Genomic DNA, 53,120 nt, shown 5'->3' with positions numbered 1-53,120 from the left:
GCTGCTCTGCGTTGCTCATGTAGGTGCTTTCTGTTGAGGCGGATCCAGGAAACGGGTTAGGCGATCACGAAGCCGACGAGGGATGCCGCTCCGAGTCCGAGGAAGAGACCGAAGGCGATCTTGATCAGGCGCTCCTGGATCTCGCCGCCCTCATGGCGGTTGTTGCGGAAAAGCATCGCGCCGGTGGCGATCAGGGCCAGCACTGCGAGGGGCAGCAAAATCCACTTAGCGACTCCGATGATGCGACCGAACTTGCCGGCCCAGTCAGCCGGGGCCTCGGGGTCGCCGTCCGGGACAATGACGGCGAGGAGGTGCTGCGTCTGCAGGGCCGTTGTGTTCAAGACGTCGAGAGCGAGGAGGGCGTTTGACATGGTGGTGATCCTTTCGAGCCGGGCTAGTTAGTTGAAGCAGTGAGGTTCAGGTCCGCCAGAAGAGCGCGGTATTCGCGTGGCATGTCATCCGGGGAGGCTGGGCCCATCCGCCACGCCTCCACCCACGGAAGAGTCCACAGCCGGGGGTATCCCCCGGCGATGTGCTGCTCGAGCTGGCGAAGCTCTTTGGGCCGTCGGCCCGGGGCATCCGCGATCAGCACCAGCCCGGCCAGGTCGACCAGGCCGGCGGTAGTGCCTGCCGCCCACTCACGGGCGGCGCGCTGCGCCGCCATGAGTCCGGCGTAGTTCGTGCGAGCCACAATCGTCACCCGGTTAGAGGCGCCGCGCTCGTTCGGGAGGGGCCATGCGTGATCGGCGGGCTGGGAACTCTGGACGAGCGCCGACAGCGTGGTCTCTCCCGCGCCACCGTGAGCACCGAGCCACCACATCGAGACCTCGGTGAACACCTGACGGGTCGGCAGTCGGTCGGCGCTCTCGGGCACCTGCACGGCCGTCGGCTGAGGAGCGGTCGGCCCCCGCAGCGTCTCGCGACGAGCCGTGGGCTGGACTGCAGGAAGGAGTTCCTGTCCATCTCCGGAGGCCACTCCCCCGGTTACCCACGGATTCGTGTTGTCGCCCATGCGATCCCCCGTCCCCCTTTCGGGTCTCTCGAGACCGTCCCCCGCGTTGTCCCCAAGATTGAGGACTGACGCGTCGGTCTAGTTTCTGGTCATGCTGCCAATATAACTGTGTTCTGCAAGTTCTCGGACCGTGCTCCGATTTTCCTCTACGATTGTGCACTATCGGTAACCACTTTGGGGGGAGGGCTCATGGACCGGCGGCGTTCGGAGCTAGCTCAGTTCGGGCCGCTGCTCACGTTCAAGGACATCGCTGATGTCCTCCGCCTCTCCCCCAGTCGCGTCCGAGGTCTCCTCGCTCATTCGTGGATGAACGCACGCCTCTCCGGCGTCTGCGCGACTACTGCTCGCGCACTACATGACCCGTACCCCCGCCAACCCGACTCTGAGAGGCGCAGATGACTGACACCCAGACCATCCCCGCGTTCCCCCGCATCGACGCGACCATCACTCCCACCACCGACGGCCGTGCCACCGGGGTTCTCGTGGTCAACGGTGTCCCGATGCCATTCGAGGAAGGGAACGAGGACGACATTCGCCGCACGATCCTCATGAGTGTCCGAGGGACGGCCGAGCAGATGCACCGGGCTGTGCGTCTGACGACACACGACCGCTACGGCACGCAGACCCTCTCGGTCAGCCCGAGCGGTGTGACCGAGCCACTGTCTGACCTTGACCAGACCGACACCGTCGCCGCCCCTGTCGCCGACGTTCCGGCTTCTCCTGTCGCGACCGATGCGGCTCCGGTCCCCGTCTCGGCAGTCGCGTCGCCGGTCGAGCAGGGCGCCGCCCCTGTCGCAGCGCCTTCCGCGGATGAGCCGTCCGCCATGCGACGTGCAGCACGGCAGTCGTTCCTCACTCGCGAGGAGGTCGAGGAGCCCGCCACGCAGGGCATCCGCGGCACCCTTTCCCGGATCGGCATCCGTATGTCACCGTCGGAGGCTGAGCGCCGCGAACGCGGGTGGAGCCGCATGGTCAGCCAGCACTGGCCCGGGCCCCGCACCATCGCGATCCTGAACGGCAAGGGCGGCGTCGGCAAGACCATGACGACCATCGCCTTGTCGAGCGTGTTCGCCCGCTACGGCGGTGCCGGTGTCCTCGCGTGGGACAACAACCAGACCCGCGGCACGCTGGGCTGGTCAACCGAGCAGGGACCCCACGATGCGAGCATCCTCGACCTGCTTCCGCAGGTCGACCGGCTGCTCGGCACCGGCGCCCAGTCGGCGGACCTTGCCCACTATGTGCACCACCAGACCCGCGATCGCTACGACGTCCTCCGCTCAAAACCCGAGGTCCTGGCCACCCAGCAGCGATTCGACGCCACGACCGTCGACTCGATCCACGCCGTCGCGTCGAAGTTCTACCGGCTCGTGTTCATCGACTCCGGCAACGACGAGACCGACCCCATGTGGGTCCGCGCGCTCGAGCGCGCGAACCAGATCGTCGTCCCCACCATCGGTGAGGCTAAGGCCGCTGAATCGGCCGCACTCCTGCTCGAAGGCCTCGCCGAGCGAGGCGGCCACTTCGCCGACCTCGCCGACAAGGCTGTCGTCGTCGTGAGCAAGCACAAGCACGACCTGCCCGAGGCCGAGCTGACCCGCATGGCCAGCGGTTTCCAGGGTCTCGCCCGCGACGTCGTCACGATCCCCTACGACAAGGGCCTCGGCGCCGATGTCATCAACTACGGCGGCCTTCGCGCCGACACGCAGCGGGCATGGCTTGCAGCCGGCGCCGCCGTGGCGGGCGGGCTGTGACCGCCCGGACCGCGGCAGCCGTGCCGCTCATCATCGCGGCCGCCATCACTCTGGCCGGCTGCGCCAACCCCGGCGATATCTCCACACCTCCCGATGACCGAGACCCGCTTCGCACCGCCGAGCCCACGTCGACGGTGTCGACTCCGGCTGAGTACGACGACGCCACCGCGCAGCCCGCCCCGGACGCGTCCGAGGGGTCACAGAACTCCGCTGTCACCGCGGCCGAGCAGGTCGTCAGCGTCTACGCCCAGCCGACCCTCACCGCAGACGAGTGGGCGCAGCAGATGACGCCCTTGCTGTCGCAGTCAGGCGCGGTCGCCTACGAGGGCCAGGACCCCACCACGATCCCCGCCACGCAAGTCACCGGTGACGGCACGATCGTTGCCGGTGCCACCGACGTCGCCCTCAACGTCCTCGTCCCCACGGACGCCGGCGAGTACAACGTCGCCCTGTCGCGCACCGGCGACGGCGCCCCGTGGCTCGCCAACGAGATCCGGCCCACCGGCGGCGAATGAAGGGCGGCGGCAAGGGTCTGTTGATCCTCATCGGAACACCAGCGGCCCTCATGGGCCTCATGGTGTTCCTCGTCGTGTTCTCCTTCGGTGGCAGTGCCGCGGCCGCGTGCACCACCATGACCGGCGGCAGCGTCGACGTCGACGCGGCCGCACAGCACGCCCCGATCGACGGGTTCTCCGGCGACCAGCTCAAAAACGCCGCCTACATCATGAACGCCGCCGAATCACTCGGCCTCACCCAGCAGGCGCAGGTCATCGGGATCATGACCGCCATCGGCGAGTCCACCCTGCAGGTACTCGACCGCGGCGACGCAGTCGGCCCAGACAGCCGCGGCCTGTTCCAGCAGCGCGGCAACGGCGTGTGGGGGTCCTACGAAGACCGCATGGACCCCACGATCAGCGCCACCAACTTCTTCAAGGCCCTGCAGGCCGTCGAGGGCTGGGAGACCCTCGAGCCCACCATCGCGATCCACCGCGTGCAGATCAACCAAGACCCCTTCCACTACCGGCAGTACCAGCCGGCCGCGCAGAACATCGTCACGCAGCTGTCCGGTGGCGCCGGCGGTTCCACCACCTCCCCCGCTTCGAGCACCGCGACCCCGACGCCGTCTGCAACACCCGGCACAGCCGCCCCGACCAACGGATGCTCCGCCGGTGGCACCGTCCTGCCCCTGACGGCCCCGTTCGATCAGACCTCGGACTACGGCCCCCGCGAGAGCCCCACTGCAGGTGCCTCGTCCTGGCACCCCGCGTACGACTACCAGACCCGCGTGTCCGGCGCTTCCGCGGGCCGCTCCGGCTACTCGTGCGGCTCCTCGATTTACGCTTCCCAGGCCGGCACGGTCACTGTCGCCGCCGGGTACACCCTCTCGATCAAGGCGGCCGAGGGCTACACGATCAGCTACTTGCACATGTACCCGTCCGACATGGCCGTCGGCGTCGGCGACGCCGTCAGCAGCGGCCAGGAAATCGGGAAGATCGGCTCCAACGGCCCCTCCACCGGCTGCCACCTCGACCTTCGTGTGAACACGGACGGCTCCACCAACGACAGCGTCAGTGCCCTCCCCCAGTCGCAGACCATCGGCGGCCCCCAGGGCTACGTCGACCCCGAGGCGTTCTACTCGGTCTTCGGCGTCACGCTCTGCGGCGAGGACTGCGAGAGGAAGAACTTTTGATGGTTGATGCCCCGATCCCCCACTTCCCCGTCGTCCACGGCAACGTCTACCCCGATGGCACCGCCCACATCAATTTCGCCGGGCACGACGTGCCGTTCACTCCCGCGAACATCGTCGACGCCCGAGCGCAGATCACGTCCTACGCGATCGCCGTCGCCCGCGACGTGCTGCACCGGCCCGTACGCCTGACCACCGTCGACCCCGACGGACAGTGGACACTCGCCGCTCACCCTGACGGTCGGATCACGGACCTCGCCCCCGCCGCCCGGCCAGCAAAGCGGCCCAAGCGGCGACGTGCGGCCCCCTCCATGCCTGCGCCCAGCCCGGTGAGCAACCAAGCCCTGATCGCTCCCGCGCCCACAGGCAACCCCACAGAGACCGTGCAGACCCGCGTCACCTCGGCCTCGGTTCCGGCTCCCACCGCGCCCGCACCTGACTCACTCACGCGCGTGCCTGACGTCCCGATGTGGACCGTCACTGACCTCCCCAGCGAGGCCGAGGTCTCTGTCTTCATCGAGCGGCTCCGTGCGCCCGCTGCGCAGATTCCCGTCCTCGAGCTCCGGTTCTCGAACGGCAGCATCGTCACCATCACCGGCGCCGCCCTCGTCGGCCGGCGACCGATGAACAGCACAGACGCGCAGCTGCACGTTCACCAGGTCGAGGACGACACTCGCAACCTGTCCCGAACGCACTTCGCGATCGCCTGGTCAGCCGAGGTCCCCACGATCATCGACCAGCACTCCGGCAACGGCACCAGGATTCAGCGCCGAGGCATCGACCTCGCCGCCGCGCCCGACGTGGCTACGCCTCTCCATGACGGCGACCGCCTCCACTTCGGTGACCTCAGCTGTCAGGTCAGCCTCTCCGTGACGAGCGAGGTGACCCCACGATGAGTGACACCCGCCCGGACGGTGCGGTCTACTGGGAGCAGCAAGGGATAATCAAGCCCAGGGGTAGTGATTCTGAGCAGCCCGCCCCGGAAGAGCTACCCGCGCACCGTCTCCCTGATCAGACGGAGACCGAACGCCCGCCCTCGACCGGAGCTGCATCCCCTCGCATGGCACAAGACGACTACTGGGACAGCCTGCCTGTCACGCTCAAGTCCAAGGACCTCGAGCGCCTACTGCAAATCGGTCAAACGACCGTAAGTCTCTGGCTCAACCGGGGAACCATCCCCGGCCACCAGATCGCCCACTCCTGGATCGTGTTCAGATCCGAGGTGCGGGACTGGCTCGAATCGACGTCGACCGTTCCCGTCCCGGAGCACGAGCCCTACCCCGATCCCCTCGACGACTACGGCGACTACCTCAACTACCAAGACCTCATGGCCCTGCTCGGCAAGAGCCGTCCCGCGATCTTCGGCTGGCTCAACAACGGCACCATCCCCGCCATGCGTCCCGGCGGACGCTGGCGCGTTGAGAAGAACACCCTCCGACGCCTGCTCGAGGAGACCAGCAACCAGAGCCCTGGATTCATCCCCCGCACCCGTCGCGGTGTTGAACCCGAGGGCGACACGTCACCTCCGACAGAGGAGGGCTGACCATGCAGACGCTTCCAATGCCGCACCGCGTCCCGGGCCATTCCTCGGAGATTAACCACGACACGCGCCCAGATGAGGTCGGTGTATGCATCTTAAGTGCCCAAGATTGCTGCATGAGCGCAATCCGTGGGCTGGCCCACCGACCCCAGAACGTCCCAACGGTCCTTCTGCAGGGCCGTGTGTCCCCGGAAACCCGCATGGAGGTCCGCGCAGCTGCGGCTGCCAGCGGTGTCTCCATTGCCTATTACATGGAAGCGCTCGTAGCCCAGATCGTTGCCGACCAGGGATGTCTTCCCCTGGTCGAGCACCCCCGCGACAAGAAGCTCGAGGAGTTGCCTATCCCGGCCGCTTAAACGAAAGAGCCCGCCGCTTTCGCGACGGGCCTCTTCAAGTCGTTGCTCTAACCCTCTTTGCTTGCCGGCCTCGAGGTTAGAGCTCCTAGATCCGATCAAGAACCGGTTGTGCACCGGGCCTTAGTCGTACCCCATCCCGAAGGAAGGTGATGGCATCAGTGTAAACAGCTTTCCTGTGCGCGCAAGCACCGCGCCAGAAAAATTACCCTCCGGCGTGTCGTCATCTTGGACGGCTAGTCCGGATGACGCGTGGGCACTCACTCGAGTGTTGTCCCCGCGGGATTACGTGCAGCGTGCGGCCGAGTTCGTCGACGGTACGTTCCTGAACTCCTACGCCGCCCACCACGGCCTGGATGAGGAAGCCCCTGCCGGGCCCTGGGCGATGTGGCTGACGTCGCGTCCGGGCTGGTTTCGGTTCATCTGCTTCGACTTCGACGCCAAGAACGGCCGCCCCGCGTACGACGCGGCCCGGCTGTCTTACTGGCTCCATGAGGTGTCGATCGCGCACACGGTGACCGAGTCCGGCCCCACGGGCGGCCGGCACGTGTGGATCGCCCTCGACGAGCTCACCCCGGGTGCTGCTGTGCACCGGGTGGCGCGCCTGGCGAAGCAGCTGCTGCCCTCCCTCGACCCCTCCCCCTTGTCGGAGACCGGCGGTGCTGTCCGCCCACCGGGCGCCCCGCACCGTGTGTCGGGCATGTCGGTGCCGCAGGGGTCGCTTCAGCCGCTTTTGGCGCCCTCGACATCGATGGCTGACGTGGCAGCACTTGATGCGTTGCTGGTGGATCTAGGCGCCGAGCTCGAGCCGGTGGATGTGTCCTTGGCCCACAACGTGCGGAGGGATCCGGGCGGACACCCGTACCTGCTCGGGGTGCGACGGGAGCTGTCCGAGTACGTCCGGGGCCTACTCGATGCGGCGCCGGCAGGCGACACCTCCGCTGCAGCCGCGTCGATCCTCGCCGGCTGTGCCAACGCCCGGTGGCGGTACGACGACGTCGCCGCCCTGGTCGAGCACTCCGCCGGCCTTGAGCACCTCCGCACCCGCCGTGCCGGTACCCAACGTCTCCCCCGCACCAGCAGGCAGCAGGCAAGGACCCTGGCGTCGACGTGGGCTTCTGCTGTGGCATACGTGTCGGCCAACCCTGCGGCCGCCGACAGTGACCCCACTTTCCCGACCCGTGTTGCCGGCGTCGTGGCCACGATCGACCGGGTCCAAGAACGCGCCAACCTCACCACCGGCCTCTGGGGCGGCAGCCGCGGACGAGGCGTCACCGGCCGCGGCTCCCTCGTCTTCCGCGCTGTTCTCGACGCCCTGTGCGTCTACATGCTCCAGGCGGCGTCTATCGAGGTCGAGGCCGACACCCGGCGCCTCGCGATCGACACCGGCTGGTCCGAACGCCGCGTCGGTGAAGTCCTCACCCTCCTCACCGCCGACACCGACAGCTGGCTGCAGCGCGCCGGTGAACGCACCGACAAGGCGCGTGGCCAACGCTTCCGCCTGCACCCCAAGTTCTCCACAGATCAAACGACGCAAACTCGCGCACAAGTGCTTGCACGCCCGACGCCAGCTCTCCCCCCACCGGACGCGCTCACCGCACGGGCTCTTCTGATTGCAGAACTGCAGCATCGTCTGGCTCCTTTGCGCACGGACACCTTCGCTGCACCGCACTCGCTAGGAAGAGCTGCCGGGCACATCTACCGGCTCCTGACCAGGACCCATGGGCGGACTGCCGGCGACATTGCTGACGCAGCTGGATTCACCGTTCGCCAGGTCAGGACCTATCTCGGGCGGCTTACCTCCGTCGGGCTTTCCCGCAGATCCCGGAGCGGTTGGCTCCAAACACCTCGAACGCTTGAGCCAATCGCCGAAACTCTCGATGTCGACGGGTACCTCGAGCGTCGAGAAGCCCGCTACCGTGCCGAGCGCTCCCGATGGGGCCTTTGGCTCGACGAACTTCGCTGGCGTCGGCAGAGAGGCGCTCACAAACCGCGTAGGCGGCGCCTCGAGCAACTCACCCTGACCGGCTTGGAGGAACGGACACGCGTTCGGTACCCCCGCGGCCCGGGCGGCCGGGCTCGGCATGGACATGTGTTGAGCGCATTGCTCGCGCTACAGGACACACAACCAGGGGTTCGGTTCAAGTGACGGAGCGAAGTTCGGCGACGTCCTTGATAAAGACGTCTGGACAGCTTCGCAGATCTCAAATTCGTGCTCGAGCGTGCTGGCCTGTTCCCTTAGAGCAAGCGCGTTGTTTATGGGACCGGAAATCAGTGAGGTTGCTTGTTCCCGAGGGCGCTTTGAACCCCAAACACATGTTTCACTATTTCGACAACGCCGCTTGACAGGGGTAGAGAAATAGCAGCATTGCTGGTGAAGCTGGCATTGCTGGTGAAGCTGGCATTGCTGGTGAAGCTGGCATTGCTGGTGAAGCTGGCATTGCTGGTAAAGCTGGCATTGCTGGTGAAGCTGGCATTGCTGGTGAAGCTGGCATTGCTGGTGAAGCTGCTAATATATAATTGATGAAGGGTGAAAGATGGCAGTCGTAGAACGAACGAACCTCGACCGAGTTATTGCTGTGATCAACGGCAAAGGGGGAGTGCTCAAGACGACGTTGACCGCAAACGTCGGAGGCATGCTTGCTGCTAGTGGCTATCGCGTTCTGCTCGTGGATCTCGATCCTCAAGGCAACCTCGCTGAGGATCTCGGTTACACCGACTCGACCCAGGATGACCAAGGTAGGTCGCTAGCGCAGGCGCTCATGTTCGGAGGCGATGCGGCACCCCTCAGAAGCATCCGGGCCAACCTCGACGTGTTCGCCGGCGGCTCCGCGCTTGATCAAGCCACAGCTGGCCTAGCCGCCCGAGCAAACAAGGACCCCGAGGGAGCGAAGTTGGCATTGGCTAGCCTCCTGTCGCCAATCGCAAACGACTACGACATGATTCTTCTCGATTGCCCTCCCGGTGATGAGACGCTGCAGACGGCCGCAGTTGCAGCGGCTCGTTGGGCACTTGTGCCCGTGAAAAGCGATCGCAGCAGTCGCAAGGGACTCTCGGCAGTGGCCGCTCGTCTGGACGCTGTCCTGAGCGTGAATCCCTCGCTGGACCTACTAGGCGTGGTTTTGGTTGATGTCGGAAAAGCCGCAAAGGCTGTCGAGCGCGAGGCGCGCCAGAATGTCGCAGAGCTCTTCAACGCGGATCGTGACGTTGTCCTCACAGCAACAGTGCGTCATAGCGAGGCCACCGCTCAAGCCACCCGCGAGCGAGGTCTCCTCGTCCATGAATTGGACGACGACATTCGTAAGGGCCCGAAGTGGTACGAGATTCGAAGAGGAGACGCGCAAGCGCCTAGCCACTCGCCACGTTCGGCGACGTCGGTTGCAGATGATCTCCAGGCCGTGGCTCAGGAGGTCGTTGCCCGCATCGTTACAGCAGAGGAGAGGGGCAAATCATGACTGATAGTGACAACACCCGCCAGATCGGCGGCTTACAGCCTCGGAGCTCAACACAGGATCTGAGCCGCCTCCTCCGGCGCAATCGTCCTGCCGTCGAAGAAGGGCTACCTGAGCTTCCGAAAGCGCCAGAGTCACCGCCTGAAGATCAGGCGCAGAAAGTAGTGGAAAAAGGTTCGCCGACAACGGGAACGCAGACAAGCAAAACCGCCGGGAAGCCTCGCGTGGCCCGTAAAGCGCCCGAGCCCTCGGTCGACTCGGAAACCAAACGCATGACTGTGTACATCGCTTCGCGGCACTATGCGCGTGCGCGTGCTGCCTATCGAGCAACGAGTTACGCGTCGCGGGACCGCAGTTGGTCAGATTTCGTCGAGAAGGCCATTGTCGCCGAGCTCGAAAAGCGTGAGGCCCAATTTAACGCCGGGGAGCCCTACGCCCCGGACCCCAGTCCTCTGTCACCGGGCCGGCCGCTTTCCGGTTGAACCACATCTCTCCGCATCGCCGACGTTGCGATCGTCTCCATGGCCCCCACCATGGGCGAGTACAAGCGCCTGCTCGAGGTAGGGGCCGTGATCGACGACGTGGAGCCGCTGCGCGCTACGCCACTGGTTGCCGCCGTGCTGATGAACCGCACCGTCACCAACGCCAACAACACGCCAATGCTCCGCGAGCTAATGACCGACTAGGGCCTCACGGTCCTGTCGACGACCATTCCTCGGCGAGAGCCCATCGCCCAGGCCTTCGGTGGCCCGGTCACCGAACTCGGCAAGTACGCCGACGCCGCCGACGAGATCGAGACGTTGGGAGCAGGACGATGACCAAAGCGGAGGAGCTGCGAGCACGAGCTGCCCGCGCAACGCAAAGAGCCGCGTCGACGACGCCCGAGCAGAGGCAGCCCGGAGCGCCCGCCGCCGAGGCGACGCCAGCACCCCGGCCGAACGTCATTCGAGCCAAGCCCGTACGCATCACCGCCGACCTGTCGCCCCAGGCTTACCGAGGCCTCATCGACTACGCCGCAGGCCTCGCAGAGACTCAGGGCCGCGTCCGCGTCGCGCACGTGCACGTCACTCGCGCCCTCGTTGCAGAGCTGCTGGAGAACGACGAGCTGCAGGGGGCCATCGCCCGCCGCGTCCGCGCGCGGCTCGACGACTAGATCGTCCGTAGTTCAGTAACTACGGACTTACACTACTGGCCGTCTCTTGCCTCAAGGTCCGTAGCCCAGCGCTCTGGGCCGCTCGAGTGCCACGCGACGGACCGGTAGCCCTCGGCTCTCAAGTGCTCGTCTGCTTCTGGGACGGGGTCGTGGTGGAGATCGCGGGTCGGCAGGATGACAGTGGTGGATTCGCCGGTTTCTGGTGCGAGAGTCAACAGCCATGCACCGCCTCCGCCGGATGAATTGATCGGCACGTCGCGGTGGATATAGGCACTTTCGGCCAGCGGAGTCATGGCCAGCACAGTACGGGCTCGCCGGCCCTCGTTCTTGGAGTGCGGCTGCGAGATCAGACGTCGGCGCGGGGGAGCGTCACGGCCGAATCGGTGGCTGCCGGGTGCCGCTCGAGCGCCCGGTAGACCGTCGCCCGCCCTACCCCGGCAGGGCTGCCGCTGGCTCGTAGCCTCAAATCAGCGATAGGGCCGGCCCTCACAGGTCACCGTGCTCTTCTGTTCTCCCTCTCGCACCCCGTTGAGGAAGCTAGGGGAGGCGTCAGCGACGGGCACAATTGCTACCTCCACCGACGACGCCTCCTCCAACATCTCCTGATCGGCGCAGATTGCTACGACGTCCCATTCGGGACTCCCGAAAGCAATTTGGGTGTAAGTCGGGTCTTTCCCCACGAGCACAGACAGGTCCTGAACAACGACCGTCGTGTCGGGGCGAAGTTTCGATGTCACTGAGTCGAACGTGAGGCCGACGTAGCTGGTCAGGGGTGCGCCAGTGGGAGTTGGTGTCGGCTCTGGGCTTGCAGGAGATGAGCAACCGCTGGTGACCGCGACGAGCGCGATCACCAGCGGTGCCAGGGTGGTTCGGAACAAGTCGGGTGCTGACTTTCTGTCTAGAGGATCGTGCAGTAGACGTCGTTGGCCCTCGGCTTGAAGGCGTACAAGGTTGCACTCGTGGTATTGCTGGTCACTTTGCCGCTCACCTTAGTGATCTGGTTGATTTTGTAGGAATAGCGGTCCCCGATGGGATAGGCCGCCCACGACTGGCCGGCCTTCAGGGCAGGCGAGTTGCAGGCGACGCTCGTCCCGACCGTGGTCGAGTTGGTGATGCCGAGCGAGCCGGTGACGAGACCGCGAGTTGCGCTCAGAGCCAGTTGGACGTCGACCGAGGCGGTCGTCGTTTTCGTGACCGAGCACGATGCACCTGTATTTGCGACCGTGCAGCCGCCCAGCTTGTTGCTTCGGTTGATGTACTTCGTTGACACCTTGAGCTTGCCCTGGACTGTGCGCGTGTAGGTCGGATAAACGAATCCGTCTGGAGTGGAGACCGCTTCGGTTCCCTGGGTGGTTTCCGTCATATCGACTCCGTCCACCACCTCGACTCCTTCGGTGCCTTCGACCGCGTCTGTGCCCATGGTGCCGAAGGTGCCCTGGGCTGCTTGGGCGCTCGAGGCAGTGCTCGGTGTGGCCGCCAGGGCGGGTGTGCCGGCCAGGCAGGACCCGGCGACCGCAGCGATGGAAACGACAAGCGCTAGGCGCCGACGTGCATTCATGTTTACCCCTTTGACGTGGCGCTCCGTGGCGCAGGAGAACAGTCCCAGCGCGCATCCTTTGTCCGCAGCCCCCAAACGGGGGTAGGGGTACAGATGGGTCTGTTGTTGAAGATTCGCGAGTCGCTGTCGGGTATCTGACCTTTAGCTCAATGTGACCCGAGGTCTGAGCTTGCGGGCGTGTGGAGTTAGCTGGAATTGCGACGAATGTCCGCTCCTGCCGGGCCTGATCTACAGGTGCGATTGACCTATCTGGACCACCCCGATGCCTTCCCTCTCGGCTCAAGAAAGTCCGGCGTTGGGGTACGTCTATCCACGATTTTGCGCCGTATGGATAGAGAAGTGGCTGCAAACACCCGCGGCCTTCGCAGCGGTGCCCGATAGCCGGTCGTTCATCGGGACACTCTTCGCGACCGTGTTTGGCCGGCTGAGGTCAAGTGGCGCCTGGCCTGCGGATTCGCGTATGCCTGTCCCGCAAAAATGCCCGGTGACGGGGGTCTGAACGCTACAGTCGTCGGATGCTCATCGGCTACGCCCGCGTATCAACGTCCGGACAGGATCTCGCAGCACAGCGCGACGGTCTCGCAGCGCTCGGTGTTGACGATCAACACGTCCATGTTGACCACGGGCTCTCGGGCACGACTCGAGCCCGGCCCGGCCTCCGCGAAGCACTGGCCGCGTGCCGTGCCGGCGACGTCCTGGTCGTCACCAAGCTCGACCGTCTCGCCCGATCGCTGCGAGACGCGACGGACATTGCCGACGAGCTGACGAAGAAGGGTGTCGCTCTGAACCTCGGGGGAGCGGTCTACGACCCCACCGATCCCGTCGGCCGGCTCCTGTTCAACGTCCTCGGCATGGTGGCCGAGTTCGAGGCCGATTTGATCCGTGCCCGCACGCGCGAGGGCATGGCGATCGCCAAGGCTGCCGGCAAGCTCCGCGGCCGCAAGCCCAAGCTCACCGCCTCGCAGGAGAAGCACTTGGTGCAGTTGCACCGCACGGGCGCCCACACCACGAGCGAGATCGCTGAGCTCTTCGGCGTGGCCCGCTCAACGGTCTACCGAGCCGTCCAGCGCGGGGAACAAGCGTGACAGGCAACCGGTGCCGAGGCGGTCACGGAGTCGTTGACGAAACAACCTGTAGCTGAGGTCGTGAGGTAGTTTCAGGCCAAATGGAAAGGACGCTCATGGCCGCATGGCGCAAGTGTTGCGGGCACGGCCGGGGCGACTGGATACACGCACCGCCCCACAGTCATGGCACCGGGCCGAAACTACAAACGAGGGAGGCGATCGTACGCATGTCTAAAGCGAATCCTGCCCTCTCAGGGCCCTTGAGGCGGGTCGGGTACCCCTCGCGCGCTTTGGCCTCCATCTCTGCGCTGATCATCGTCGCTTCGTGCATCCTGGGCATCCTGGGGGCCGATGGTGAATCGAAAGTGACCCTGCGCGATCTTTTGCCTCCCCTCGGCGTGGCCCTGATCCCTGTGGTCGTGGCCCTACGATCGATGCGTGTCGGGATCGTCGCCCGCGAGGACGGCTTGCTCGTGACCGACTGGTTCTCTACCAGGACTGTTCCCTACGCCGTCCTCCGCGAGGTTCGAATCGTTCCGTATGAGGGCTTCTTGAACTGGTACAACCCTACTTTCATGAGCACAGCCGTCAAGATGATCCAACTGCAGAGTCCGTCGTTCGCACTGGGGACGCGAAACCTAGAGGTGTCGCTCGACACCGAGGCCCAGCTGCTGCGGGTCGTCGTCCATCTCCGTCACTTGCTCAGATCGCAAGACGAGGATGGACGTGTTCTGGTCACGCCGGACGCCAGTGCCGTCGAGCGGGAGGTTCAGGAGCTCGCGGCAGCGCAAGTTCGACGGTCGAGGAGGCACTAGTGAAGTCTGAGTCCGTTATCGACCTGACACGGAACGTCACCGAGACGGCCATGTGCACGCCGATCGATGGCCCGCACGGCCACGTTCATCTTGCCCACTGACGATTGATGCGGCGGTCTGGCCAAAGGATGATGCTCAAGCTTGGATCGAGAACTTAGGGGCGGTTTAGCGCCCGATGGGGATCGTTCTTCGGGAACTTTGACATTGACTACGGCGCCTCGCGAAGACCGGGTAGTTGACGCCTCCGAGTGTGGTCACGTCGATGTCGAGACGAACGACGCACCCTTACCCTGCGACATCCACAACGCCCAGCTCGCGCCCAACGCTCCCGCGGCCGCACCTACGGATACACAGGTCGCCCACAGGGCTCCGACCGATGGATCGAGATCGAACGCCACCAGCACGGCCACAGCCGACGCGGCTCCGAGGACGCTGGCAGCCACGATGACGACGACCGCCCGGGTCCACGACTCTGACCGGTGGGGGGTCACGCAACGGGCGACACCCCACGCCAGAAGCGACGAGATAATGCCCACCACGCTCCCGGCCACAGCAAAACAGGCCATGAAGAAGGCGGCCGACCACAGCGTGTAGGAGTAGTAGCTGGCACTGCTTGGGTCTGCCGGGGGAAGAAGAGCAGCGGGCCCACCCATGAGGACGAGAGCGATGACGACGGCGGAACCGCATCCCGCCAGGACCCCGCCCCAGATCGCGTGTCGCATTAATAGAGGTCGCAGTGCCCGGCCCACGTCTTCCTCCAGCTCGGCCCTCGGCAGCCCATCATGCCGTCTTGATGTCTAGTCGTAGGCGATGTGACCCAGATCGAGAGTGAGCATATTGGAAGGTTGGTCATCGCGTGCTCCTTGGCGTGGCGCCAGCTGTCTCCCGAAAGTGTCCGACAGGGGATCGTCTGCGGGGCTGCGGGAGTCGGTTGTTGACTTGGGCTCGAATGCGCGGGGTTCAGGCGCCTCGAGATGCTGTGCCCGATGCCCAGAGCGCAAGAGCAATTACAGCGAGGGCAACGACTGCGACGACGACAAGGCCTAGGAGCCCGATGAGGTGCTCGATCAGGATTCGTCCCGCACCACTGCGTGGCGTTCGATCGAGTAGTCCCGCAATGCGTGTTCGGCCGCCGTTTGGTATGCCTTCGACGAGAATCACGATCATGCCGGGGGAACCGAGAACTACGGCGCCGTGCACGGTTGCCGGTATGCCGATGACACGGAATGGAAGGGCGCGGCAGGTTTCCACCACGAGTCGCCGCCGCCCCATCACGGTAGTCACGAGCAGAGACTGGCCGTCACGCCGTGCCGCCCACGGAGAGGCCGCGAGTCCGCACAGCCAGAGAGCGCTGACGCTGACCGCGAAGACGAGTATCAGCATGATGATCGGAAGCCAGTGTCGGGGGTATCCGCTGGCGTCCCATCCCGAGCGTTCCCACCACGAGTGAGCCCAGCGCGTGAGGACCACGACCACGATGGTCAATGCGATGAGGACGCGGCCAGACCATACGGCCGCCATCGCGCCGGATGTCGTTCGTTCCAGCGGAAGCTGTTGCGCCCTCGGACGAGAGCGTGATTGTCTGGCTCTCGTTTCGCTCATGTCGAACCGATGATTGCACAGCCCTAAAGCGCAACGCCCGCTTGGGGATCCTTGGACGGGGCGTCAGCCGGCCGCTTTCGCTGGTTCGCTGGTCGGATGCTGCTTCTGCGGCGAAATAGTGCACTTTTGCGCCCTAGGATCGCCGACGTGACGACCGATCATGTTCCCTTTGTGCGGCTATCGCCTGGGACATGGGCTGTGTTTGGTTCAGGAGCGACGGGTCGGAACCAGGTCGGTCTAGTGGTGCGAACGGGGCGTGAGTTCCTCGTCTCGCGCGTAGCGGATCATCAAGACATCGTCGTCCCGTCTTTTGCTGAGGCGCTGATGTGGCTGATAGCGCCAAATGTGTGTTCGCCGGATGTCCTTACAACCGGGTCCGCCGCGTCCCAGTAGCCGATCCTGCTGCGGGCATCAGCGCGGCCGCGACGGCGGGGTATTAAGGCAGCAGCAACGACTCCAGTTCTTCTCGGTTGCCTCGAAAAGCGTTCATGTCGATGAACTCTTCGTCGCCGTCGTACCCGTCGAGCTGCTCGCGCGCGGACCACTGCCAGAAAGTCCAGTCGCGGTCATCGGCGAGATGCGGGGCGGTCGCGACCGACCGAAACCAGATGGGGTTGTCAGGGTAGCTCCCGGCGAGATATCGCTCGTACCAGTCACGGGTCGCGTAGAGCACGGCCGGTCGGCCGTAGTGCTGTTCGATGGCGAGCAGGAGCGGCTCGAGCACCTCCCGGACTGTGGCTGCCGGGGGAGGGGTGTCGCAGTACTCTGCGTAGCACTCGACGTCGACCACGACGGGCAGGTCGCCCCGGTTCCGGGAGACGGTGTCTATGACGTTGGCTGCTTGGTCGGTTCCCGGGCTGTCGACGCTGAGGAAGTGGTATGCGCCGACGAGTAGGTCGGTGTCGTGGGCTTCGGCCCAGTTGTCGTCGAATCGGGGGTCTTGGTAGCTCGAGCCTTCTGTCGCCTTGATCCACGCGAAGTCGATGTCCTCCTCCGCCAGGACATCCCAGTCGATCGTGCCCTGGTAGGCGGACACGTCGACGCCCTGCACCGGGTACCGGAGGGCCGCTGTGCGGGTGGGCCAGAGCGTGCCCGTGAAGAGGAGCGCGGCGACGACGAGCATGGCGAGGGCCACCCCGGCGGCCGCGAGCACAACGCGGGGCTGCCGACGCGGTCGAGGAAGCGCGCGTGCTCTGGTTAAGGCTTCGTCTCTGTTCTCGTTGGGTTCGTTCGCGTCGGGCTCCACAGGACACGAGGCTACGGGTGCAGCGCGAGCGGGCACATCCTTGGACCCGCTACCTGTCCCGATAGACGATCCTTCGCCGCGACGGTTGCGACGTCGATTCTTGAGGCGAGTAGTGGGCTGCCCTGGCGCTGGGTTCATTGCTCGGCCAGGATGAGGCCATGAACACGGGGAAGTGGGCACGGTTGGCGATAGTGCTTCTGGGGGCCGGGGCGCTAGCGGGCTGCTCCTTCGCTACAGCGGATGACGTCTTTGCTGAGGAACAGGTCAGTTCGGACGCGCTGCCCCAAGTTGAGAGTGTGGTGCTCGAGGATCTCGACCCGGAGTCGGCGCGGTACCTCGGTGAGGCTGAGGGCTCGCAGTTTTGGGCGGCGCGGAACGCGGATGGCGAGTTCTGCGTCCTCACGAAGGTTGTCGAGGGCGGTCCCAACGAGATGATGTCTGGCTGCAGCCCGGGGGATGGCGACACGCTCACGATCTCGATGAGCGGAGGGCCGTCAGCTTCGTGGTCGGCCGTAGAGAATCCGACCGTGCCGGATGGCAGCACGCTGCTCCGCGGCCACCTCCTCGTGTCGCCCCGCTGACTACACAGTTCGCCAGTCGCCTCGTGACGGAAGCACGGCTTGAACGGGCTGGCTTAGCGTTCGTATCGTCCCCTCCAGTGTGACCAACCTGTCCCACTAGGGGATCGTTGACCGGTGTTGGCTACGTCCCCTTTAGGTTCGCACCAGCGCGTAGGCCGGTCCTTGCGGGCGCCCCACCGTTCTTGTCTCATTCCTTGCTCATGCCGGTCGCCGGCGGTCTGCTGCCGGCGACGTCTGCGAGCCCGCGAAGGTACTGCCCGTTTCGCTCGATGACTGCGATGCGTCGTAGCCGGTAACCAAGTGGCTGGTCCTTCCAGTCGCCGGTGGGGCGGACTTCCTGCAAGTACACCCAGTGGCGGCGGATCTCGTCGACGACGCCGACCCACATCAGGTCGGGGCGGCGGTCTTTCTGCACCGCGATGATGGAGCCGTCGGCGCCGAACGCTTTGAGCACGTTCCGAGTCCGATCAAGGTCGACGTTGAGCAGCCCTTCAGGAATCCGCGGTGGCCACTCTGGGCGCAGCTGCGCCGCTCGCGACTCGAACGACGTGTCGTTCCGCACGTCGTGCAGGTCGGTGAGCCGGAACGCGATGTGACCGTCGAAGAATCCACCATCGGCAGTCCTCGCCAGGAGGACCCACTTCGAGCCGACGGCTAGGACGTAACCGCTGTACCGTGCGCCGAGCTCCGAACGGCGTCTAAGCACCAGCAGTTGATCTGCGGCCGTGGATCGGAGACGGGCGCGAAGACGAGACTGACGCATTCAAGAAGGGTGCCACACCGCCGTGATGGGAAAGCTCCACAGGCAGCTCTCACGGCCGGGTTGCACGTTATCGACCTACACCCACGCCAACGTTTGAACTCAACGTCCCGTCAGGCGATCCGTTACTGGGAGCGGCGCGACGAGGGTGTTCCTGCCTGACGGCTGGTCCGTGGTGGCAATCTGTTGGCTCTGGTCTAGGAGGCGAAGAGACGGAGTGCGTCCTCGCTGAGCGGGCGGTCGGCAAAAAGGAGCCGTACCGCATCCGGATCGGGATTGCCCGCGTCCGGGCCGCGCCACACGAGTTCGAGGCCGGCTCGCTGAGCCGCACGACGCGATCCCTCGTTGTGCTCGAGAAGGGACGCGACCAGCGGCAGGTCTCGCCCTGTCGCGGACACTGCCTCGCGGGCCGCCGCGACGATCTCCTGCGCGTAGCCCCGTCCCCACGCTGATGGTGCCAGCCGGTAGTAGATGTTCCACGCAAGGCCCCCGCGAAGGCTGGGGCCGCCCATGCCGGCCAACGCACCCGTTGCCGTGTCCCGCGCGACCCAGACATCGACGCCGTTCACCTCCCATCCCGCCAGGTACCGATCGACCAGTTCGCGAGTGTCCGCCAGCTCGGTGTGACGTGCGGACGGGAGGTGCTTCCAGACCTCGGGGTCGGCGTGGAGGGCATGGAGTTCCGGGAGATCTCGCTCGGTCGGGCGGGAAAGCGTCAAGCGCTCCGTCAGCGTCGCCTGGATCGAGTGGGTCATGTCCGCCATTCTCCCGAGCTTTGTGTCTGCGTCGACAGCGGTGGTTCGAGTGACCGGTGAAGTCTGGTGCTCGAACCCGGGTGGAGGCGCCCGGTAAGGGATCGGTCTGCGAGTACCGAGGGTTTGCGACGAGGTGAGACGACGGAGCTCATTCCACAAGTGCCCGATAAGTTCGCGCCATGATCATCTGGCTGAACGGCACCCACGGAGTCGGAAAGACGACTACTAGTCAGCACGTGCAGGCGCTGCTGCCGGACTCACGCATACTCGACGCGGAAAAGGTCGGAGAGGTCCTGATGGATGTGAAACCGGGATTGCCGGCCACGGACAACTTCCAGCACTGGGACCCCTGGCGCCCTCTTGTCGTCGAGACTGCACGTCGTCTTCTCGCCTTCACCGGCGGCACCCTCGTGATGCCGATGACCGTCCTCGTCGAGAGCTACTGGAACGAGATTCGAGCTGGCCTGGCTGAGCACCAGATTCCCGTGCATCATTTCGTCCTGCACGCCGACCAGGCCACTCTCCGGGATCGCATCCAGAACGATCCCGTGCTTGGGCCGTCGATGTTCAGATTCGCTCATCTCGCCCCCTACGAGGAGGCCGCGGGGACATGGCTGCACGATGATGCCCACGTCATCGAGACGTCGAAATGCACCCCGCGGGAGGCGGCGGAACAGATCGTGGCAGCAATCCCGACGTCGTGACCGAGGTGCCCGTTAGACGATCGGCTACCGGTTCGCTGCCGTGCTCAGTCCTGTGGCGATTCGGGCGCAGAGAGGGGTGGTGGAGTGGCTGTGAAGGCCATGAAGGCCACGAAGGCACCAGCCACGTTTGGTACGAACCCGAAGAACGCCCACCAGGTCACGTCCTCTGGGAACTGCAAGTCGAGAGCGAGCGCCACGACACAGAGCGCGGCAAGGCCGCCCCAGAAAACCATTGCGTACCCGCTCAGCTGGTGCAGGGAGCGTCGGCCGCCACGAGGTGTCCAGCGTGCGATCACGAGGGCCACACTCGTCAACAGGCTTGGACCGAGCACGAGCAACCAAAACACTCAACCCACGATATGCAGCCGGCGGTGTGGTGGCATCCCTCGTAAGTAGTGGAACTCGCTCCGTGTTCGCAACCTGACCCTCGTCCGAGCCTCTGGGCGTTGTCTGGCTGCGTCTGCTCCGCTGAATACCTCGACCGTCGTCAATGTCGCAAAAGGGATCGATAGGCGGGCACATGTCGCTTCTGCTTGACGCGTGGCGTCTGGGAAGCTGTCGATGACGACGGGGGCGATGTGCGGCGAGTCTTGGTGTGGGTGATGGTGGTGGCTGCTGCCGGAGCTACGGCTGCGGTGTTCTTGGCGACGCGGACCGCGTCTGCGGCACCGTTGGTGTTCGTCGCGGCAGCATTCCCGCAGCTTGCGTTCTTCGGGGTGGCCCTCGTTTCCATGGCGGTGGTCATCGCGGCGATCAGGGGCCGCCTCCGACTCGCCACGTCCGCAGGACTAGTTGTCCTCGTCGTTAGTGCTGGCCTCGGAATCGTTTTGACGGCGGGAAGGCCGGCACCCTCGACAACGGTTCCCAGCGCATCCTCGTCGGCGGGGCAGCTACGAATCCTGTCGTGGAACACCAACCAACAAGACGTCTCAACCGAGCAGTTGGGCGCGTTGATCGAAACCGAGCAAGCGAACGTCGTTGCTCTGCCTGAGTACTTCACGGCCGTGGCCGATGGAACTCTCGCCGGGCTCGCCCAAGAGCACGACATGCAGATCATCGGGACCGATTCATCCTCGGCGACGTTGCTGATCTCGAAGCATCTCGGCACATATTCGCTTGCCGACCAAGAAACGACACCGGCATGGGCTGGGTTCGTCGCGACCTCAGACAATCCCCGCGCCCCCGCCTTGCTCGTGGCGCATTTGCAGCGTCCTTCATTGGTCGACTCAAGCATCTGGCAGAGCCACGTCGATTGGGCGCGGCAACAGTGCGCGGACCGACGGAACATCGTCGCCGTCGGTGACTTCAACGCCACCCTGGCAAATCTCGGCGGCGACCAGCTCGGCCCGTGTCAGGATGCGGCCTCTGCTCTGGGCCTTGAATCGACAGGCACCTGGCCCTCCGCTCTGCCAGCGTCTCTGGGCGCCCCGATCGACCACACCTTTTTCGGCCCAGGTTGGGAGCCTGTCGCCTTTGCGGTGCTCGACTCTCAGGCCACCCGAGGCTCAGACCACCGCCCCATCGTCACCGTGCTCAATCCGAACAGCTCGTAACCCGTCTCAATAGGGGATCGGCTGCCGTACAAGGGGCCTAGGTGAGGCTCGCCTTGATGTCGTGCTCGAGCCTGGTGAAGCGCTCTTGATAGACGGCGTAGTGCGCCCTGGTTGCGACCAGGTAGCTGCCCTCGTCGCTCGTCATCTTCAGGCGCACTGAGCTGCCCGCTCCTTCAGAAGCGATGGACCACGTGACGACCATGGGGATGCGCTTCTTTCCCGCCTGAAGCAGCCCACCTAGAAGCCGGTAGGCAGTTCGAGATCCGAGGTTAACGCTGCCTTCGTGCGCCTGTACTACAGGCTTCTGCGCCACATCGCGAAGCAGCTCAACTAGCCGTCTGGCGGCCATGTCCGGGGGGAGACCCGTTGAGATGTCGGCGGTGTGCTGGGCGGGCTGGATCGGCATGCCTATTTGTAGCGCACAAGACGAGCCTGGGTAGGAAGTGCCCGATAGACGATCGGTCACTGGCGCGAGGTCCTGTCACTAGCCTGAGCGCATGAGAGGTGTCGGCAGGTTGAGATGGCTCGGGGTCGTTGTGTCGGTTTNCTGTCGGATCTTCGGTTCTTGGAGAGTCACGCGGCATAGTGAGGGCCTATGGAATTCCTCTTGAGCTTCCTTCCCGGGGCCGGCCTTGTGCTCGGGATGATGGGTCTCGCGGTGTACCTGGGGCTGCGCGAGCGCTCGAGGAATGCGAACGCTGAAAGCTCGAGACGCGTCTACCTGTACGTCTCCATCGCTGCGTTCAGCGTGTCTCTCGTCCTGCTCGTTTACTCAAACGTTCGGTAGCGGCTTTGACCCTGTCTCGATAGGGGATCCTCGAGCGAACCAGGGTGGTCTTGGGCGATCGTTAGACGTTTCTGCCGGTCGTGCGTGTGGTGTTGACGTGGCTCCACTCGTCTTCGAGGACGGCGAGGACGTCGAGGGGGATGACGACGGTGACGGCCTTGCCGGACACGGTGGCGTTGATGATGCGTTCACCGTGCTCGTGGCGGTGTGACACGACGTGGAACGTCGAGGGTTCGACGCGCACGACGGGAAGAGGGGCGGGTTCAGAGGTGGGTGCCGATCCCCAGAGAAGGAACCCGTCGTGGGTCTGCGCCACGTAGGAGGTGCCCCTCGTCGTCCACCTCGCTTGGAAAGCCACACTCCAGCGTACGTGGCCATGGTGCCCCGGAAAGGGACTTCCTGGCGGTCTCGGCCTATCTGGCGTGTCGAACCGGCGGGCCGACGGTTCAGTGCGCGGACGGTACCCCGGTGCTGGGGGGTGAGGTCAAGCCCCTTGGGCTAGGCGTCTCGTGTCGTTAGGTTTTTGGACGGTTCCGACAGGCAGCAATGGTGCTGCCTGCCGGCACCGCCCAGCCCGAGAGAAACTAAGCATCGTGTTCCCTCGTGGCGGAGCCTGTTCGGGCTTCGGACCGGTCCGACCAGCTGCCCACTTGGGATGGGAAGCCGCTGAGGCCGGGCTGAGGGCCTTCCGAAGGGGGAAGGCCTCAGCAGCCCGACGACGCGGCCGCTGTCCGGGCGGGGGAAGTCAGGGGCAGTGCGTGGCCGAGAAGTCCGAGTCGTCGTAGGCGCCGATGTCGAGTTCAAGGTGTCTATCAGGGACCAGGCCTGCGACGTCGGACACCGCTCGGGTGAGCGTGACGGGAAGGCCGGGCGAGATCAGGACGGCGGTGTGGGTGCTGTCCGCGAGACGGATGTCGACGAACGCGCCGCCGGCGCGGACGGCTGCCTCGATGTTCGTCATGACTTGGACGTCATCGGTGTCGGGAGCGAGGGTGAAGTCCTCGCAGGCGATGTTGAGCAGTAGGCGGTTCATGGGTCCTTCTGGTGTCGGGGGCCAGATGCGCAACGCTAGGCGCCCGGCACAAGGGTAGGTGGCCCCTTGACAGGCTTCACCCTGACCTGTTCCACGAGGCAATCACGCGGGTCGACGTCCGCACCGCTCGCGTGGACCGACAGACAGCGGAGACGAGAAGGTCACGACACCTGCTCTAGGTCAGGCCAAGGCTCGGTAGGACGTCATTCCGAGGCGGAGGCCGGTGCGCTTCCCGCTGCCGAAGAGCACGCCACAGGGGGGCGCACCAGATCACTCAGTTGCCAGATGACGAGGGCCGCTCGCGGGTGTCCCGGACTGGGGGTGCCAAACAGGATGCAGCCGCATACAGTGGCCGGATGCTCGGGGGAGCATCCCACTTGTACCCCTTCCGATCGGATAGCTTCCCGTGTCTCTTGCACCTGCGCTGCCAGCCGATACGGAGCGATCCGTCGACGAGCTCCTCGCCCTCGTCGCTGAGGGCAACGAGCGGGCTTTTGCTGCTTTCTACGACGGCACCGCGTCTCGGGTCCTCGGGCTCGTGCGGCGCATCCTGGTCGATCCGGCGCAGTCCGAGGAGGTCACGCAAGAGGTGTTCTTCGCGGCCTGGCAGGAAGCGCCCCAGTTCGACCCTGCCAAAGGCACAGCACTGGCGTGGCTGCTAATGCGGGCACGCCGTCGCGCCATCGACCGTGTCCGGTCTTCCCAGGCCAGTCGGGACCGCGACACCGTCGTCGGCATCCGTGACCATGAATCAAGTCGGGACGACGTCGCCGAGAAGGCTGAGGTTCTGGTCGAGCACCACCGCGTCGCGCGGGCCATGGGGGACCTCACCAAGGTGCACCGCGAGGCGCTCGAGCTGACGTACTACGGCGGGTTTACCCAGTCCGAGGCAGCAATCCGTGCCGGTGTCCCGATCGGGACGATGAAGACCCGCATCCGGGACGCTCTCATCGCCCTCCGGAAACACGTCAGCGCCGCATGATCCCCTGAGCCAATTTGGTGTCCCTCCACTTGTTTCGTAAGGGGCAGCCTTGGCTGATTTTGTTAGGCGTCATAACCTGAATGGGCCGAGGGCGGTTCCCCGGTTGGGGCGTCGAAGGCGTGCTCCTGATCCGTATCGCTAACGATTGCCCTTACTCGCCCCCGCCCATGCGGGGGCGTGTGGTCGTTCCAGGACGCCTATACCTCTGAAGCCAGGTGTATCTCATGGATGGATGGGGTCTTCCCTGTCCAGTGCGCAGCTGCACAGTGGCGATGGAATGACTCGTCAAAACCCACCCCTCAATCGTCCGATAGGGGATCCTTCACCGAGATCAGCTTCGGACTGACTTCTCGAGACGGCCGGAGCCTTGTAGCTGTGGGGGAGTGGCTGACCTCCCCTGGTGGCCCCTCAACTGAGCCGTAACTCACAGACTTGTGGTCCGCGAGATGCAACGCTCCGGAGGTGGCCGGCCATGTCTTTTGCAAACGCCTCATTTCCAGAACGGTGGCCCTTTCATGACGAACGCGAACCTCGACGAGATCCTGAGCAGAAGCCGCCCGGCGACTGCCGAGAACGATCCGCACCTCCTGGCCCTCATTGCCCCGATGTCTGCCGCTGCACGCACCGAGGCGAGGGAAGCGCCACGCAGAACGGCAGGGCTCCGTCAACCAGGACGGCCGCTGCTCGCGGTGGTACTGGGAGGATCGCTGCTCCTTGGAGGTGGCGCCCTCGTCGAAAGTCTGCAGCCGGACTACGAAGCTCACGCCACGATCGTCTTCGCTCTCCCCGGTGATCCGTTCATCGACAACGGTGACAGCGCACCGACCGGGTGCCTGGCCGAAGTGCGCTTCGACGTCTCAGGCGGTACGGCAGCCCAGGACCTGGTGGAAGAAGTTGTCGAGGGCAGCGACTGGTCATTGCTCGAATCCCGGCTCACAGCTCTCGTGCAAAGTGACCGGGGCGAGACCGACCTCAACCAGAGTGTCGTGACGACCCTCGACACGGGCATCCGCTCGACACTCGATCCCCAACTCGTGGGCTCTGCCCGATACGGCGGCGTCTCCCTGACGTGCGGGGTCACCGAGTGACCCTCGGACGGAGTGCCGCCTCAACGAGACAGACCGAAGACAGGCAAGCACGCGTGACGGCAGTGATCGAGGCGACGTCGAGAGATCTGCTCGGTTACTTTTTGCGCAGGGTCAGCTCGGCTGAGGACGCAGCCGACCTGCTCGGGGAGACGCAGCTGGTCGTTTGGCGCCGCGTCGATCAGCTACCCGGTGAGCCGCTCGAGGCCCGCTTGTGGATGTTCGGCATCGCTCGCCGGGTTCTCTCCACGTACCGACGCGCCGGTGCCCGTCGTGTCGCCCTCGCCGACCGGCTCCGGCAGGAGATCGAAGTGCGCGGTCCTGTTGCTCAACCTGTAAGCGATGGTGAGGAGCTGCGAGCTCTGTTGCTCAAGCTGAGCCACCTCGATCAAGAGATCATCCGCCTCGTGCACTGGGAGTGCTTCTCCCTTGCCGAAGTCGCGACCATCTTGGATAGGAGACCGGGAACAATTCGGAGCCGTTACTCGCGCGCGCGCATGTCTCTTCGTCAAGCCATCGACGATCAGAGCGATGACGTCTGATTCCGACCCACAGATTATCCGGCCAAGGGCCCTGCTACCGCCCGATAGAGGAACGTCTGACGAGACACCAATGAGCACGTGTTCGGGCTCGGACCGTAGATGCTGCGCGCCGCGGGTCGATCTGCCGTGCTTAGAGCGGACCAGGCCCGAACCAGAGGGCCGGCAGAGAGGCAGTGAGCAATAGCGCAGCCACGCCTAGGCTCACGACTGCCAGAGATCGTCGTGCTTCGTGTCGTATCGAACCGGCGATCGAGAGGCCGATGGACGTGGCGGAGAGGATGCCGACGGGCACCCAGGCCGCGAGGAAGATCGGGTACAGGAACAGCCAGCCTTCGTTGTGCCAGAGAGCGACCGGGGCCCACATCGCGGCGTAGAGACCGGCGTAGGTGACGAGAGCGACGAGCGTCACGATGCTCGACGCGACCGCGAAGGGGCTGCCAGCCTGTGGGTCGTCGCGCGGTTCGTTCGCTTGGCCAGGCCATACCGGGGTGGTCGTCACGGTCGAAAGCTAGCAGCCCCGGAAGCGGGGTCAGCCGCCATGCGACGGCTCGGGCGTCGCGGCCGCGGTCTTGACGAGTGCTCGCAGGATCGATGGGTCGACGGACCCGAGGACTCGAGCGCTGACACGTCCCTCGGGGTCTAAGACGAAGGTCGCCGGGGTCGCATTGGGGGCCGTCTTGCCGGCGAATGCGAGCTGGATGCTTCCCGTCTTCGCGTCGATGGCGGTCGGGTACGTGACGGTGAATCGTCGCGTGAATGCGTTGGCAGTGTCGGGCTGGTCTTTGACGTTGACGCCCAGGAAAGCAGCATCGTCGGCTACTTCCTCGCTCACCGCTTGGAGGTCGGTCGCTTCCATTCGGCACGGGACGCACCCTGCGAACCAGAAGTTGAGGACGGCGACCTTGCCCTGGTAGTCAGTCGCCGTGATCTTCGTGCCGTCACTGAGTTCCGAGTCGAACTCGATCGGGTCGCCGCGGTCCTCGGGGGCGATTTCGGTCACGAGCTGGTTGGCGGAGATGTATCCCTTGCCATCACCCCACTGCTGTTCGATCCCCGACGATGAGGTGCACCCCGCCACGGCTGCGCTGGTAGCCAAGAGGAGGGCCGAGGAAGTCAGAAGTCGACGTGTTCGCACGCGTGAGGATAACTCGGCCAACCCGAGCGTGAACATCGTGCGCTGGGGATGCAGCGCCCACGACTCCGCCAATTCGATTGCCGACCCGCGGGCAAGATAGGCGGTCGGGCGGGGTTACCGTGCGACTTGACTCGTCGGTCGGGCAGTCCTCCGCCGCCTACGTCTCGCTTCGGGGAGCGGGAACAATGTCGACGGCTGCCGGGCCGGTTCTGAAGGTGTGCACGCGGAAGCTCACGCGCTGCCCGGTGTGCAGCAGTGTGCGCTTTGGCAAAGTGAAGAGCTTGTCGGCAAAGAGCTCCTGGCCGTTGCCGTCAGCGACGATAAATCCCCACCCCAGCTCACGGTTGAACCATCTCACGGTGCCCGCTTGATACTCGCCCTGGAACTGTCCTAAAGGTGCAGCGTCATCCATGTAGCGATTCTGGGGCATTGCCAGCTGGGAACGCGACCGATCCTTTGCCGTGACTCTCGGTAAAGAGCGGTGTCCGATAGCCGATCGCAGACCGGGCAATCGGGCGGTACCTACAGTCCTTTTCGGGCGGCCTCCTGGCAGAGCGTGGTGCTTTGTCCGTCGCACACGGTGCCCAAGTAAAGGCCCAGATCGGCCGCACCGGGGTAGTCCGCAAGGCCGAAGGCAGCGGGGTTGTCCTGGAAGGCGCGTGTCCACTCATCCACTGAGGTGCATTCCCGGGCTGTCCGCAGAAGTGGACCGTTGGCATTGTCCCCGGCCGGGATGTCGGCTGCTTCCTCAAACGCGGTGACGCACGACGAGGCCTCGTCCTTCGTGCCTGAGTCGCTGACAACTTGGACCGTCACGGCCGCGATGGCGATCACGATCCCCAGCAAAACAAACCAGAAGATTCGTGTTGCTCGCTTGTTCTCGGGTCGATCATCAGCCCAGGTCATGGACACATCCTCGCCGATTCCATGAGTCGGCCGGCTCATACTTCGGGTAGGAGCAGTCGGCCGACAACAGCTCTACAAGCCGCCAGGGTGCGTCCTAGGGTGGCAGGCTCTGAGCATGAACGCGCCCAGCGACCTGCTCGCCGTCCTCGTCGACGCAGACAACGTTCCTCCGTCACGGATCGGGGCCGTCCTCGCGGAAGTTGCCCGATTCGGGACCGCGTCCGTGAAGAGGGTCTACGGCGACTGGACGACCGCGCAGCTCGGCAGCTGGAAAACGGCGGCCAGCGAGCACGTCATTCAGCCCATGCAGCAGTTCGCCCACACCAAGGGCAAGAACTCGACAGACAGCGCACTCATCATCGAGGCCATGGACCTGCTTTACACGGGCCGGTTCCAGGGGTTTTGCATCGTGTCGTCAGATAGCGACTTCACCCGACTTGCCTCCCGCATCCGCGAAGAGGGCATCACCGTTTACGGGTTCGGAGAGCGGAAGACGCCCACATCGTTCCGCAACGCCTGCGACCAGTTCACCTACCTCGACGTTCTCGGAGTCACCACCGGTGAGGCGGCCCCCACAGCGCCCACGCTCGAGCGCGCGGCGGTGTCGTCGCCGCAAGATGACGAGCGTCTCATCGAGGGACTGCGGAGCAGCGTGAGCACGGCTTCCTCCGAGGACGGCTGGGCAAACCTTGCCTCGGTCGGGCAACTCTTACGCAAATGGCAGCCGGAGTTCGACTCGCGCAACTGGGGCTACGCCAAGCTCTCAGAACTCGTCCGCGCGACAGGGCAGTTCACGGTCGAGCCGATGGCGACAGGCCACCGGGTCCGCACCGTCGCCGGTTCTCAGTAGGGAGCGCTCACGTAGGGATGCGGCCGGAGATGACGGCTGCTGCGACGTCGACCAGCACGTCGCGACCGGCTGTCGCGAACCCGTCGCGGATCGCGACGAGTCGGTTTTGCTTTGGAGAGTCAATGGGCGAGGTGTCTACGAGGGCATCCAGGGCCGCAATCAGACGATCCGCCGCGACATCGGAACTCGGCCACTGGCCTACCGCTTCAAGTCCTTCTGGGCGGATGCCGACGACATAGTTGTCCCGCTCGTTGAAGCCGCTTGCGTCCTTAACAACGAGGTGTCGGTGACCTAAGTTCGTCAGCGCGAGAACGACTTCACGCTGAGATTGGCCGCTGGACGTGGCTATTTCTTGGGACTGGAGCACGTCCTGCTCCTCCAGCATTTTCGCGACCGCCATGAGCACGGGGTAATCGCGAGCGGCCCATACGTCGTCTAGACGAGGAAGTTGATCCATGGCGCGACCCTAGCCGGAAGGGCCAGGGCTGCTTGGCTGTGCCGCCCAAATCTTGAGCTTGCATCTCGATTGCCCGCACAGGTGAGGTGCCGAGACGATGGTTTGCGGGATGAGAGCTTCAGTGGGTACCCGATAGGGGATCGTTGTGCGGCCGACCTTCTGCTGGCCCTGATGGGGGGTGGCTGTGCTGACGCCTCGCCTTGCATGCTGGGCGCGGTCGATCGAGAGGACCGAGCATGAGCAAGTCGTTGATCCACCACGAGCACATCCGCGTACTCGTCTGGGCCGGCCAGCAGGCACGCTTCGGCGGGCCCCTTCGGTGGGGACACCACGACCTGCAGGGCGAGATCGTCGAGCAGCAGGTGGGCGCCGAGAACGCCGCGGGGGTGGGCGCGATGCTCGTCGCCCAGAACGAGGCCGTGTTCGACGAGCGCCACGACTGGGACGACGAGCACGAGCCCTACGAGCACACCGATCCCGAGCGCCAGGAGTGGTCGGCCGTGGAGATCCTCAAGGCGATCGACCACTACCTCTACCACTCCCTCGACGACGAAGCTTCCGACACCATCACCGCCGTCGACGCGGCCATGTACTGCCACGCCCTCCGCCTTGGGATCGTCACCGCCGACCCGCGTTGGGACCCGGCGACCCTGACCGCAGATCTGCTGATGGCCCTGCCGGAATACGAGGCCGCACCCCTGGAGATCTCCCCGGGTGCGACGCCGGCTGCGGGCGCCCCCACCAAGACCAGAGCCCGGAAGCGGGCACTGCTTTCCGTCCAGGACACGCCTACCCGCCGGGCCACCGTCGCGAGACAGCGCACCAGGACGGGCCGCCCTGGGGGTCCCGTGCCCTGGATGATGTCCGGCATGGACGGCGTCTGGGTGTGGGACCCGGGGAAGGGACTTGTGCGCCTTGACGACCCGTTCGGTGACGGCCGGAATTGCCGCGAGTGGCTTCTGTCCCCAGATGGCAGGCACGTGCGCTACGTCGCGTCTCCTCGTGGCATGGAGCGCGTCCCCACCGAGCGTCGATGTCTCGACCTGGTGTCTGGCGAGGTCGCCGTCGAGCCCGACTTCCCCGCCAAGACCCAGGTGCACCACGGAGGCCCGGGGCTGCAGGCGAGAGTGCACTACACACAGCTGGAGACGTACCACGCCACCGCCGCAGTCACCCTCGAGCGCGACGGAGAGATCCGCGAGCTCGAGCCGCAGTTCGCGGTCACGTTGGGTCTGAACTACACGGGCAGTCCCATCCAGTTCTCGCCAGATCGACGGTGGGCGGCCATGGCTTTCCGATCGAGATCGAATCCGTTCAGCCAGCTCGACGTCGTGGACCTTAGCGGCAAGCCGTTCTCCGGGCTCAGCCACTACGGACTCGAACTTCGCGGATCAGGCTCCTTCAGCCCCAGCGGCATCAAGCTGCTCGTCGAACGCACGCAGCAAGGTCGTCACCTAGAGCAAGACATGTGTGTCTGCGACACGTTGCAGCAAGACACTCGACCCATCACCGTCCTGCCTGAACACCGCACACAAGCCATCGAGTACCTCGGATGGCTCGACGACACGCGCCTCCTCGCCTACGTGCGTGAAAAGCGGAGGGTGTCGGTGCTGGCGGTGGACCCGAGGAGCGGTGAGCAGGAGGAGATCGTGAACTTCGGCATGCCGATGAACAGCGGCAACTTCCACGGGATATGGATGGCACCAGGAGTCGTCCAAGCAGACCCAGCCACCCTTCAAGGAGGCTCGGCCTGACCGCTATCGCTCGTGCGAGGGCGTCGCAACGTGTCGCATTCGACGATCGGTGATCGGGTCGGTTTGTGAACCGGGAGAAATGCTCGGTCGCTGCCACGCTCGCTGCTGCATGTGTCAGCGTGGTGAGATGCGACTCGATCAAGTCCTCACGCTCACGGAAGGGCTCGCTCTGGCCCAGGAACTGGCCAACCCACGGTGGCGGGGCCCCATAGAAGTCCGGGGCGTGCATCAAGAGCGTGGTGGCAGCATCTGGCAGTTCGCGTTCGCCCTGGACGAGGCGAGCTGCTCATGGTCTATGCAGAGTGAAGGCGGCTTCGAGCAGTGGTTCGAGGATGGCGTGCTTCACGGCGTGGATGCGCCGGTCGAGTTTTCCTTCGAGCGGTCGTTGCCGTCGGCTATCTCCATGGCCGTGCCTGAGTGCATGCGCTGGTGGGGGCGCGAAAGGGAGAGTTTCGCTCCGGTGCTAGTGCAGCGGATCGGGGAGCACTCGTTGCTCGTGACGTTCGAGCATGTCGAGGATCCTGCTTTCCGAACCACGCTGGTTGTCGACGAGCGAGACTGGATCGCCCGCCGGCGGATCGACTTCGGAGAAATCACGGTCATCACGGAAGTCCGTCGCGTCGTGCGGTGGGCGAAGCTGCCGCGTCCTTCCTTCAGCCCGCTTACCGGCCCGATAGCGACCGTCTACTAGCGCGGTAGCTGTCAGACAGTCCAGCAATGGGGCTACGCGCCCGATAGGGGATCGGCTTACGGACGGCGCTAGTGGGTGTGTCGGTGGCCGTCCCAGACGGGGAAGGGGTCGAGCAAGTCGCGCCACGAGGCGGGGTCGCTGAGCAGCTCGTCGTTGGTGAGGAGGCAGGTGTCGAGGTCTCGGCGGATGGCGGCGGCGTCGAGGTCGAGGCCGAAGAAGGCGATCTGTTGCCCGTGAGGTGAGTCGGGGTGCCACGACGGGAGTGACGTGGGGTCCAGGCTCAGCATCTGTCCGACGCTCGACCAGGAGCCGACCCGATCGCTACGGGTGGCGAACTGTGTAAAGCCGCGTGACCGGAGCACCGTGCCGACGGCTCCTGGGGCGAAGGTGCGCTCCACGACCGCCGCGAGACGCTCCGGATGGAAGGGGCGCTCGTTCCGGTAGACGAAGGTGGTGATCGTCCCGTCATCGTGGTGGTCGGGGGTGTGCTCCGAGAGGGCCTGCATCCAGCCGGCGGCGCCGCCGAGCTGCGCTGCGCCTCCTCGTGGTGACAGCGAGTCACAGGTGAGTTCTTCGGCCTTGCAGACGGAGGTCTCGGGTGCGAGCCGGGCGAGCAGCCGTTCGAGGAGCTGAAGGTCCTGTGGGGGCACCGCTGCAGTGTCAGTGAGCACGACGACGGTGGCGTGCTCGACGAGGTCGATGACGTGTTCCGCGGCGAAGAACCTGTCGTCCACACCGCGCAAGGCCAGATCGGCGAGATCGGTCGCGCTCACCCCGGCCACGACGTGCTGCAGCAGGCACTCTCCGCTCGGCCTGCCCAGGTCGGAGTCCACGAGCGCGCCGAGCAACAGCGCCAATGCCCGCAACGGGGTGCCCGGGGCGAGGGCGGCGACGACGTCGACGCGGTCACCGGATCTCGCCAGGTCGAGGGAGAGCTGATGGACGACGTCGGCTCCCTCCTGCACGTCGGGGCCGACCGTGACGAGTTGACTCGCATCACGGTTTAGCACCTGCGCGATCCGTTCGATCTCGGCTGCGTCCTGCCCGCCCACGAGGACGATGCCCGGGTGTCGCGAGGTGGATGAGTAAGCGGGTCGGGTAGCCATGCCGCTACGCTAGTTGATAACTGTTCTCACTAACAATCGGAGGCGTCATGAAGGTCCGCAATTCGCTCAAGGCACTGAGGGCCATCCCCGGATCGCAGGTCGTGCGCCGGCGCGGCCGGGTCTTCGTCATCAACAAGAAGGACCCGCGCTGGAAAGCCCGTCAAGGCTGACGACCGTCACTGTTGGCGCGTTCTGCGGCCGCCGGGCCGTGGCATTGGTTCCGGTTCTCATCATCATCTAGATCAATACATTGCCATAGGTGCATGCGTCTGCTTTGCTGGACTCATTCACCCGATGAGAAAGGCGCCACCCATGGCTGACACCGAAGTCCACGCAGAGCACACCGTCACCGAGCACGAGCACGGCACGGCGTGCGGTCATGAGACCGTGACGCACGATGACCATGTCGACTACGTCCACGGTGACCACAAGCACGCCCAGCACGGCGACCACTACGACGAGCACTGAACTTCTGGCGCTGACTGGCGCCGCATGACCGAGGGCCCCACCAACTGATGGGGCCCTCGTCGCATTCATGGACGCTAATGTGACGCTCATGAGCACCAATTCCCTCGAGTCCGCAGCGGAGCTGTTCAAGGCTCTCTCATCGGCGTCGAGACTCCGACTCCTCCGCCATCTCGGTCATGGCGATGCGGGCGTGACTGCCCTCGTCGAGGCGTCGGGCCTGGCGCAGCCGCTCGTGTCGCAGCACCTGCGCGTCCTCCGAGCTGCCGGTCTGGTCGAGGTCAACCGCGTAGGCAGGGAAGCGATCTACTCGGTCGCCGACCGACACGTCTCCCATATTGTCGATGACGCGGTAGAACACGTGAGCGAGACTCCAAGACTCGAGGTACGCGCCCGGTAGGGGATCGCTGATCGCTACGCCCGATCAGGAGGGTAAATCTTCGGCGCTCGTGCAAGCGCGTCCATTGGTCGGGAGGTACCCGACAGCATCAGCGAGGTCTCCCATGACGCTCGCTCCTGTCAGCTTTGTTGTGTCGAAGATGACCTCCACCGCGGGGGAGCGGCCATAGGTGGTCAAGATTGCACTCTCGGGGTCGTCTTCGGGTGAAACGACGATCCAGTCGACCCCCTGGATCGTGTAACAGGGCAGATCCGTGGGGCCTGGTTCTGTGGCACCGCAGCGAAGCAGGACGGACGTAGGTTCTCCCCAGGCGCCAGTGGCTTGGGCATCTGTCTCGCGTCGCGTTTCGCTTTCACCGATGGAGTCAGGAAGATGCACGGTGACTTGCGCGCACTCCACCGAGTTGGCATCGGCGGCAGGGCTCATGGGGACCACTGCTGCACATCCTGCCAACGACACTCCGGCGATCGCTGCTGATGCCATAGCTACGAGCGGTCGTGTGCGCGTAGTCCTCATGGCCAGACCGTACCTCGGCTGTGCGTATTGGCGCTGTCGGTGTCAGAGGAGTGCCAATAGGCGATCCCTGGCCGCACCCTCTTTGTGCGCTTCCGTAGAACCTGCGTCGTCGCAATCCTTCAGTTGGTTATGGAGCGGGGATCGGTGCCGGCGAAGACGGTGGGGTAATTGTCGAGCCAGGTCCAGCGGCTCGAGGGCCAGCTGATGACGGCTGCTCGCCCAGCGACGTCGCTCAGGGGAACGAAGCCTTCCCCGGGTTTGTCACGGTTGTAGCGGGAATCTCTTGAGTTGTACCTGTTGTCGCCCATGACCCAGAGGGAGCCATCGGGGACCGTGACGGTGAAGTCATCACGGGAAGCGCGGGTTTCGTCGGGGAGAACGGTGATGTATGGCTCATCGAGGGGGACGCCGTTGACGCTCATGTGCCCGAAATCGTCGCAACAGGTCACGGTGTCTCCGGGCAGGCCAATGACGCGCTTGATGAGATATCCGGTGCCGTCATGGGGTGCCAACCCGATGGTTGAGAGCACTTTGTCAACTGGTCCCGTGGCAGGGGTTGCGGCTTCGAGAGGGCTGAGCCAGCCGCCGGGGTCTGCGAAGACGACGACGTCTCCGCGGTGCAGGGACACAAGTCCTGGAACGAGTTCGTTGACAATCACGCGGTCGTTAATTTCGAGGGTGTGCTCCATCGACCCCGAGGGGATGTAGAAGGAGCGCACGAGGTAGGTCTTGACCAGGAAAGAGAGGACGAGGGCTGCGAGGAAGATGACGAGCACGTCACGCAGGAACCGCCAGATTGATCGCGGGCGTCGGCCGGCAGTGTTGAGGGCCGTTGGCATGGAGACAACGTACTGGGCGGAGCCCCCTCATTCGGTGCCCGATAGGCGATCCACCAGCGGACTGAGGGGCGAGCGGAACTCGTCGCGCGGTGTCCTCCATGCAGGCCTATAGGCTCCGACCGTGCAACCAGAGACGGTGCTTCTCCACGACGCGACGAGACCGAGCTGGACGGGGTCCGGGCCGCGGCCGATCCGGGCGCGTGTCTGGCCGAGCCGGCGAGAGGGGCCGGCTGCGACGGTTTTGTTGTCCCATGGCACCGGCGGCGCCGGGGAGGACCTCGATTGGCTGGCCGCGCCGTTGAACGAGGCAGGCTTCCTCGTCGCTTCCGTCGACCATCACGGCAACAGCTACAACGACGAGTACCTCGTCGAGGGCTTCACCCTGGTTTCTGAGCGGCCGACGGACATCAGCTACCTCCTGGACCACGTGCAGGGCCAGTATGACGTCGACGAGCGCCGGATCGGCAGCGCCGGCTTCTCCCTCGGGGGCTACACAGTCGCCGCCCTGCTCGGTGCTCAGATCGACACTCGGATCATGAGCGCCCTCTTCGCCGGACACGTCCCTGCCCCGCACGTGCCCGAGTTCCCGGACCTCATGGAGGCGCTCCGCGCGAAGTACTCGATCGAGCAACTCGAGCTGCTGGCCCAGTCCGCTGCGCGTCCAGTCCGTGATCCTCGCGTGCGCGCCGGGGCCCTCTTCGCACCCGGCATCGCAGAGGTCCTCACGCCTGCGTCTCTGAGGATGATCGAGGCGCCCGTGCTCGTGCGCTGGGGCGACGTCGACGACATCACGCCACCCGCGGAGAACGCACACGTGTACGCCGATCTCATGCCTCGAGCGGAGGCGGCCAGCGTCGGCGCGACCGCAGGCCACTACGTCTTCCTCGGTGACCGAGAGGATCCTTCCCACGTCCGGGAGGCTGCCGCCTCGGACACAGTCGACTTCTTCACCCGTCACCTCTGAGCAAGACCGAAGAGAAGGCAGGGCGATGAGCGACACCTCGACCCGCTTCACCGTGCGGGACCGGCTGAACGAGGGAGGTAGGAGCGCCCGATAGGGGATCGTGCTCCGGTCGCTAGCTTGAACAAATGACGGTCACGCTGATCACCTTGTCGTCCGATGACTGGAGAGTCTGGCGCTCCTTGAGGCTTGCGGCGCTGGCCGAGGCCCCGGGCGCTTTCGGCTCCCGGTTGGCTGACTGGGTCGACGCTGATGAGGGTCGTTGGCGCGAGCGCCTCTCCATCCCAGGAGCGATTGACCTCGTAGCCCTCGACTCACAATTGGGCAGTCCGGTCGGCATGGTCACCGGTACGCCGCCAGCACGGCACGGTGCTGGCGCAGAACTCATCTCCATGTGGGTGGACCCCGCAGCTCGAGGCCAAGGAGTGGCGACCTTGCTTATCGACGCCGTCGTGACGTGGGCAGCCGCGGCGGGGTCACCGCGCCTTGAGCTGTCGGTCAAGGCCGAGAACGAGCCCGCCCGGCGCACCTATGAGAGGAACCAATTCGACGTCGTAAACGGTTCCGGAGATGAGCTCACGATGTCACGGGCTCTCTGACGTCGGCAGCCGGCTGGCACGCCCGCTTCATGCCCGGTAGGGGATCGCTCTGAGGGCAAAGGGTCACGCGGCAGGGCTGAGCTAGTTTGAAACAAAGTTCGAACAGATCCGACGTTGGAAGCGGCGAATAGAGCGGTATCCGACCGGCGGCGGAAGGAGAGCACGAGACGGGTTGGAATGACCCGGCTTCAGCGCGTGACAGGCTGTGCCCATGACCGAAGACTCCGGCGCGGACAGAGGCAAAAAGGAGCTGCGCGCCATGGCCGGCCTTGCTGCCTACGGCGCAATCTCGATTGTGGTGTTTGCCATCATCGGGGCCGTGAAAAATTGGTCCGGCGTGGCCGGTATGGGTGTCGGTGTTGGGTCTCTTCTCTTCGGAGGTGGGAGAGCTCTCTGGCTCTTGCGGAAGCAGCGCCGTGATAACCCCTAGTGCTGCCCTCAGCGCTGACGCTCCGGGCATGCGGACGCGCACCTCGCGGTAGTCCACGACTTGACCGCCCCCGCCCAACCCTCATGGCGCCGACAGTTCGACAGCCGCCCGATAGGGGATCGCTTGCTGGTTGATCGGGCGGGCTTAGCGGTTCAACGGTGGCTTCCACGCATCGAGGAGGTCGTGCTCGAACTGGATCACTTGTGGCGATGTAGGCCGCGTGATCCATCCGAGGCGACAGCCGGCTACCCAGTCGTTCACGCGTTGTATCTGGAGGTCGGTCATGACTGAGGGCCGTTGCCGCGTTACCGGACGTGAAACGCCAAGGATCGTGACGGCAACCCAGGATCGGAACGTGGACCGCGACAGATCCGGTCCCTTCGCTAAATGCGCGCTAAGTCGGTCTCGAAGGCCGTTGGCCCCCTTCGCGCGGCCCGCGTAGACCGGTAATCCCTCACGAACCCAGATGTACACGCCCTTGTCAGTGGGAAGATCTCGCGCTGAAAGTGTCCTCGGCTCGTAGCGTTTGGCGTCGAGGAGCTCAGCCCACAGGGGCCCATCCGGCCCAGCAACGTCATCGGTATCCATCAGACCAGTTTGGTGCGCGACACCTTGAGTGAATAGTGCCCGCTGCGTCCCGCTCGTTCACATAGACATGAGAAAAGCGCCGGAGAGCCGATCCATAGGCGGAACGGCCACACCCATTCCTGGAGGCGCTGGGTCGCAGGGTCAGGCCGTCTGGCGCGGCCGCTTCGAGTGGTTGCGGGCAGGGCGGTGCGGTTCAGTAAGAGACTTGGCGTTTGTGCGGCAGACCTCACCTGCTACTGATCCGCAGCTCGGACATGCATGAGATAGGTCCTGTGTCGCAAGCAGGTCTCGCTCCATCCCCGCGTAGAAGTCGTCGTCGGGGATACTTCCTGCGTCTACGATCGCCTGCTCGACCATGTCGTGGTGCTTCACGAGGGCTTGGTAGAAGCGCTCTGGATCGGACGCGGCCTGCATCACCGCCGGCGCGGTGTTCCAGAGCGCGAGCTGAATTGTGCTGAACGGTCGTGGTCCTCCGAAATCGCCGTTCAACAGTTGGACGCCATTTCGACGCGCCTGGGCGATATGGAGCATCTCGAGGTAGTGCAGTTCGTTCTGGTTCCCAGCTGTAGCTAGCACGGACTTCTGGAGCCCCGCGGGACCCCTCTGCTCAAGCACCTGGCGGATAAAGTCACCACTACCGAAGTACCCGTCGAGGAACTTCCGGTCCAGCCGCGTGCTCTGACCGATGTAGGACCAGCCGTCCTCGAGCGCATCCGTACGGAATACGTAGCCCATGACACCTGCCGGAAAGTCGATCTTCTGATCCACGCTTCCTCCCCATCTTTGGTTTGGCTGACACGGCGGCTTGGCCTGCACCTCATGATTTCACCAGCGTGTCATGACTCGTGCCCGATAGGGGATCGGCTTCAGGGCGGATCGCGAAACCTGCATACTCGCTCCATGAGCAATCCCGCAGGCGATTCCGGCCGTGCCGTGCGGCGGCGGCTTCGAGAGACGCTGTGCCCGGACTGCGAACACCCATGGGAAGAGCACCGGGGTTCAGCCTTTGAGGGGCCGGTGGCCTGTGGGGAGTGCAAGTACGAAGAGGACCACGGGCAGCAGGTCCGTGGTCGAGAGAAGTGCTGGAACATCGTGCCTCATGCGTTGTTCGTGCCGCCGACGGCCCGAGAGCTAGAGCGAGCAGCGCCACTCCACAGAAAAGTTCTTCTGCGATTCGGGCAGTTGATGCTGGCGGTGTTGCATCTAGTAGTGCGTTAGCCCTGACCGAGGGTGCCCGATAGACGATCGGTCACTGGCGCGAGGTCCTGTCACTAGCCTGAGCGCATGAGAGGTGTCGGCAGGTTGAAATGGCTCGGGGTCGTTGTGTCGGTTCTAGGCCTGGTCTTGGCGACGTTGTGCTTTGCGTTAGCGGACGGCGACGGTGCCGTAGTTTTCATCGGCGTGCTCGCCGCTGCGTCAGGTCTGCTCGGGCTCGCGACGTTCTTCCTGAGTAGAAAACCCAGATCGCCGGCTGACGACATGGATGAAACCGTCCGGTAGACGATCGTCGGGCTGTCGGATCTTCGGTTCTGGGAGAGTCACGCGGCATAGTGAGGGCCTATGGAATTCCTCTTGAACTTCCTTCCTGGGGCCGGCCTTGTGCTCGGGATGATGGGGCTTGCGGTGTACCTGGGGCTGCGTGAGCGCTCGAGGAATGCGAACGCTGAAAGCTCGAGACGCGTCTACCTGTATGTCTCCATCGCTGCGTTCAGCGTGTCTCTCTTCCTGCTCGTTTACTTAAACGTTCGGTAGAGGCTTTGACCCTGTCTCGATAGGGGATCGGCCACCGTTCATCCCAGGGATCGATGCCGGCTGTCACCGCGCGCCCGTATGGTCGACAGGTGAGCACGAAAGGCAGCGGACGATTCAGTTCCCGTCTGGCCGCCGTATCAATCACCGGCGTGATCCTCGCCGCCGGTATCTTCGTCGCCTCAGCCTCATCGCTTGCTCTGTGGCTACTCCGCTTGCACACCGATGCTGGCATCGGGCGAGGTCCCTTTCTCGATCCGACCGAGTATTGCCGACTGAACGGTCACACGGGTCCGTTCTCGGAAGAGACGTGGCCGCCCCGTTACTCCTGCGGATCGACGATCGTGACTCCCACAGAAGTGACTCACGAGCTCATGGCCACCTGGACCATGTGGAGTCACGTCCTGTGGATAGCGGTCTTTCTGGCCGTGCTCAGTTTGAGCGCCTTGGTCGTCGCCGCGTTCCGGAGGGGACCAGGTACTGCCGCCGCTCCAGCACCGTCCCGATAGGGGATCGGTCTGCGGGCTCCTGGGGCGTTCGCGTTTGACCTGCAACGATCAGTGCATGTCTCGCGATGAACGCTTCACACACGACCCAGACAGTGACTGTGCCTACTTCTATGTGGCGCCGTCGATTGCTCACGGCGAAGCCGTCGAGCAAGTTGTCGTTGAGCGTGAGGGCAGAGGAGACATCGTGCTCGACTTCGACTCAGCGGGTCGACTTCTCGGTGTCGAGATCGTCGGGGCCCGCGCGCTGCTCACGGCCGAGACTCTCGAGACGGCTCCCTAAACATGGCCTCTGGAAGTAGGCCGGCGTGCTGGAGTGCCTGATAGGGGATAGGTAACAGGGCCTCGTTCGTTTACTCGGCCGCCAGGGTGAGGGGCAGCTCCGCTACCGCACCTTCTCCGGCGAAGGACGTCACGGCGAGAACAGCATCTCCGGCGGGGATGTCGGCGGGAAGAGGAAACGTACCCGCGGCAGTGAAGCGCGGGCCGGTAGCACTCTCGATCGTCCCGAGTCGGCGAGACTCAGAACGCGCCGTTGGTGTGAGCGTGATCTCGATGTCTTCGGCGGGCTGGTTCGTTCCGCCTGTGTCCTCGCATCTCGCGGTCATCCAATCCACGCTGAGCGTGATGTCTCCGCCCGGTCTCAGGTCTGAGCTGCTGAGGACGATCTCCTTGACTGCGCAGGAGCCTGAGGCGGTGCCTCCCGGCACAGGTGCGCACCCAGTGACGATCACGAGCAGCAGCGTCATTCCGCTTACGAATTGCGCCACGCTCGCCGTGAAACCCGTTTCATCGCGCATGTCCGCAGCTAAACACGGTCGAGGCGCCGGCCGAAAGAGGATCGGCCGTCAATCCCGAGCTTTGCATGTCAGCTCAGCGCAGCAATGACGCCTGCTACGAGGATTCCGGTCCCGAATCCGATGGTCATGGTCATGGCCAGGAACGGGCGACTTCCCACTCGCACCCCGCCGCGCCTCCTGAGGTTGAACGCGTAGGCGAAGCCTGCCGCGACGATTAGAGCGCCGATGATGGTCAAGACGAGCGGAACGGTGTCCATGCTCGAACCTTATGGCAGGGCCATGACTGGCTTGGACGGCCCACCTCGGCCGCCCGGTAGGGGATGGTCATGTGGGGCCTAAGTTCGTGCGTCGGTTGATGGTGTCGCCGTTCCAGGAGAGATCGGAGTCCTCGTCGACCGGGTACGCCTCGAAGCGGCCGTCGGTGAGGATCGCGTCGATGAGCGTCCGGGAGCCGGCGACGATCGTGGAGTCCCAGTCGATCTCGGTGGCGAGCACCCAGGAGTGGTCCTCGGGCCAGAGCAACTGTGGTGGATCGTCGATCCGGAAGCCCAGGCGCAGACCCCAGCCGGGCTCTGCGAGCTCCGCGGTGTCGGTCTGGGCGAGGACGTAGTCGTACCGAGCGATGGTCGTCGATCGGCCGGTGAGCACCTGGCCGGTGCCGCCGACCCAGTACGCCGCCAGGGCGTCACCCGGTGTCGTGGTGGCTCTCCCTAGCAGCGGTGCGAGGGCCGCGAGCACCTGTGGGTCGAGGTACCCGACGTCGCTGGTGCCACCCCGTGGCTCGTCGTGGCCGAGCAGTCGCTCCCATTGGACGAGAGGGTGCATGACCTTGCCGGCCGTGGCGGCGACGTCAGCCCATCGGCTGTGTTCCCAGGTGGCGGCTCCTGTGGGTCGGGGGTGGAGGATGCGCGCGTAGGCCTCGAAGCCGTACCCAGCGACGGATCCGACCCTTGCCCAGCCTCCGAGGCGGTACATCAGTGGCCCCAGCCAGGAGGCGCGTTCGACGTCGTCGGTGATCTGCATGGTCGTGACCCTGCCATGCCTGCGAAGCCGTGCCAAGGGCGACCATTCGTACGCGCGTCTGTCGCATTTGGGGATCGTTCATCGGCAGCCTTGGCGGTCGCGATTCTCAGAGCTACGGTCTCTTCATGAAAGCGGCACTCATTGATCCGCGAGATCAAACCGCGCAGGTGGACGACCCGACCTATCGCGTCTACTTCTGGGCCGGCGACGGTGCCGCGAAAGAAGAGTGGGAGCTCGTGGAGACTGATCTGAGAGAGGTCTTGGCGTGGATACCGACACGCTCGGATGGTCGTCCGCACAGCCTTTGGGCCGTAACGAGCATCGGCGCAGACGTCACTCTGATCCGCCTTGAAGGCATGGACCTCGATGCGGGAGTCAGGGCCTGGCCGGCATGGGCTCAGGAAGTTCGACGCTAGTGCCCGATAGACGATCGTTCCCCCGCGTGCCCCCGGGTCGCTCCATCGACACGGGCTGTCTTGGCGCGTGTCAGGTCAGGCGGTGAGCGAGAGCCAGGACATCCAACCCAAGACGGTCAAGCCAGTGAGTACTGCGCCGATGACGACGGAGGCGATCGCCAAGCCTCGTCCGCGGCTTCGACGAGGAAGTCGGACGAGGCTGAGGACGCCTAGGACCACGCCGGCGATGGGCAGGAGGAACGAGGCGACGAAGGCCACGATCGTCAGCGGAGGGATCTTGTTCGTAGACGTATTGCTGGCCATGTTCGTTCAGTCCTTCGTGGCTTTGATCCCGAGCCCCAAGGGGCTGACGAGGTGGGCGCGTTCATCGTAGAAGCTAGCCAGGGACAGCCCGCCGCCTGCTTCTATGTGTCTCACTAGTCGATCGTCCAACGAGTCACTAAGGGGCACGCGCGGGGGCTCAGGCTGTAAACGCTGCGCGCCATAGGTCGACCTCCCGTGTCTAGAGCGGGCCAGGTCCGAACCAGAGCGCCGGCAGGGACGCAGTCAGTAATAGTGCCGCCACGGCAAGGCTCACGATTGCCAGAGATCGCCGTGCTTCGTGCCGCACCCAACTGGTGATGGCGAGGCCGAGGGACGTGGCGGAGAGGATGCCGACGGGCACCCAGGCTGCGAGGAAAATCGGGTACAGAAAGAGCCAGCCTTCGTTGTCCCAGAGAGCGACCGGGGCCCACATCGTGGCGTAGAGAGCGAAGTAGGAGACGAGGGCTACGAGTGTCACGATGCTCGACGCCACGGCAAAGGAGCTGCTAGCCGCTCTAAGGGAGGGGTTGTCGCGCGATTCGTTCGCTTGGCCAGGCCATGCCGGGGTGGTCGTCACGGTCGAAAGCTAGCAGCCCTGGAGGCGGCGTAAACCGCCCGCAGACACCTCGGCCACTGGACAATCAGCGGACGCGACATATGAGCCAGGCGACGTCCAACGGGGGTGTCGGCCCTGTCCGCCTCTTCGTGACAACGTGTCGCCACGCGACTGTTGGTTCATTCGTAGAGTTGCGACATGGGCGGGGTTGAGGGGCGAGTTGGAAGCTCGCGAGCTGGTGGCGCTTATCGTGTCCTTAAGGGGGCCCTGTTGTCCGGTGCGGTGTTGGGGGGCCTGGCCTTCTTGGTGATCGCAATGGTGAATGACGGTCTCGCCGGTGAGAGCGCGTCCTTGTCTTTGGTGGGCGTCGTGCTCAGTGCTCTCGCGGGTTGTCTCGTCGCTGGTGTTGCTGCGTGTGCGGGGCTGATCGTCATGCGCCTGATGAGTGCGGACAGGTGGCAGGGGCGCGTCCGAGTCTGCGCTGGGTCTATTGCAGCTGGGCTCGTCGCGTGGTTGTTGACTCGAATCCTCATCGTGCCCGAGCTGCTGTTGCCCAGCTTTCTTCCTGCAATTGCCGGATGTGTCGGTTGTGCCACGGCCGCAGTCATCCTGACTCGCGCTCGGCACCGACAGGCTCGCGACGCCCAAGAGCTCGAGGAACCCGAATGACCCGCTCTGGGTAACCGACATGAACGTCCTGGCTGCGCTTCAAGCCTTCGGGAGATGTCCCGTTGGGCGACCGGTCACCAAACTGTCCGTGCCTCTCGTCGCGCCAATCGCCGCAAGCTCAGGCCCGCCGTGAGGCCGGCGCCCGATGCGGCAATCAGACCGATGACTACGCCGAAAAGAGCGGTACCGGTGAGGAGGCCTACAGCCATGCCCGCCGAGATCGCGACGACTGCCGCTGCGGCTGACGCAGCTAGGACCTGGCTTCTCGATCTGCCCCAACGGTGACGTTGGCGCCACAGCGACGCGCTGATGAATCCGGCGACAGCCCCGAGGAGGGCAAAGGCCACGGCAGCAGGAACCGCATAGACGAGAGAAATCAAGATCCATTCAGCGATCCCGCCGCCGTCCAGTCCGCTAACGGCGCTCCATGCGACCACCCACACAATGGGCAATATCAGCGCGCTTCCGGCGCTGACCAGGGCTCCTGTAAAGACCAAGACACGTCCGTCCGACCGGTGTGCGCGCGTCGGACGCTCCAGAGCAACGCTCATGACGACTCCTCTTTCTCAGCAGGTTAGGGCCTGCCTACGGCACGAGTATCCCCAGAATCAGGTGCTTCAGCGCGGGCGGCCGGCCCTCAGAGGTGTGTGCAGCATCAGAAATGAGCCCCCTCTGCGGGTGACCCGTGCCCGATCGGGGGCTCCTCGATCGCTACGCCCGGTCAGGAGGGCAAATCTTCGGCGCTCGTGCAAGCTCGTCCATTTGTTGGGAGATATCCGACAGCATCAGCGAGGTCTCCCATGACGCTCGCTCCTGTCAGTTTCGTTGTGTCGAAGATGACCTCCACCGCGGGGGAGCGGCCATAGACGGTCAAGATGGCGCTTTCGGGGTCGTCTTTCGGTGAATCGACGATCCAGTCGACCCCCTGAATCGTCTAGCAAGGCAGATCTGTTGGGCCTGGTTCTGTGGCACCGCAGCGAAGCAGGACGGACGTAGCTTCTCCCCAGGCGCCAGTGGCTTGGGCGTCTGTCTCGCGTCGCGTTTCGGTCTCACCGATGGACTCGGGGAAATGCACGGTGACCTGCGCGCAGTCAACCGAGTTGGCATCGGCGGCAGGGCTCATGGGGACCGCTGCTACGCACCCTGCCAACAATGCCGTGACGACAGATGCTGACGCGACAGCAACTACCAGTCGCATGCGCGTGATTCTCATGACGAGAACGTAGCTCGGGCCCGTCAGCGATCGGGCACCGGACGCACTCTCAACTCGGATCATCGAGAATGCGAGCCCATTCGGAGGGTGCTCGTGCCCTTAAGTGGTCGTGCCATCGCTAGGGTCAGGACATGGACGAGGCCGACCGAGAACTGCTCCGCCGGGCCGAGGCCGAAGTGGCAGCGCTGCCCCACCGCGACCCCCTCATCGACCCGCCACTCCGTCTGGGCGGCGGCCCCTCCCCCGAGACCGAACCGACTGGTCGGGCTCGGTTGCTCGCCCCGCTGACCCTCATCCTCTGCTTCGTCACGGCCTGCGCCGAGGGTTCGTGGCTGTGGTTCTCAGCCGCAGACTGGACCACCATGTTGTGGTTCGCCGTGCCGCTCCTCCTGGTCGCGTCGATCGTGCTCGCACTCATCGCCGGAGCGCTGGGCGGCCGCGCTGGCCGGTGGGCAGGAGTCTGTGGCGGCGTCGCCATCGTGCCGCCCGTGTGTTTCGTGGTGTCGCTGCCCCTCGCGCTCTTCACGTAGACCGAAGCGGCATGCGTCGTTCAATAGTTCGACAGCCGCCCGATAGGGGATCGTTGACCGGCTGAGTCGCGGGTGAGCTTGGTCGGGGAGAATGACTCGCGTGACAGCCGCCGGACTCCTCAACGTCGTTTTCTATGCCTGCCTAGCCATTGCTCTGGGGCTGAACATCTTGACGCTCCTGCGGTACAGCCAGGGGCGACCATTGGCGCGCAAGCAACGCATCAGGCTTGCTATAGCCACAGTGGTCATCGCCGTCATAGGAATCACCTGTGGCGCGATCGGTCTATGGCTGAGCTGACTTTGATCGTCCGCTGAATCGGTCACAGGTCGGGACGGTAGGCGTTATTGGGGCGTGAAAGCGGAGACAGTTACCTGAGCAAGACCCTCGCTGGTGTCTTGGCTGTTCTCAGCGATGTCGACCCGTACGGTCTCGAGCCTGGTTCGCCGGACGGTGCTCCGTCGGATGAGTATGAGATGGAGTCAATCGACCTGGTCCGATGCTTCTCAAGGCTGGCGCCGTCACGACCCACGGTGTCGAGGCGGTATGGATGCGCTGCTTCTCGGAGTCGCTCGTCCTTCGACTTGGACCGCCCGAATGGCGCAACTGGTCGATCGACTTAAGGGACTCGTGGACGGCGCCCGTTAGGGGATCGCCAATTAGTATCGGTGTGGCGGGGCCGCAGGTCGTTCCGCTGTGAGTCGCAGGCGCGCTACCGTGACTCCATGGCACGTCCATCTCGCCCCACTCGATGGGCGTTAGTTCTCAGTGGTCTGACGGTCGCAGCACTCGTCGTCTGCGCTATCGCAACCGTCAGGGCCGGGTGGTTCACACCAGTCTTTCCCTGGCCGGTGCCTGAAGGAACTGAGATCGTCCAGACGAAGCAGCAGTTTGAGTCGGCGCTTAATGCGCAGCGCGTGGGACGGGTAGCTGCAGTTGCAGCGCTTATTTCGGCTCTTGGCGTGGCTGTCGTTACGTTCGTTCGTCGAAGAGCCCGGCGCGCCCGATAGACGATCGATCACCGGTGCTACGGCTCGAGCCGACCTTTTCTTGTGTGCCTCGCCAGGAGCGAACCCGCAGCTACGACTTTCTGTTGAGGAAGCCCCGGATTCCAGCCACGAACAGGACGAAGGAGGGGCCGATCAGCATCAGACCGACCAGCCAAACCGGTAGGCCTCGGGTCGTGAGATCCGACCAATCAGGGTTGAAGATGAGCCATGCAGCACCGAATACCCCGAGCCCAAGAGCAAAGACCATCATCCCGATGTTCTGTTTCTGGGTTCGCGGTGCTGGTGGCCTTCCCTTGGGCATAGCCCGATCCAACCATGAGGCATAGGCGCGGTGTGCCGATAGGGGATCCACCCTCGGGACGGCGGGCCACATTAGGCAGTACCTTGCGAAGAGTCTTGTCACAGCCGACCTTTCGGCCCGCGAGGTTATTTCTCTTGATCGATACGGAGCCACTGGTGCCTTCCAACATTCCTCGCTTTAGAAAGCTCATGGGCGTGGCCACGTTCTTCTATTTTCTGGCTGCCGCCCTGTTCATCGCCAAGGTCTTCAGTGACCTGCCGAATGTGCTCATGCTCCTAGGCGTGGGACTGATCGTGATCGGCATCTACTTCAATGTTCGAGCCATGGCTGAGATGCGACGCTAGAAACCGTTGCTTCACCGGGTGGGGCACTGGCGGGGCCATAGGTCTGGCAGGGCGATCAGCGGGTTGATGCGCGTTCGCCGCCTTTACGGCTTGAAGAGACTTGCCGATAGACAGAAGTAGCGGGTCGATCAAGGGTGGAGAGCCATGAGAAAAAGTGGGGCCGTCATGAGCCTTGTCTTGGGTGTCGCGCTGTCGACGTCGGGGTGCTCTGGCCCTTCGCCTCAGATGGCGAGGATCGATTCGGTCTTTAATGACCTGGATCTCGGAAGCATCGACTCTGTCGTCTGCGCGTATTCCTACGAGCCAGGCACATTTGCCCTCAGCAGCTACGACCACATCCGGGTTGTCGGGATCGAGAGTCAGGCCCACGACGACGAAGTTCGACGTGCTCTGGAAGCTGAGGGCTTTACGGCGGAACCCGAGGACACCCGCCGACCGGAACTGCGTCGCTTCACTGGCGAAGAAGATCTCACCGCCTCGATATCTCACCTCTCCTTTGAAGAGGACGGAGAACGATTTGGAGACATGTCTGGATGGGACTGCGACGTGCCCAAGTCCGGCGTGACGCTAGTGGAAATCAGCCTCCCTCAGCAGTCGACTCCCGGAGCGCTGGCGCCAGGTGCCCAATGGTCCGTAGCCATCAGCCGTTGACGTTGACGGTTCCGATCTTCGAGCTACCCCTTCCCTTCGGCGTGGTCGAGGCCCAGCGAGTCACTGGGGAAGTGAGAAGGAAACAAACGTCAGGCCATCATCCGGGACTAAGCAGTCCTCTTGACCGTCAGTCGGGATGACGTCGCCCGCGTGATCGCCAGTGACCGTCCCAACGCTTGCAGTCATGTCGCCATGGCTTTCGAAATTGAGGAGGTTGCCTCGAGACGTTTGCGACTCATTGACAACGACGAAGTTGCTGGTTTCGAGGAGTTCAACCGCTCCAGTTGCCACATCCGCGTTGGCAAAACCAATTTGGCGCAAGTGGCGATTGCTGGACGGATCAAAGGTGCCGGGTTGATGTGTGACGTCGCATACCACCGTGCCGAGGTCGCCAACGTCGAGCTCATTGATCATTTTGTTGATCTGCAGAATTTGCGGCGAATGAGCCGCTGCGCACCCGCCCAGGAGGGCCGTGGCGCTGGCGCCGAGGATGACAAAGATGGCACTCCTCACGCTGCCCCGGACGCGAGCGTCCCGCATCACGCGTGCGCCCCACGTCTTGGTGTTGCGACTGGGAACGTGCGCTTCATGGTCTGGGACGAAGAAGTCACAGGCCCCAGCGTGGACGCTCCGAAGCAACCTGACAAGCACTTGTCCTTGACCTGGTAGTCGGCCGCTCGGGGACTACTTCTTGAGATGGCCCCAGAGGTGGTCGGCTCGACCCTCATCGGGCCACGAACGCGATCGGCGCTCGGATCAGCGGAGGCCCAAGTCATGCCGACCGTTGTCGATCGCACAAAGGCTAGGAGCAAAGAAATCGGGGGGTGAGGGGTCACTTAGGGAGCACCAAGGACACGATGGTGAGTCCTTCAGCAGGAACGGTGCAATTTTTGGACCCGTCGAAGGGAATCACGTCGCCCGCGTCGTCGGGTGACACGTAGCTGATTCCCGCAGTCATCGAGTTGGGTCCGTCGAATCGGACCACATTGCCGTGGCTGCCCAGGGCTTCCGAGGTGACGATGAAACCCTGATCTTTCAGGGTCTGTTTCACCTCGGGGACCAAGCCATCATCAGCCAGGCTTAATTGCCGCCGGAACTCGTTGCCTGTCTGGTCGAAGGGTCCTGGCTGAAAGCTAAGATCACATACGACCTCACCGAGGCTGCCTAGGTCGAGCTGTTCGTAACGGCTGTCGATGGCCAGCACTTGAGGAGGGGCGGTGGCAGCGCATCCCGTTTGAGCGAGCGCCAGGCCGACCACCGCGAGGGCGAACCATCCCCTGACTTTCATGTCATCTCCTGATCTTCCCGAGTGGCTCGTCTAGATGCGGATGTGCGCAGCGGGCTGGCAGACCACAGGGCCCGCAGCGCCGCGACAGCCTCGTCCTCGGTGAGGCCGGCCTCGCGGGAGGTCGTGGCGTAGTCGCTGGCGGCATGGGCCACTCCGGCGCTCGTTGCTTGCCCGTCGCGCACGACGGTGCCTCGGCGGCTGGTGGAGATCACGCCTGCCTTTTCGAGTTCGAGGTAGGCGCGAGCGACGGCACCAGGGCCAAGAGAGAGATCTCCTGCGAGCTGCCGGACCGGTGGCAGGCGATGCCCGGGAGGGAGGGCACCGACACGGATCAGGCCGTCGAGCTGCAAGCGAATCTGCTCGAACGGTGGCACCGCACTGCCGTGATCCAGCCGAATCACGCCGGCACCGCCGCGGGCCGCGGCGCCCTGCTCACGGCCATCGATGCTCGTGCGAGCGAAAGAGTCGCTGTCACGGCCCCGACGAGGGACCCCAGGGCGCCGATCACGGCGGCGACACCGGCCACGGTCAGGCCCGTACCGATGGCGCCGAGGAGCTGGTCGGGTGAACCGTCCGCTGCGCTGACAGATGCCCAACTCGTCGACGCGTAGCCGAGAGCGATCGCCATCGTGGCCGTCGACGCCCAAAGCGCCCCGGACGTCAACAGCAGGATCAGCCGGCTGGCCGACCCTCGGATGGTTCGATCCATGTTCAGCATGTCCGTGGGAAGCGCCGGCTGACCAGCCACCCGCCTCAGAGCACACCACCCGGCCGCGACCAGCCCAACAGTTGCGACCGCAGCAACCGCAAGGCCCCACGGCTGACCGGTGACGAACACGGTGTCCTGCACCGCAGCTGCGACCAGCAGAACGAGAAGGACGCCAGCGAGCACACCGCACAGGGCGACGAGCACTCGGGGGGCGTTGTCCATCAGCCGGCGGGGCGCCAGAAGCGCCGTCGCGGTCGGTCTGACCGGGGCCGGCCGCCCGGGGATCGCCGCATACACCGCAAGTCCAATAGTCGTCGCGGCCACAGGAATGACGAGCACCGCGACCATCATCTCCCACGATGCTGCCGTGGCGACAAGGGCCATCCCTACCGCCACCGTCACCGCCGCGGCCAGGGCAGCGGCCGACTTCAGAGCAGACGCGCGAAGAGCTGCGCGCGCATCCTGAGGCGCCCGGGCAAGACCACTCGTGGTGTGCCGGTAAGGGCTGAGTGCACGCTGCGCCACGACCAGCGCCGTCACCGCCGAGACCCCGAAAATCACGCTCAGAACCATCAGTCCCTGATCCATCTCGACACCCCTCTGTAACGCCTCAGCAGTACAGCGACTATCTCCTGTGTACTGGCGAGGCGATACACCCACAAAGGGGGCCGGGTTGCCTGGGCGAGTGACGACGGCCGGCACCGGGCAGGTTCAAAACGGCATTGACCTGGGCTCTATTGCTCCTAGTCTTTGCCTGACCAGCACGCCTGAAGACCACGGGGGACCTCATGAAACGAATCTTTCCAGCGCTCGTTCTTGCTTCTGCGATCGCTGTTGGCGCCACTGGTTGCACCGGCAGCTTTGACGATGTTTTCGAGGATCAGATTGCGATTGCCGAAGAACTGAACCTCAGTGAGGTTGGCGACGTCACGGCCACCAACGGCATCGGAGGCGGAACAGTCCCCGCCAGCCTCGAGTACGTCGTCGAAGGGCCCGAGGTGCGAGCACTCCTGGGGGAGCGATTGACGGACTCGGGTTTTAAGAGCGGGCATGAATCGGGTGACCGAGAAAGTTGGACGCGGGACTTGGCGGGCGCTCACCACCGAGTGACGCTGCTCTTCGTCGAGGAGGGAACCGTGATCGCCCTCGACGGCAGATCAGACGTCGACGAGATCACCACCATGGAGCCGGGGGTTCGCGTTTACATCCGGTGACGCCAGTGCGCGCAGCCGGCTAGTCCGATTTGGTCAATGACTGAGCTGCCTTGTCCACTTCGGCTCTCATGATCTGGGCCGTTTCGTCGTCTGCGGGGGCGTTGAAGCTGTAGACGCTGAGGGTGAGAACGCTCACGAGGTAGTCATCGACGGCGGCGACACAGACCGTTCCTGTGGGGAACATGCCGGACTGCTGGAGTTCCAGTCCCATGCACAGGCTTTCGTCACCCCACGTGCCGAGGTCTTTCGAGGTGACGCTGGCGCGGGCCGTCTGACCGTTTTGGGTGAAGGTCGTCTGGGTGGGGCAACCTCGTAGGTCCTCCGCAACGCCCCTGATGTGGTCTGTGGAGGCATCGTCAGGGGAGACGCTGATCGCGAGTGTTGCGTCCGTCTCAGCTCGGGTCCAATTTGATGCTCCGGCATCCGGTCCGATGTCGAAGTAGCCCGACAGGTCGCCCTGGCAGAGATCAGCCTCGCCCTTGTCTGTCGACGTCTCGCCGGTTGAGGTGGAAGTGTCCGCGTCGAGTGTCCACCCGCCTGTTGGCAGCTCAGCCGTCGTGAGGACTGCACTTTGCAGGTCGTGTGCTGGTGACGCCACTGACGTTGTGGGTGTCCCGCTTGGTTGATCGTTTCCCGTGGACTCGTTCTCTGACGGGTTCGAGGTACAGCCCGCGAGGAGGCCGAGCAGGGCAGCTGGGAGCACTACGAGACGGGCGGTGATGGACAGACGAGTCTTTATCCCCATGGGTTGATGGTGGCTGAGTCCGGACGGGGCTGCAACCGCATCGGATCGAGCGATCGCAGCCTCGGCTTGGTGGCCCAGTAACGGCCCCGTCATCGAGACTGATTCCGGACCGGTCTATCGAGACGCTTCTTGGCCGGGTGGCGTCGGGGTAGCGGCAAACCCCAGGGCTGTCCGGCCATTGATCGTCTATCGGGCACCGTTTGTGACCTCGCTCTGGCGATCTCCGTTACCGATCTGCCGCATCGCCATGCGTTAGCCAGTAACTGATGTCGATGGGCTGCGTCGGTGGCAGGTCAATGTCGTCAGGCCGGATCTGGTGCTCCGTGAGCCTGCCCTTCTGCAAGCTGTTCCGTCATCCAAGGAGAGCGATTGGCTGCCAGCTCTACGGTTAAGCCATGAGGACGCGACGAACTTTCATGGCGCTGGGTGCGGTCACCGGTGTTACGGGCGCTCTCGTCTTGACTCTTTTCTTGTTGCAGCCGTGGCGGTCCTGCTCCTACGACGACCGTCCGTCGGCCTGCGCCATGCTCCCTGCCGACGCATCCGTTCTCATGGTTTCGGCGATTACCACCCTTGCGGGCGTGACAGTTCTGGTGATGGCATGGCTGAGCGCTCAAGAACCGCGGTCGATGCCCGCCAGTCGGCGAGTCACAGTGTTTGGAGCCGTTCCGCTGTGCTTTGTGGTGGCCGTGGCCGGAGTCCTCTACTTCGTCTGATGCGGCGACCCTCCCAAGCTGCTCGTCACTTTCACTCCTGCCGACATGACCTCCAATAGACGATCTATCTTCGGTGACCGAGTGTTGCTGGGCCTCGGCCTGCACTTCGAGGAATTACGACCGAGGAAAAGTCGATTCACGACGTCACACTTTGGTGCTCACTGGACATTACTTCTGTGACAGCGGAGAGCCCGCGGTCATCGGTTGGATCGGATCACCTTGCCTAAGCACAATGTTGACGAAATCCTCGCTGGGAGCCGCCCGGCGTTTACCTCCTCAGCCGCTACGGGGGCGGCGCTCGATGCTCTTGTGGCAGAGACTTGCGTCGCCGCTGGGAGCCGGCGGCTTCCCCGGCGCCGAAAAGCACTGTGGCTCGTGCCCGGCAGCATTCTTGCCGTCGGAGCACTCACGGCCGGCGCAGTCGCCATCGATGGCCTGACGCGAATCGAGACCCCGATCCCCGTCTCTTACGTCACCGACACTGGGGTCGCAGTCTCGTGCACTGCCACCATCGAGAGCTCGTACTTCTCGCCCAGGTTTACCGAGGTCTCCACTTACTACGGAAATGCCGACTTCACGACGAGCGGTCTCGGTCAGCGCATTTACGAGTACGCCCTTGTTCTGGCTGGCGACAAGGCAGGCACCCCCGGCGATCTCCCCCAGTCAG

The 53,120-nt window shown here is 64.4% G+C and carries 70 protein-coding genes (1 of these 70 running past the window's edge); 36 read left to right on the top strand and 34 right to left on the bottom strand.

Annotated elements, in window-relative coordinates:
* The 3 genes in view from IFT90_RS15715 to IFT90_RS15705 are tightly spaced (at most 37 nt apart) and all read right to left on the bottom strand, a layout consistent with a single transcriptional unit that may run on beyond the window.
* Positions 1-19, bottom strand: the beginning of a protein-coding gene (locus IFT90_RS15715) for a hypothetical protein (RefSeq protein WP_192043151.1). Its footprint begins 716 nt before the window's first position; 19 of the gene's 735 nt are visible here — the first part of the coding sequence; its start codon is at positions 17-19; its stop codon lies beyond the left edge, outside the window.
* 37 nt (positions 20-56) lie between these two features.
* Positions 57-371 carry a hypothetical protein gene (locus IFT90_RS15710; RefSeq protein WP_192043150.1) on the bottom strand — a complete coding sequence of 105 codons (315 nt, stop codon included), beginning with the start codon at positions 369-371 and terminating at the stop codon, positions 57-59.
* Between the two features lie 23 nt (positions 372-394).
* Positions 395-1,012: a DUF6668 family protein gene (locus IFT90_RS15705; protein ID WP_192043149.1), complete on the bottom strand. Its 618-nt coding sequence runs from the start codon at positions 1,010-1,012 to the stop codon at positions 395-397.
* Positions 1,013-1,407: 395 nt separating this feature from the next.
* On the opposite strand from IFT90_RS15705, the gene IFT90_RS15700 reads away from it, so the two are divergent.
* From IFT90_RS15700 to IFT90_RS15650, 11 genes are all read left to right on the top strand, one after another.
* Positions 1,408-2,763 carry an AAA family ATPase gene (locus IFT90_RS15700; protein ID WP_192043148.1) on the top strand — a complete coding sequence of 452 codons (1,356 nt, stop codon included), beginning with the start codon at positions 1,408-1,410 and terminating at the stop codon, positions 2,761-2,763.
* A complete protein-coding gene (locus tag IFT90_RS15695) occupies positions 2,760-3,278 on the top strand; it encodes a hypothetical protein (protein ID WP_192043147.1) in 519 nt (172 codons plus the stop codon). Before IFT90_RS15700 ends, IFT90_RS15695 begins: the two co-directional genes overlap by 4 nt.
* A gap of 20 nt (positions 3,279-3,298) precedes the next feature.
* Entirely contained in the window at positions 3,299-4,453 is a 1,155-nt protein-coding gene (locus tag IFT90_RS15690; RefSeq protein ID WP_244645016.1) for a M23 family metallopeptidase, read from the top strand.
* Complete coding sequence (locus IFT90_RS15685; protein ID WP_192043145.1) at positions 4,453-5,346, top strand: FHA domain-containing protein; 894 nt, start codon at positions 4,453-4,455, stop codon at positions 5,344-5,346. Before IFT90_RS15690 ends, IFT90_RS15685 begins: the two co-directional genes overlap by 1 nt.
* Before the next feature lie 164 nt (positions 5,347-5,510).
* Entirely contained in the window at positions 5,511-5,993 is a 483-nt protein-coding gene (locus IFT90_RS15680) for a helix-turn-helix domain-containing protein (protein ID WP_192043144.1), read from the top strand.
* 639 nt (positions 5,994-6,632) lie between these two features.
* Positions 6,633-8,492, top strand: a complete 1,860-nt coding sequence (locus tag IFT90_RS17710) for a FaeA/PapI family transcriptional regulator (RefSeq protein WP_192043143.1) — start codon at positions 6,633-6,635, stop codon at positions 8,490-8,492.
* Positions 8,493-8,717: 225 nt separating this feature from the next.
* Positions 8,718-8,867 carry a hypothetical protein gene (locus IFT90_RS15670; protein WP_244645015.1) on the top strand — a complete coding sequence of 50 codons (150 nt, stop codon included), beginning with the start codon at positions 8,718-8,720 and terminating at the stop codon, positions 8,865-8,867.
* 13 nt (positions 8,868-8,880) lie between these two features.
* Positions 8,881-9,798, top strand: a complete 918-nt coding sequence (locus IFT90_RS15665; protein WP_192043142.1) for a ParA family protein — start codon at positions 8,881-8,883, stop codon at positions 9,796-9,798.
* Complete coding sequence (locus tag IFT90_RS15660) at positions 9,795-10,277, top strand: hypothetical protein (protein WP_192043141.1); 483 nt, start codon at positions 9,795-9,797, stop codon at positions 10,275-10,277. Before IFT90_RS15665 ends, IFT90_RS15660 begins: the two co-directional genes overlap by 4 nt.
* Before the next feature lie 39 nt (positions 10,278-10,316).
* Positions 10,317-10,481, top strand: a complete 165-nt coding sequence (locus IFT90_RS15655) for a hypothetical protein (protein ID WP_192043140.1) — start codon at positions 10,317-10,319, stop codon at positions 10,479-10,481.
* A 128-nt stretch (positions 10,482-10,609) separates the two neighbouring features.
* A complete protein-coding gene (locus IFT90_RS15650) occupies positions 10,610-10,948 on the top strand; it encodes a DUF2274 domain-containing protein (RefSeq protein ID WP_192043139.1) in 339 nt (112 codons plus the stop codon).
* A gap of 467 nt (positions 10,949-11,415) precedes the next feature.
* Here the strand turns inward: IFT90_RS15650 and IFT90_RS15645 are convergent, their stop codons facing one another.
* Positions 11,416-11,799 carry a hypothetical protein gene (locus tag IFT90_RS15645; RefSeq protein ID WP_192043138.1) on the bottom strand — a complete coding sequence of 128 codons (384 nt, stop codon included), beginning with the start codon at positions 11,797-11,799 and terminating at the stop codon, positions 11,416-11,418.
* A 47-nt stretch (positions 11,800-11,846) separates the two neighbouring features.
* On the bottom strand, positions 11,847-12,506 hold the full coding sequence (locus IFT90_RS15640; RefSeq protein ID WP_192043137.1) for a hypothetical protein: 660 nt from the start codon (positions 12,504-12,506) through the stop codon (positions 11,847-11,849).
* 515 nt (positions 12,507-13,021) lie between these two features.
* On the opposite strand from IFT90_RS15640, the gene IFT90_RS15635 reads away from it, so the two are divergent.
* The gene (locus tag IFT90_RS15635) at positions 13,022-13,591 is read left to right on the top strand and encodes a recombinase family protein (protein ID WP_192043136.1); all 570 of its coding nucleotides are present in this window, start codon (positions 13,022-13,024) and stop codon (positions 13,589-13,591) included.
* Positions 13,592-13,935: 344 nt separating this feature from the next.
* On the top strand, positions 13,936-14,385 hold the full coding sequence (locus tag IFT90_RS15630; RefSeq protein WP_207106327.1) for a hypothetical protein: 450 nt from the start codon (positions 13,936-13,938) through the stop codon (positions 14,383-14,385).
* Between the two features lie 254 nt (positions 14,386-14,639).
* Here the strand turns inward: IFT90_RS15630 and IFT90_RS15625 are convergent, their stop codons facing one another.
* Both IFT90_RS15625 and IFT90_RS15620 read right to left on the bottom strand, forming a co-directional pair.
* Positions 14,640-15,107 carry a hypothetical protein gene (locus IFT90_RS15625; protein ID WP_192043134.1) on the bottom strand — a complete coding sequence of 156 codons (468 nt, stop codon included), beginning with the start codon at positions 15,105-15,107 and terminating at the stop codon, positions 14,640-14,642.
* A 1,316-nt stretch (positions 15,108-16,423) separates the two neighbouring features.
* Positions 16,424-17,233, bottom strand: coding sequence for a GH25 family lysozyme (locus IFT90_RS15620; RefSeq protein WP_371812346.1), 810 nt, complete (start codon positions 17,231-17,233; stop codon positions 16,424-16,426).
* Positions 17,234-17,391: 158 nt separating this feature from the next.
* Here IFT90_RS15620 and IFT90_RS15615 point away from each other — a divergent pair, with 158 nt between their 5' ends.
* Entirely contained in the window at positions 17,392-17,814 is a 423-nt protein-coding gene (locus IFT90_RS15615; protein ID WP_192043133.1) for a hypothetical protein, read from the top strand.
* 187 nt (positions 17,815-18,001) lie between these two features.
* Here the strand turns inward: IFT90_RS15615 and IFT90_RS15610 are convergent, their stop codons facing one another.
* Both IFT90_RS15610 and IFT90_RS15605 read right to left on the bottom strand, forming a co-directional pair.
* Positions 18,002-18,520: a hypothetical protein gene (locus IFT90_RS15610; protein ID WP_192043132.1), complete on the bottom strand. Its 519-nt coding sequence runs from the start codon at positions 18,518-18,520 to the stop codon at positions 18,002-18,004.
* A 251-nt stretch (positions 18,521-18,771) separates the two neighbouring features.
* Complete coding sequence (locus IFT90_RS15605) at positions 18,772-19,329, bottom strand: GNAT family N-acetyltransferase (protein WP_192043131.1); 558 nt, start codon at positions 19,327-19,329, stop codon at positions 18,772-18,774.
* Positions 19,330-19,508: 179 nt separating this feature from the next.
* Between IFT90_RS15605 and IFT90_RS15600 the strand changes: the two genes are divergently transcribed.
* Both IFT90_RS15600 and IFT90_RS15595 read left to right on the top strand, forming a co-directional pair.
* Entirely contained in the window at positions 19,509-20,033 is a 525-nt protein-coding gene (locus IFT90_RS15600; protein ID WP_192043130.1) for an AAA family ATPase, read from the top strand.
* 674 nt (positions 20,034-20,707) lie between these two features.
* Positions 20,708-21,586, top strand: a complete 879-nt coding sequence (locus IFT90_RS15595) for an endonuclease/exonuclease/phosphatase family protein (RefSeq protein WP_371812357.1) — start codon at positions 20,708-20,710, stop codon at positions 21,584-21,586.
* A 37-nt stretch (positions 21,587-21,623) separates the two neighbouring features.
* Here the strand turns inward: IFT90_RS15595 and IFT90_RS15590 are convergent, their stop codons facing one another.
* The 3 genes from IFT90_RS15590 to IFT90_RS15580 all read right to left on the bottom strand — a co-directional run bounded on the left by IFT90_RS15590 (position 21,624) and on the right by IFT90_RS15580 (position 23,406).
* Positions 21,624-21,992 (bottom strand): hypothetical protein, encoded by a 369-nt coding sequence (locus IFT90_RS15590; RefSeq protein ID WP_192043128.1) that lies wholly within the window; start codon positions 21,990-21,992, stop codon positions 21,624-21,626.
* Positions 21,993-22,434: 442 nt separating this feature from the next.
* Positions 22,435-22,689: a hypothetical protein gene (locus tag IFT90_RS16715; protein WP_207106326.1), complete on the bottom strand. Its 255-nt coding sequence runs from the start codon at positions 22,687-22,689 to the stop codon at positions 22,435-22,437.
* Positions 22,690-23,118: 429 nt separating this feature from the next.
* A complete protein-coding gene (locus IFT90_RS15580; RefSeq protein ID WP_192043126.1) occupies positions 23,119-23,406 on the bottom strand; it encodes a hypothetical protein in 288 nt (95 codons plus the stop codon).
* A gap of 406 nt (positions 23,407-23,812) precedes the next feature.
* Here IFT90_RS15580 and sigK point away from each other — a divergent pair, with 406 nt between their 5' ends.
* The 3 genes from sigK to IFT90_RS15565 all read left to right on the top strand — a co-directional run bounded on the left by sigK (position 23,813) and on the right by IFT90_RS15565 (position 26,015).
* Positions 23,813-24,388: an ECF RNA polymerase sigma factor SigK gene (gene sigK, locus IFT90_RS15575; RefSeq protein WP_371812345.1), complete on the top strand. Its 576-nt coding sequence runs from the start codon at positions 23,813-23,815 to the stop codon at positions 24,386-24,388.
* A 515-nt stretch (positions 24,389-24,903) separates the two neighbouring features.
* Complete coding sequence (locus IFT90_RS15570; protein ID WP_192043125.1) at positions 24,904-25,476, top strand: hypothetical protein; 573 nt, start codon at positions 24,904-24,906, stop codon at positions 25,474-25,476.
* 53 nt (positions 25,477-25,529) lie between these two features.
* Positions 25,530-26,015 (top strand): RNA polymerase sigma factor, encoded by a 486-nt coding sequence (locus IFT90_RS15565; protein ID WP_192043124.1) that lies wholly within the window; start codon positions 25,530-25,532, stop codon positions 26,013-26,015.
* Between the two features lie 130 nt (positions 26,016-26,145).
* Here the strand turns inward: IFT90_RS15565 and IFT90_RS15560 are convergent, their stop codons facing one another.
* The 4 genes from IFT90_RS15560 to IFT90_RS15545 all read right to left on the bottom strand — a co-directional run bounded on the left by IFT90_RS15560 (position 26,146) and on the right by IFT90_RS15545 (position 28,056).
* Positions 26,146-26,514, bottom strand: coding sequence for a hypothetical protein (locus IFT90_RS15560; RefSeq protein ID WP_192043123.1), 369 nt, complete (start codon positions 26,512-26,514; stop codon positions 26,146-26,148).
* 30 nt (positions 26,515-26,544) lie between these two features.
* Positions 26,545-27,111 carry a TlpA disulfide reductase family protein gene (locus IFT90_RS15555; RefSeq protein WP_244645014.1) on the bottom strand — a complete coding sequence of 189 codons (567 nt, stop codon included), beginning with the start codon at positions 27,109-27,111 and terminating at the stop codon, positions 26,545-26,547.
* A 196-nt stretch (positions 27,112-27,307) separates the two neighbouring features.
* Complete coding sequence (locus IFT90_RS15550; protein WP_192043121.1) at positions 27,308-27,562, bottom strand: cold-shock protein; 255 nt, start codon at positions 27,560-27,562, stop codon at positions 27,308-27,310.
* A gap of 110 nt (positions 27,563-27,672) precedes the next feature.
* Positions 27,673-28,056: a hypothetical protein gene (locus tag IFT90_RS15545; RefSeq protein WP_192043120.1), complete on the bottom strand. Its 384-nt coding sequence runs from the start codon at positions 28,054-28,056 to the stop codon at positions 27,673-27,675.
* Between the two features lie 115 nt (positions 28,057-28,171).
* Here IFT90_RS15545 and IFT90_RS15540 point away from each other — a divergent pair, with 115 nt between their 5' ends.
* Positions 28,172-28,906 (top strand): NYN domain-containing protein, encoded by a 735-nt coding sequence (locus IFT90_RS15540; RefSeq protein WP_192043119.1) that lies wholly within the window; start codon positions 28,172-28,174, stop codon positions 28,904-28,906.
* Positions 28,907-28,913: 7 nt separating this feature from the next.
* Here the strand turns inward: IFT90_RS15540 and IFT90_RS15535 are convergent, their stop codons facing one another.
* Positions 28,914-29,363, bottom strand: a complete 450-nt coding sequence (locus tag IFT90_RS15535) for a hypothetical protein (protein ID WP_192043118.1) — start codon at positions 29,361-29,363, stop codon at positions 28,914-28,916.
* Positions 29,364-29,599: 236 nt separating this feature from the next.
* On the opposite strand from IFT90_RS15535, the gene IFT90_RS15530 reads away from it, so the two are divergent.
* Together IFT90_RS15530 and IFT90_RS15525 are read left to right on the top strand one after the other, a co-directional pair.
* Complete coding sequence (locus IFT90_RS15530; RefSeq protein ID WP_192043117.1) at positions 29,600-31,117, top strand: hypothetical protein; 1,518 nt, start codon at positions 29,600-29,602, stop codon at positions 31,115-31,117.
* Positions 31,118-31,244: 127 nt separating this feature from the next.
* Complete coding sequence (locus tag IFT90_RS15525; RefSeq protein WP_192043116.1) at positions 31,245-31,808, top strand: hypothetical protein; 564 nt, start codon at positions 31,245-31,247, stop codon at positions 31,806-31,808.
* A 68-nt stretch (positions 31,809-31,876) separates the two neighbouring features.
* On the opposite strand, the gene IFT90_RS15520 is transcribed toward IFT90_RS15525, so the two are convergent.
* Positions 31,877-32,914: a GTP-binding protein gene (locus tag IFT90_RS15520; protein ID WP_192043115.1), complete on the bottom strand. Its 1,038-nt coding sequence runs from the start codon at positions 32,912-32,914 to the stop codon at positions 31,877-31,879.
* 47 nt (positions 32,915-32,961) lie between these two features.
* Between IFT90_RS15520 and ykgO the strand changes: the two genes are divergently transcribed.
* The 3 genes from ykgO (at position 32,962) to IFT90_RS15505 (ending at position 33,779) form a co-directional block, all read left to right on the top strand.
* Complete coding sequence (gene ykgO, locus IFT90_RS15515) at positions 32,962-33,084, top strand: type B 50S ribosomal protein L36 (RefSeq protein WP_192043114.1); 123 nt, start codon at positions 32,962-32,964, stop codon at positions 33,082-33,084.
* 142 nt (positions 33,085-33,226) lie between these two features.
* A complete protein-coding gene (locus IFT90_RS15510) occupies positions 33,227-33,382 on the top strand; it encodes a zinc transporter permease (protein ID WP_192043113.1) in 156 nt (51 codons plus the stop codon).
* Positions 33,383-33,449: 67 nt separating this feature from the next.
* The gene (locus tag IFT90_RS15505; RefSeq protein ID WP_371812343.1) at positions 33,450-33,779 is read left to right on the top strand and encodes an ArsR/SmtB family transcription factor; all 330 of its coding nucleotides are present in this window, start codon (positions 33,450-33,452) and stop codon (positions 33,777-33,779) included.
* 24 nt (positions 33,780-33,803) lie between these two features.
* On the opposite strand, the gene IFT90_RS15500 is transcribed toward IFT90_RS15505, so the two are convergent.
* Both IFT90_RS15500 and lepB read right to left on the bottom strand, forming a co-directional pair.
* Positions 33,804-34,205 (bottom strand): DUF3515 family protein, encoded by a 402-nt coding sequence (locus tag IFT90_RS15500; protein ID WP_244645013.1) that lies wholly within the window; start codon positions 34,203-34,205, stop codon positions 33,804-33,806.
* Between the two features lie 209 nt (positions 34,206-34,414).
* Positions 34,415-35,134, bottom strand: a complete 720-nt coding sequence (gene lepB, locus IFT90_RS15495) for a signal peptidase I (protein ID WP_192043110.1) — start codon at positions 35,132-35,134, stop codon at positions 34,415-34,417.
* Positions 35,135-35,255: 121 nt separating this feature from the next.
* On the opposite strand from lepB, the gene IFT90_RS15490 reads away from it, so the two are divergent.
* The 3 genes from IFT90_RS15490 to IFT90_RS15480 all read left to right on the top strand — a co-directional run bounded on the left by IFT90_RS15490 (position 35,256) and on the right by IFT90_RS15480 (position 37,124).
* Positions 35,256-36,098: a serine aminopeptidase domain-containing protein gene (locus IFT90_RS15490; RefSeq protein ID WP_207106325.1), complete on the top strand. Its 843-nt coding sequence runs from the start codon at positions 35,256-35,258 to the stop codon at positions 36,096-36,098.
* A 125-nt stretch (positions 36,099-36,223) separates the two neighbouring features.
* Positions 36,224-36,694 carry a GNAT family N-acetyltransferase gene (locus tag IFT90_RS15485; protein WP_192043108.1) on the top strand — a complete coding sequence of 157 codons (471 nt, stop codon included), beginning with the start codon at positions 36,224-36,226 and terminating at the stop codon, positions 36,692-36,694.
* A gap of 211 nt (positions 36,695-36,905) precedes the next feature.
* Positions 36,906-37,124, top strand: coding sequence for a hypothetical protein (locus IFT90_RS15480; RefSeq protein ID WP_192043107.1), 219 nt, complete (start codon positions 36,906-36,908; stop codon positions 37,122-37,124).
* A 144-nt stretch (positions 37,125-37,268) separates the two neighbouring features.
* Here the strand turns inward: IFT90_RS15480 and IFT90_RS17705 are convergent, their stop codons facing one another.
* Both IFT90_RS17705 and IFT90_RS15475 read right to left on the bottom strand, forming a co-directional pair.
* Complete coding sequence (locus tag IFT90_RS17705) at positions 37,269-37,712, bottom strand: GIY-YIG nuclease family protein (protein WP_371812340.1); 444 nt, start codon at positions 37,710-37,712, stop codon at positions 37,269-37,271.
* A gap of 141 nt (positions 37,713-37,853) precedes the next feature.
* Positions 37,854-38,480: a hypothetical protein gene (locus IFT90_RS15475; protein ID WP_192043106.1), complete on the bottom strand. Its 627-nt coding sequence runs from the start codon at positions 38,478-38,480 to the stop codon at positions 37,854-37,856.
* 516 nt (positions 38,481-38,996) lie between these two features.
* Between IFT90_RS15475 and IFT90_RS15470 the strand changes: the two genes are divergently transcribed.
* Together IFT90_RS15470 and IFT90_RS17700 are read left to right on the top strand one after the other, a co-directional pair.
* The gene (locus IFT90_RS15470) at positions 38,997-39,212 is read left to right on the top strand and encodes a hypothetical protein (RefSeq protein ID WP_192043105.1); all 216 of its coding nucleotides are present in this window, start codon (positions 38,997-38,999) and stop codon (positions 39,210-39,212) included.
* 813 nt (positions 39,213-40,025) lie between these two features.
* A complete protein-coding gene (locus tag IFT90_RS17700; protein WP_192043104.1) occupies positions 40,026-40,250 on the top strand; it encodes a DUF2283 domain-containing protein in 225 nt (74 codons plus the stop codon).
* 70 nt (positions 40,251-40,320) lie between these two features.
* Here the strand turns inward: IFT90_RS17700 and IFT90_RS15460 are convergent, their stop codons facing one another.
* The 3 genes from IFT90_RS15460 to IFT90_RS15450 form a co-directional block, all read right to left on the bottom strand.
* Entirely contained in the window at positions 40,321-40,767 is a 447-nt protein-coding gene (locus IFT90_RS15460) for a hypothetical protein (protein WP_192043103.1), read from the bottom strand.
* A 68-nt stretch (positions 40,768-40,835) separates the two neighbouring features.
* Positions 40,836-41,024: a hypothetical protein gene (locus IFT90_RS15455; RefSeq protein ID WP_192043102.1), complete on the bottom strand. Its 189-nt coding sequence runs from the start codon at positions 41,022-41,024 to the stop codon at positions 40,836-40,838.
* 67 nt (positions 41,025-41,091) lie between these two features.
* Complete coding sequence (locus IFT90_RS15450; protein WP_192043101.1) at positions 41,092-41,790, bottom strand: hypothetical protein; 699 nt, start codon at positions 41,788-41,790, stop codon at positions 41,092-41,094.
* A 125-nt stretch (positions 41,791-41,915) separates the two neighbouring features.
* On the opposite strand from IFT90_RS15450, the gene IFT90_RS15445 reads away from it, so the two are divergent.
* Positions 41,916-42,206, top strand: a complete 291-nt coding sequence (locus IFT90_RS15445; protein WP_192043100.1) for a hypothetical protein — start codon at positions 41,916-41,918, stop codon at positions 42,204-42,206.
* 75 nt (positions 42,207-42,281) lie between these two features.
* Here IFT90_RS15445 and IFT90_RS17695 read toward each other — a convergent pair whose 3' ends face one another.
* The 4 genes from IFT90_RS17695 to IFT90_RS17690 all read right to left on the bottom strand — a co-directional run bounded on the left by IFT90_RS17695 (position 42,282) and on the right by IFT90_RS17690 (position 44,932).
* The gene (locus tag IFT90_RS17695; RefSeq protein ID WP_192043099.1) at positions 42,282-42,509 is read right to left on the bottom strand and encodes a DUF4190 domain-containing protein; all 228 of its coding nucleotides are present in this window, start codon (positions 42,507-42,509) and stop codon (positions 42,282-42,284) included.
* A 199-nt stretch (positions 42,510-42,708) separates the two neighbouring features.
* Complete coding sequence (locus IFT90_RS15435) at positions 42,709-43,086, bottom strand: hypothetical protein (protein WP_192043098.1); 378 nt, start codon at positions 43,084-43,086, stop codon at positions 42,709-42,711.
* A gap of 722 nt (positions 43,087-43,808) precedes the next feature.
* Complete coding sequence (locus tag IFT90_RS15430) at positions 43,809-44,285, bottom strand: hypothetical protein (RefSeq protein ID WP_192043097.1); 477 nt, start codon at positions 44,283-44,285, stop codon at positions 43,809-43,811.
* 383 nt (positions 44,286-44,668) lie between these two features.
* Positions 44,669-44,932 carry a DUF3515 family protein gene (locus IFT90_RS17690; protein WP_371812355.1) on the bottom strand — a complete coding sequence of 88 codons (264 nt, stop codon included), beginning with the start codon at positions 44,930-44,932 and terminating at the stop codon, positions 44,669-44,671.
* Positions 44,933-45,078: 146 nt separating this feature from the next.
* Here IFT90_RS17690 and IFT90_RS15420 point away from each other — a divergent pair, with 146 nt between their 5' ends.
* The 3 genes from IFT90_RS15420 to IFT90_RS15410 all read left to right on the top strand — a co-directional run bounded on the left by IFT90_RS15420 (position 45,079) and on the right by IFT90_RS15410 (position 47,781).
* The gene (locus IFT90_RS15420; RefSeq protein ID WP_192043095.1) at positions 45,079-45,477 is read left to right on the top strand and encodes a hypothetical protein; all 399 of its coding nucleotides are present in this window, start codon (positions 45,079-45,081) and stop codon (positions 45,475-45,477) included.
* A gap of 1,503 nt (positions 45,478-46,980) precedes the next feature.
* Positions 46,981-47,130 (top strand): hypothetical protein, encoded by a 150-nt coding sequence (locus IFT90_RS15415; protein WP_192043094.1) that lies wholly within the window; start codon positions 46,981-46,983, stop codon positions 47,128-47,130.
* Between the two features lie 225 nt (positions 47,131-47,355).
* Entirely contained in the window at positions 47,356-47,781 is a 426-nt protein-coding gene (locus IFT90_RS15410) for a hypothetical protein (RefSeq protein WP_192043093.1), read from the top strand.
* A gap of 60 nt (positions 47,782-47,841) precedes the next feature.
* Here IFT90_RS15410 and IFT90_RS15405 read toward each other — a convergent pair whose 3' ends face one another.
* The 4 genes from IFT90_RS15405 to IFT90_RS15390 form a co-directional block, all read right to left on the bottom strand.
* Positions 47,842-48,294, bottom strand: a complete 453-nt coding sequence (locus tag IFT90_RS15405) for a hypothetical protein (protein ID WP_192043092.1) — start codon at positions 48,292-48,294, stop codon at positions 47,842-47,844.
* 319 nt (positions 48,295-48,613) lie between these two features.
* Positions 48,614-49,069 (bottom strand): hypothetical protein, encoded by a 456-nt coding sequence (locus IFT90_RS15400; protein ID WP_192043091.1) that lies wholly within the window; start codon positions 49,067-49,069, stop codon positions 48,614-48,616.
* A complete protein-coding gene (locus IFT90_RS15395; RefSeq protein WP_192043090.1) occupies positions 49,066-49,470 on the bottom strand; it encodes a GntR family transcriptional regulator in 405 nt (134 codons plus the stop codon). The genes IFT90_RS15400 and IFT90_RS15395 overlap by 4 nt, the downstream gene beginning before the upstream one ends.
* Complete coding sequence (locus tag IFT90_RS15390; RefSeq protein ID WP_192043089.1) at positions 49,467-50,366, bottom strand: hypothetical protein; 900 nt, start codon at positions 50,364-50,366, stop codon at positions 49,467-49,469. The genes IFT90_RS15395 and IFT90_RS15390 overlap by 4 nt, the downstream gene beginning before the upstream one ends.
* Before the next feature lie 200 nt (positions 50,367-50,566).
* Between IFT90_RS15390 and IFT90_RS15385 the strand changes: the two genes are divergently transcribed.
* Positions 50,567-50,992, top strand: a complete 426-nt coding sequence (locus IFT90_RS15385; RefSeq protein ID WP_192043088.1) for a hypothetical protein — start codon at positions 50,567-50,569, stop codon at positions 50,990-50,992.
* Between the two features lie 19 nt (positions 50,993-51,011).
* Here IFT90_RS15385 and IFT90_RS15380 read toward each other — a convergent pair whose 3' ends face one another.
* A complete protein-coding gene (locus IFT90_RS15380; RefSeq protein ID WP_192043087.1) occupies positions 51,012-51,737 on the bottom strand; it encodes a hypothetical protein in 726 nt (241 codons plus the stop codon).
* Between the two features lie 1,091 nt (positions 51,738-52,828).
* On the opposite strand from IFT90_RS15380, the gene IFT90_RS16710 reads away from it, so the two are divergent.
* Positions 52,829-53,120: hypothetical protein (locus tag IFT90_RS16710; RefSeq protein ID WP_207106324.1), on the top strand; the 292-nt coding region annotated here is incomplete at its 3' end.

It is taken from the genome of Frigoribacterium sp. CFBP 8766 (assembly GCF_014841435.1).
Lineage (GTDB): Bacteria > Actinomycetota > Actinomycetes > Actinomycetales > Microbacteriaceae > Frigoribacterium.
Note: the sequence above shows the minus strand (reverse complement) of the source record. Positions and strands in the feature narration are given on the sequence as shown.

Coding starts and splice junctions, on each gene's coding strand:
- IFT90_RS15710 (WP_192043150.1), bottom strand. CDS start 371: ATGTCAAACGCCCTCCTCGCTCTCGACGTCTTGAACACAACGGCCCTG.
- IFT90_RS15705 (WP_192043149.1), bottom strand. CDS start 1,012: ATGGGCGACAACACGAATCCGTGGGTAACCGGGGGAGTGGCCTCCGGA.
- IFT90_RS15390 (WP_192043089.1), bottom strand. CDS start 50,366: ATGGATCAGGGACTGATGGTTCTGAGCGTGATTTTCGGGGTCTCGGCG.
- IFT90_RS15535 (WP_192043118.1), bottom strand. CDS start 29,363: ATGGATCAACTTCCTCGTCTAGACGACGTATGGGCCGCTCGCGATTAC.
- IFT90_RS15600 (WP_192043130.1), top strand. CDS start 19,509: ATGATCATCTGGCTGAACGGCACCCACGGAGTCGGAAAGACGACTACT.
- IFT90_RS15680 (WP_192043144.1), top strand. CDS start 5,511: ATGGCACAAGACGACTACTGGGACAGCCTGCCTGTCACGCTCAAGTCC.
- IFT90_RS15400 (WP_192043091.1), bottom strand. CDS start 49,069: ATGAAAGTCAGGGGATGGTTCGCCCTCGCGGTGGTCGGCCTGGCGCTC.
- IFT90_RS15500 (WP_244645013.1), bottom strand. CDS start 34,205: ATGAGCCCTGCCGCCGATGCCAACTCGGTGGAGTGCGCGCAAGTCACC.
- IFT90_RS15640 (WP_192043137.1), bottom strand. CDS start 12,506: ATGAATGCACGTCGGCGCCTAGCGCTTGTCGTTTCCATCGCTGCGGTC.
- IFT90_RS15605 (WP_192043131.1), bottom strand. CDS start 19,329: ATGACCCACTCGATCCAGGCGACGCTGACGGAGCGCTTGACGCTTTCC.
- IFT90_RS15385 (WP_192043088.1), top strand. CDS start 50,567: ATGAAACGAATCTTTCCAGCGCTCGTTCTTGCTTCTGCGATCGCTGTT.
- IFT90_RS15380 (WP_192043087.1), bottom strand. CDS start 51,737: ATGGGGATAAAGACTCGTCTGTCCATCACCGCCCGTCTCGTAGTGCTC.
- IFT90_RS17705 (WP_371812340.1), bottom strand. CDS start 37,712: ATGGATACCGATGACGTTGCTGGGCCGGATGGGCCCCTGTGGGCTGAG.
- IFT90_RS15410 (WP_192043093.1), top strand. CDS start 47,356: ATGGCGAGGATCGATTCGGTCTTTAATGACCTGGATCTCGGAAGCATC.
- IFT90_RS15650 (WP_192043139.1), top strand. CDS start 10,610: ATGACCAAAGCGGAGGAGCTGCGAGCACGAGCTGCCCGCGCAACGCAA.
- IFT90_RS15445 (WP_192043100.1), top strand. CDS start 41,916: ATGAAAGCGGCACTCATTGATCCGCGAGATCAAACCGCGCAGGTGGAC.
- IFT90_RS15530 (WP_192043117.1), top strand. CDS start 29,600: ATGAGCAAGTCGTTGATCCACCACGAGCACATCCGCGTACTCGTCTGG.
- IFT90_RS15545 (WP_192043120.1), bottom strand. CDS start 28,056: ATGACCTGGGCTGATGATCGACCCGAGAACAAGCGAGCAACACGAATC.
- IFT90_RS15505 (WP_371812343.1), top strand. CDS start 33,450: ATGGACGCTAATGTGACGCTCATGAGCACCAATTCCCTCGAGTCCGCA.
- IFT90_RS15430 (WP_192043097.1), bottom strand. CDS start 44,285: ATGAGCGTTGCTCTGGAGCGTCCGACGCGCGCACACCGGTCGGACGGA.
- IFT90_RS15420 (WP_192043095.1), top strand. CDS start 45,079: ATGGACGAGGCCGACCGAGAACTGCTCCGCCGGGCCGAGGCCGAAGTG.
- IFT90_RS15455 (WP_192043102.1), bottom strand. CDS start 41,024: ATGGACACCGTTCCGCTCGTCTTGACCATCATCGGCGCTCTAATCGTC.
- IFT90_RS15480 (WP_192043107.1), top strand. CDS start 36,906: ATGACCGAAGACTCCGGCGCGGACAGAGGCAAAAAGGAGCTGCGCGCC.
- IFT90_RS15660 (WP_192043141.1), top strand. CDS start 9,795: ATGACTGATAGTGACAACACCCGCCAGATCGGCGGCTTACAGCCTCGG.
- IFT90_RS15615 (WP_192043133.1), top strand. CDS start 17,392: ATGAACACGGGGAAGTGGGCACGGTTGGCGATAGTGCTTCTGGGGGCC.
- IFT90_RS15485 (WP_192043108.1), top strand. CDS start 36,224: ATGACGGTCACGCTGATCACCTTGTCGTCCGATGACTGGAGAGTCTGG.
- IFT90_RS15550 (WP_192043121.1), bottom strand. CDS start 27,562: ATGGATGACGCTGCACCTTTAGGACAGTTCCAGGGCGAGTATCAAGCG.
- IFT90_RS17690 (WP_371812355.1), bottom strand. CDS start 44,932: ATGCGACTGGTAGTTGCTGTCGCGTCAGCATCTGTCGTCACGGCATTG.
- IFT90_RS15590 (WP_192043128.1), bottom strand. CDS start 21,992: ATGCCGATCCAGCCCGCCCAGCACACCGCCGACATCTCAACGGGTCTC.
- IFT90_RS15655 (WP_192043140.1), top strand. CDS start 10,317: ATGGCCCCCACCATGGGCGAGTACAAGCGCCTGCTCGAGGTAGGGGCC.
- IFT90_RS15540 (WP_192043119.1), top strand. CDS start 28,172: ATGAACGCGCCCAGCGACCTGCTCGCCGTCCTCGTCGACGCAGACAAC.
- IFT90_RS15635 (WP_192043136.1), top strand. CDS start 13,022: ATGCTCATCGGCTACGCCCGCGTATCAACGTCCGGACAGGATCTCGCA.
- IFT90_RS15470 (WP_192043105.1), top strand. CDS start 38,997: ATGAGAGGTGTCGGCAGGTTGAAATGGCTCGGGGTCGTTGTGTCGGTT.
- IFT90_RS15700 (WP_192043148.1), top strand. CDS start 1,408: ATGACTGACACCCAGACCATCCCCGCGTTCCCCCGCATCGACGCGACC.
- IFT90_RS17695 (WP_192043099.1), bottom strand. CDS start 42,509: ATGGCCAGCAATACGTCTACGAACAAGATCCCTCCGCTGACGATCGTG.
- IFT90_RS15580 (WP_192043126.1), bottom strand. CDS start 23,406: ATGAACCGCCTACTGCTCAACATCGCCTGCGAGGACTTCACCCTCGCT.
- IFT90_RS15685 (WP_192043145.1), top strand. CDS start 4,453: ATGGTTGATGCCCCGATCCCCCACTTCCCCGTCGTCCACGGCAACGTC.
- IFT90_RS15510 (WP_192043113.1), top strand. CDS start 33,227: ATGGCTGACACCGAAGTCCACGCAGAGCACACCGTCACCGAGCACGAG.
- IFT90_RS17700 (WP_192043104.1), top strand. CDS start 40,026: ATGTCTCGCGATGAACGCTTCACACACGACCCAGACAGTGACTGTGCC.
- IFT90_RS15520 (WP_192043115.1), bottom strand. CDS start 32,914: ATGGCTACCCGACCCGCTTACTCATCCACCTCGCGACACCCGGGCATC.
- lepB (WP_192043110.1), bottom strand. CDS start 35,134: ATGCCAACGGCCCTCAACACTGCCGGCCGACGCCCGCGATCAATCTGG.
- IFT90_RS15665 (WP_192043142.1), top strand. CDS start 8,881: ATGGCAGTCGTAGAACGAACGAACCTCGACCGAGTTATTGCTGTGATC.
- ykgO (WP_192043114.1), top strand. CDS start 32,962: ATGAAGGTCCGCAATTCGCTCAAGGCACTGAGGGCCATCCCCGGATCG.
- IFT90_RS15460 (WP_192043103.1), bottom strand. CDS start 40,767: ATGCGCGATGAAACGGGTTTCACGGCGAGCGTGGCGCAATTCGTAAGC.
- IFT90_RS15570 (WP_192043125.1), top strand. CDS start 24,904: ATGACGAACGCGAACCTCGACGAGATCCTGAGCAGAAGCCGCCCGGCG.
- IFT90_RS15450 (WP_192043101.1), bottom strand. CDS start 41,790: ATGCAGATCACCGACGACGTCGAACGCGCCTCCTGGCTGGGGCCACTG.
- IFT90_RS15625 (WP_192043134.1), bottom strand. CDS start 15,107: ATGCGACACGCGATCTGGGGCGGGGTCCTGGCGGGATGCGGTTCCGCC.
- IFT90_RS15525 (WP_192043116.1), top strand. CDS start 31,245: ATGCGACTCGATCAAGTCCTCACGCTCACGGAAGGGCTCGCTCTGGCC.